Here is a 57,671-nt window from a genome sequence, read left to right as displayed (position 1 = left end):
ATCTGCTCTAAAGTTGCACAAGATTTTTTCAATTTAGGCACTCCACAATAGCCACAACTGCCGTGCAGTTTGTGAATATGATGGGTGAGGTCATCTTTTGATATTTGTTCATCAAGTGCTTTTTCGACAATTTGATTCACCTCTGGCATATAGTCGATAAGCATCTGTAGCATCTCCTTTGCTAAATCTTCCTTCCCTGCAGACTGCGCAAGAGCGGCTCGCCAATCAATGATGACATCATTATTTAAATTCACACTTGAGGTGATATTTGAGGTTGGCATTGGCTCTAGTTTGCCCATAGATTGCTCGCCCCAATGATTGAGGATTTTGAGCAATACGCCTTCTTCTATTGGTTTGGTTAGGTAGTCATCCATCCCAGCTTTTAGTAGGCGCTCACGTTCGCCACTCATGGCGTGCGCGGTTACGGCAATCACCGGTGTCTCGCTATTTATTTGAGTATTCTTAATGGCCTGACAGGCAGCTACGCCATCAATGCCTGGCATTTGTATGTCCATCAGAATTAAATCAAACTCTTCACGATTGGCTTCATCAACGGCGCTTTGTCCGTTTGAACAGGTGATAACAGATTCCACATGCTCGTGAAGTAATGCGCTAATTAATTTTAAATTAGCAGGGTTATCATCAACGGCCATGACTTTGAGTGGCAGTTTATCAAGTAGTACTATCTCTGGTTTTTCATAGATTGGGAGGTTAGTTTCTTGATCTCGCAACATCGTCTGCATGATCTTAGTGCGAGTAAGCGGCTTAATAATACAAGAGACTGAGTGCTGCTCCATTAACGCTTCAGAGAGTGCCAATTGATTACTTGGCAGGCCAATAATTACGCTAGGGCAGACCGCTTTTGCTTGGTAAATAAACTCGACCAACTCGTCTTCACTAATGCTTTCATTAATTGGCGAGTTATAAATAATGTAATCATGTGGCGTAATGGTCTCTGGCAATGCCGAGCGGTATTGAGTGATGATGCTTTCTTGTGTCAGTAGTTGCTGTAATACATTGGCCGCTTGTAAGTTTTGCTCAATCAGCAACACTTCTTTACCGCGAATTGAAGTAAGGTCCATCTGCTCCATAGGGAGATCGGTAGTATTAAGCCTAATCGTAAACCAGAAGGTTGAACCTTGGTGTAAACGACTGGTTAGACTGATTTCCCCGCCCATTTGGCGAACTAATTTTTGGGTAATAACCAGACCTAGACCAGTACCACCATAGCGTCTTGAAATACTTGCATCAGCTTGGCTGAAGGCTTGGAACAATTGAGCTTGTTGGCGCTCAGAAATACCAATACCGGTATCTTTAACCATGAATTGGATTTCAACTTGCTCTTCTTTTTGAGTACGTAATTCAATGCTAACGTCGATGTTGCCTCGTTCGGTAAACTTAATCGCATTACCGACTAAGTTAGTCAGTACTTGCTGTATACGAAGCGAATCACCCACCACGCCGGCAGGGATCTTAGGATCAACTTTAAGGGTTAACTCTAGCCCTTTCTCGTGCGCGCTTGGCGCTTGTAAGTTCACCACTTCTTCCAATGTTTCTTGGAAGCCGAATGGGATGTTTTCGAGAAGGAGTTTACCGGCTTCAAGTTTGGAGAAGTCTAAGATGTCATTGATGATACTAAGCAAGTTATTGGCTGAGCGTTCAATGGTTTGCAGGTAATCCGTTTGGCTGTGAGAAAGGTTTGTTTTTAGCATTTGTCGGGTAAAACCAATTACACCGTTTAATGGTGTTCTAAGTTCATGGGACATATTGGCTAGGAATTCAGATTTGACTCTCGCCGCCTCTTGAGCGCGTTTTTTCGCAATATCTAATTCAACGTTTTGAATTTCCAATTGTTCTAACGTCTCACGAAGATCGGAGGTGGCTTGATCGATACTGTGCTGCATTTCTATATGGTATTCAGACAAGGACATCGCCATGGAATTGATACCATTTTTTAGTGAATCCAATTCACCATGCATTTTGCCTTCGATTCTTACATCAAGTTGACCACGGCGAATTCGGTCAACACTATTTTTAAGATGGGTAATTGGCGCGGTAATATCTTGCATCAAACGGTATGCAAAAAAGGCGGATAACCCAACCCCTAAAAACATCACCACCAGTGCGACTACGATTTCTTGATATTGCTGGAGCCTCAAGCTAGAAAGATCCAGTTCTATGGCTATGTAGCCTAAAGTCTGGTCTCCTTCTTGAGCATCCGCTTGCGGCGCAACAAATTGAGCTTCGGCTATAATGGGGGTTCTGATGATAAGCTTGGTATCAACAAGTTCAACTGTGCTGTGTAGCGGTATCGGTTCTGACTTGGGAAACATTAAGCTTTGAAAATTAGGATGAAAATTGGATGTGACAAATAGTTCGTGATGCGCATCGAATACTGCGATACTACGCACAACATCGGAGCGCTTCCTATGACTGTAGCTAATTAATTGCCTAACGGCTTCGCGATTATGCTGCAACATGGCGAACTCACTGGCGATAGCCAAGGGTTCAACAATGTTGGTACCCGCAGTAATTAGCTGAGCTTCTAAGTCATTGTATCTGTTGGAAGTAAAAAACACGCTCAACAACATCCCAACAATAAGTGTTGGGGCAAGAGTCAGTGTTATTACACGAGCGCTAAGTCCGTATCTTGTCATGTTTTATTAATACATCAGATGTGAAAAAATAAGCCTGTTAAGGCATTCGAATTTTGTAAACTTAAACCTAAGTCTAAATCATTGAAATTGAAATTGCTTCCTTAGAACCAAGTCTGGCTTCAAACGCAATGAAAAAGCTTGATGTATGACCGTTAAAAATTACTAGGCACCCCTCTATGGCTAACTTTTATAAACCAAAAAAAAACACTAACCGTACTCAAAAACATTTAAGTCTAATCATTGAAAAATATGACTATCAGGGCGCGGGTATGGCTTACAGCCAGGGAAAGCCAGTCTTTATTCCCGGTAGTATGGTTGGAGAACAGGTGGTGTGTCAGCCTGTAGAAAATAAATCAAAATTTATTCGAGCTAAGTTAGTCAAAATCTTAAAAGCGAGTGATGAGCGAGTCGAACCGTTCTGTCCGCATTTTGAACGCTGCGGAGGCTGTTCGCTACAACATATGCCATACGAACAGCAATTAGAGGTTAAACAGCAGGCCTTTTCTAAGGTGATGTCCAAGGTTGCGCCGCAGCAAAGCCTAGAAGCTCCTATTGTGGCGAGCAGTACTGGCTATCGACGCAGAGCGCGTATTAGTTTGCTGTGGGATACCAAGAAAAACTGCCTACAGTTTGGGTTTAGAGAAGGGCAAAGCAAAAACATCGTGACGCTAGATAGCTGTCCGGTAATGGCTGAGCCATTGGCTAACTTAATGCCTGCGATAAAATCGCTATTAGAGCGTTTGTCTCAGCCTAAAATTCTAGGTCATTTAGAGTTAGTAGAAGCGGATAATACGCAAGTCATGTTATTGCGCACCACTGCCGAATTGAGAGCAAAAGATAATAAAGCGGTACTGGCTTTCGCCCAAGAACGCAATCTGACCTTGTATTTGCATCAAGGGCAACAATCCCCAGAAAAACTATGTGGAGAGTCGCCGATATGTAATGAATCTGGTTTTGCCTTAGATTTTTTACCTACCGACTTTATTCAGGTCAACCGTGAAGTGAATCAGCAGATGGTTGCTCAGGCTGTTGAGTGGCTAGATGTTCAAGACAACGAGCGAGTGTTAGACCTATTTAGTGGTATTGGAAACTTTACCTTTCCACTGAGTGAAAAGGCGTCGCAGGTGATTGGCATTGAAGGTATTGAAGAAATGGTTGCTCGCGCTAACGAGAATGCTCATTCACTTAATATCGAGCAGGCGAATTTTTATCAGGCAAACCTTGCAGAGTTAACAGGGAAAGAAGCTTGGGCGCAGGAGCAGTTTGATAAAATCTTGCTTGATCCTGCAAGAGCGGGCGCAGCAGGCGTAATTGAACAACTGTCATCTTTTGCAGCAAAACGCATTGTTTATGTTTCTTGTAACCCAGCCACACTTGCTCGTGATAGCGAATCTTTGCTTGAGCAGGGATATAAAGTGGTAAAAATGAAGGTACTGGATATGTTCCCTCATACTGGTCATCTAGAATCAATGGTGTTATTTGAGAAATGACACAAATTACAACATTTTGTTAAACAGCTGAATCCCCCAAAGGGTATACTATGCCAAGAATTATATAAGAGTAAAATCATAGTGAGTTAGGGACGATATATGGTTGCGATACGCAGTGCGCACATAAAAAAGGATGAAGAATTCAACTTAGATGGTTGGATAGAAAGCCTGCAGCAAGGACAAAAAACAGAGAATAAACTTCGCAAGTTATACATTGACTGCGAAGAGATGCTAGCAAGCCATGAGCAGAAGGAATTGTTGTTGTGGCGTGGTAGAGAGATGATTGAAATTTTAATCACTCTCTCAATGGATAGAGCGACCTTGTTGGCGGCTCAATTGTTTCCAGTGGTGTCGAGTGGCTTATTTGATAGTGAAGAGTTAAAAGTACGCTATGGCCAAGAGATCATAAAATTGATCGAAGGCGTTGAGGAAATGGCGGCAATCGGCCAACTCAATGCCTCTCTTGAAAATAGCAGCGCTTCACTGCAAGTGGATAACGTCAGACGTATGCTGCTTGCTATGGTGGATGATTTTCGTTGTGTGGTCATCAAGCTTGCGGAGCGTATCTGTAATCTTCGTGAAGTGAAAGATGCCCCAGATGAAGTTCGTCAATCTGTAGCAAAAGAGTGCGCTAACATTTATGCCCCTTTAGCAAATCGCCTCGGTATCGGTCAGTTAAAGTGGGAAATTGAAGATTACGCATTTCGCTACCAAAATCCGAACACCTATAAAGCCATAGCTAAGCAATTAGGCGAGCGACGCATTGACCGCGAACACTATATTGATGAGTTTGTTTCTGATCTTGAATCAGAAATGCAGCACACTAATATCAAGGCTGAAGTGAGCGGGCGTCCCAAGCATATCTTTAGTATCTGGCGTAAAATGCAAAAGAAGAAGCTCGCTTTTGATGAGCTTTTTGATGTGCGCGCGGTGCGTATCATTGCCGATCAAATTCAAGACTGCTATGGCTCTCTAGGCATAGTACACACCAAATATAAACACCTTCCAAGTGAGTTTGATGACTATGTCGCAAACCCTAAACCTAATGGCTATCAGTCAATCCATACGGTGGTATTGGGCCCTGAAGGGAAAACCATAGAAATACAAATTCGTACCAAGCAGATGCATGAAGAATCAGAGCTTGGTGTTGCCGCGCACTGGAAATATAAAGAAGGTGCTACGGGCGGGCGCAGTGGCTACGATGAGAAAATCACTTGGCTTCGTAAACTGCTTGATTGGCAAGAAGAAATGTCAGACTCGGGCGAAATGCTCGATGAGTTACGCTCTCAAGTGTTTGATGATCGCGTGTATGCCTTTACCCCGCGTGGTGATGTGGTGGATCTTCCTATGGGCGCAACCCCTCTGGATTTTGCCTACCATATTCACTCTGAAGTGGGGCATCGCTGCATCGGCACCAAAGTAGGGGGCCGAATTGTCCCGTTTACCCATAAGTTAGAAATGGGTGATCAGGTTGAGATTATCACCCAAAAAGAACCTAACCCTTCAAGGGATTGGCTTAACCCTTCTCTTGGCTTTATTCATTCAGGTCGCGCACGAGCAAAAATTACGGCATGGTTTAGAAAACTAGGCCGAGAAAAGAACGTTATTGCGGGTAAAGAAATCTTAGAGTCTGAATTATCTAAGATTGGCGCAACTCTAAAAGATGCTGATTCTTACGCATTAAAACGTTTTAATGTTAACTCGCCTGATGAGCTTTATGCGGGTATTGGTAGCGGTGATCTGCGAATTAACCAAGTGGTTAATCACATTAATGCGCTGGTCAATAAGCCGACAGCGGAAGAAGAAGATAAACAGGCACTTGCGAAACTAAAAAGTGTGGACTCCGTGACGCCTGTGGCGAGTAAGCCACATAAAGATGCAGTGGTGGTTGAGGGAGTGGATAACCTTATGACTCACTTAGCACGCTGTTGCCAACCGATACCAGGCGATCAAATTAGTGGTTATATTACGCAAGGTCGAGGTATTTCAGTTCATCGCAGCGATTGTGAGCAGTTAAATGAGCTAAGGCTGCATGCCTCTGAACGTATCATTGATACGGTCTGGGGGAGTGGTTTTGTTGGGTCGTTTATTCTTACGTTACGTGTGGAATCTCTAGAGCGTACCGGTTTATTAAAAGACATCACGACATTAATCACTAACGAAAAACTCAAAGTTGCGAGTATGCGTTCTCGTACGGATTATAAGCGTCAGCTTGCCATTATGGATTTGGATATTCAGGTTACTAATGTGGAAATAAGCTCACGAGTACAATCGCGTATTGAGCAAATAAAAGATGTTATTTCGGTTAAGCGTCTAGGTTAAACTCATATCAAATAGGCCCCTATTTTCGTTATTTAATAACGCGGAAGGGGCTTTGTTATTTTTCAAATACTGGAAATTCTATGTCATCTGTTAATTCTATTGAGCAATTGCTGTCTATCATGAGCACGTTACGTGACCCTAAAAAAGGTTGCCCTTGGGACATAAAACAAAGCTTTGATAGCATCGTGCCTCATACGATTGAAGAGACTTATGAGGTGGTGGATGCTATTCACAATAAAGATTGGGATAACCTAAAAGAAGAATTAGGGGACTTACTTTTTCAAGTGGTTTTTTACTCTCAAATGGCAAAAGAGCAGCAATTATTTGATTTTAATGATGTGGTAGAGGTGCTGAATGAAAAATTACAGCGTCGCCATCCTCATGTTTTTTCTGATGCTCAATTTGCTAATGAGCAAGAAATTAACGATAACTGGGAAGCCGAAAAAGCGAAAGAAAAAGCCCAATTAGGCAATGTTGAAAAAAGTATTCTAGACTCTGTACCTAAAGCACTGCCTGCGCTTAGTCGTGCCAATAAGATACAAAAACGTTGTGCTAAACATGGCTTTGATTGGGATACGATTGGGCCTGTTGTGGATAAGGTTCATGAAGAAGTGCAAGAGGTGCTAGACGAGGCGCTGCAAGTGACCGTCGAGCAAAGTAAAGTCGAAGATGAACTTGGCGATCTGCTATTTGCGACCGTTAATCTTGTTCGACATTTAAAGTGCAACCCCGAGGTTGCGCTAGGTAAAGCCAATAATAAATTTGAGCGCCGCTTTCGTTCAGTGGAACAAAAAGTGTTGGCTCAAGGCAAAAAATTAGACGATTGTAACCTTGAGTATTTAGATTCTCTTTGGGATTTAGTTAAGCTTGAGGAACGAAAGTAAAATAGCAGAAACAGGCCAGATTGATTTGACGCAAAAAATTTAAAAAAGGCCTGTGATAAGTTTCACGTTGTGGCGATAAAGGGCTTCTGGTATATTTACATCCCGTCCAGAAGACCCATTTCCCTCATTCAACCAATTTCAGGTTATACATGACGACGAATTACATTTTTGTTACTGGCGGGGTTGTATCCTCTCTCGGTAAAGGTATTGCAGCTGCATCACTTGCGGCTATTTTAGAAGCTCGTGGTCTTAAAGTGACCATGATGAAGCTTGACCCTTACATCAACGTTGATCCGGGCACAATGAGCCCAACTCAGCATGGTGAAGTGTTTGTCACGGAAGATGGCGCTGAAACGGACCTTGACCTTGGTCACTACGAAAGATTCATTCGTACCAAGATGACTAAGCGTAACAACTTTACTGCGGGTCGTGTTTATTCAGACGTTCTAGCAGCAGAACGCCGTGGTGACTACTTAGGCGCTACGATTCAGGTTATTCCTCACATCACTAATGCGATCAAAGACCGCGTAATCGTTGGCTCTAAAGGCCATGACGTTGCGATCGTTGAAGTAGGTGGCACAGTCGGTGATATTGAATCTCTACCATTTATGGAAGCGATTCGTCAGCTTGCTGTTGAGCTAGGCCGTGAGCGTGCAATGTTTATGCACCTAACACTAGTTCCTTACCTAGCAGCCGCAGGTGAAGTGAAAACAAAACCAACTCAGCACTCAGTTAAAGAGTTGCTATCGATTGGTATCCAACCAGATATTCTTGTTTGCCGTAGTGACCGTATGGTTCCAGCAAACGAGCGTAAGAAAATTGCTTTGTTCTGTAACGTACAAGAGAAAGCGGTTATCTCGATGAAAGATGTAGATTCTATCTACAAGATTCCTCAGCTAATTAAATCTCAAGGTCTTGATGATCTTGTTTGTACTCGTTTTGGTATTACAGCCCCTGAAGCTGACCTTTCTGAGTGGGAACAGGTTATTTATGCAGAGTCTAATCCAATCGGCGAAGTTACGATTGGTATGGTTGGTAAATACATCGAATTACCAGATGCTTACAAATCAGTTAACGAAGCATTGAAGCATGCAGGGTTGAAAAACCGTCTTAACGTCCACATACAATATGTAGACTCAGAGCATGTTGAAACGAAAGGCGAAGAAGCCCTTGCTGGTTTAGACGCAATTCTAGTTCCTGGTGGTTTTGGTGATCGTGGTGTTGAAGGTAAGATTCGCGCAGCGCAATACGCTCGTGAAAACAACATTCCATACCTTGGTATTTGTTTAGGTATGCAAGTTGCGTTAATCGAGTTTGCTCGAAACGTTGCTAACCTAGCGGATGCGAATTCAACAGAATTTAATAAAGACACCACAAATCCTGTGGTAGGCTTGATTACTGAGTGGGTTGATAGCGAAGGTAAAGTCGAAGAACGTACTGAAGCTTCAAACCTTGGCGGCACAATGCGTCTTGGTTCTCAACTATGTCACTTAGAGAAAGGCACTAAAGCTTACGAGCTTTACGGTAATGCGCAGATTCATGAGCGTCACCGTCACCGTTATGAAGTGAACAACAACTTACGTCCGTTGATTGAGAAAGCTGGTCTTAAAGTATCAGGTCTATCAGCAGATAAGAAACTGGTGGAAGTTATTGAAAACCCTATGCACCCTTGGTTCGTAGCGGCTCAGTTCCACCCTGAATTCACATCGACACCTCGTGATGGACACCCATTATTTGAAGGTTTCGTTAAAGCGGCTGGTCAATACCAACGCGGTGAATTTCAAAAGTAAAAGAATACAAGGGGTGTTGAGCGGATATTTATTACGCCCCTTAAATTGACATTTTTTTGATTATTAAGAGGAAACATTTAATGTCTAAGATCGTTAAAGTTCTAGGTCGTGAAATTATCGACTCACGTGGTAACCCAACTGTTGAAGCTGAAGTACACCTAGAAGGTGGTTTCGTAGGTATGGCTGCTGCTCCTTCTGGCGCATCTACTGGTTCTCGCGAAGCTCTTGAGCTACGTGACGGCGACAAGTCTCGTTTCCTAGGTAAAGGCGTACTTAAAGCTCTTGCTGCTGTAAACGGCGACATCGCTGCTGCTCTTATTGGTAAAGATGCAAAAGACCAAGCTGCAATCGACCAAGTTATGATCGACCTAGATGGTACTGAGAACAAGTCTAAGTTTGGCGCTAACGCTATCCTTGCTGTATCTCTAGCAAATGCTAAAGCTGCTGCTGCTGCTAAAGGCATGCCTTTGTTCGAGCACATCGCTGAACTAAACGGCACTCCAGGTGTATTCTCTATGCCTCTACCAATGATGAACATCATCAACGGTGGCGAGCACGCTGATAACAACGTTGATATCCAAGAATTCATGATTCAACCTGTTGGCGCGAAAAACATCAAAGAAGCTCTACGCATCGGCGCTGAAGTATTCCACAACCTAGCTAAAGTTCTTAAGTCTAAAGGCATGAGCACTGCAGTTGGTGATGAAGGTGGTTTCGCTCCTAACCTTGAGTCTAACGCTGCTGCACTAGCTGCAATCAAAGAAGCTGTAGAGCTTGCTGGTTACGAGCTAGGTAAAGACGTTACTCTTGCTATGGACTGTGCTGCTTCTGAGTTCTTCGACAAAGAAACTGGCAAGTACAACATGAAAGGCGAAGGCAAAATCTTCACTTCTGAAGAATTTAACTTCTACCTACAAGACCTTGCTAACCAATACCCAATCGTTTCTATCGAAGATGGTCTTGACGAGTCTGATTGGGCTGGCTTCAAGCACCAAACTGAACTACTAGGCGACAAGCTTCAACTAGTAGGTGACGATCTATTCGTTACAAACACTAAGATCCTTGAGCGCGGTATCAAAGAAGGTATCACTAACTCAATCCTAATCAAGTTCAACCAAATCGGTTCACTTACAGAGACTCTAGCTGCAATCAAGATGGCTAAAGATGCTGGTTTCACAGCAGTTATCTCTCACCGTTCTGGCGAAACTGAAGATGCAACTATCGCTGATCTAGCGGTAGGTACTGCTGCAGGCCAAATCAAAACTGGTTCTATGAGCCGTTCTGACCGTGTTGCTAAGTACAACCAACTTATCCGTATCGAAGAAGCACTAGGCGAACGTGCTCCTTTCAACGGTCTTAAAGAAGTTAAAGGTCAATAATTCTCCGTATTTGCTTGCAACAATAGCAACTACTGTTAATTATTAGCTCTAAGCTTTAAAACACCTCGTTTATACGAGGTGTTTTTTTTTGGATTTTTTCTGTCATTAACTACGATTGGCATTAGATGCGTGTCGTCGATTAGCTGAATATGTTATAAAGATGAATTATCCAAGGATAATTGTGTTTCAAGGTCTACAGACCTATACCTTGGTGATTAAAGAAGGATTTGTTCGTGCGTTTTTTTTCCATATTGTTGTTTAGTTTATTATTGCTGATGCAAGCGACGTTGTGGTTCGGCAAGAATGGCGTTAATGATTATCGTCATGTAAAAGATGAAGTAGCAATACAAAGCTCTGTTAACTCCGAACTTCGTAAGCGTAACGATGAAATGTTTGTTGAGATAGACGATCTTAAGCAAGGTCTTGATGCTATTGAAGAGAGAGCGCGTCACGAACTTGGTATGGTAAAAGAAGGAGAGACCTTCTACCGTATAATTGATAACGACTAACTCGATAACCGGTTTTAATGTGAATAAATATATAGCTATTGTCCCTGCAGCCGGAGTCGGCAGTCGAATGCAGGCCGACAAACCTAAGCAATACCTTATGCTACATGGCAAAACAATTCTCGAGCATACCGTAGAGAAACTCCTGTCACATCCTGCGATTTCAAAGGTGATTATTGCCATTAGTGATACGGATGAATACTTCGCTGATACCTCTCTTGCTTGCCATCCTTTAGTGACTCGTGTTGCTGGTGGTCAGGAGCGTTGTGATTCGGTATTAAATGCACTCGATTATCTTACTGAGCAACATTATCAAGATTGGGTTCTAGTCCATGATGCGGCAAGGCCGAATGTCTGCCATCAAGATATTACATCGTTAATTAAACTGGGAACTCAACACCCAGTTGGCGCTATTTTAGCGGCGCGAGTTCGAGATACGATGAAGCGCTCAGCACACAATAATGAAATTGAAACGACGGTCGATCGAGTCAACTTGTGGCATGCGTTAACTCCTCAATTATTCTTAGCTAAACAGCTCCAACATGCTTTGCAGTCTGCGTTAAATAATGATTGTCAGGTCACAGATGAAGCCTCTTGTATGGAATTGTGTGGTCATTCGCCTTTATTGGTTGAAGGCAAAGCTGACAACCTTAAAATTACGCAACCAGAAGATTTGGCATTGGCTGAGTTTTACTTAAAAACAAAAAACATTCAGGAGCAAATATGATCCGAATTGGACACGGTTTTGACGTACATAAATTTGGTGGCGAAGGCCCTATCATTATCGGTGGTATTGCCGTTCCTTATGAACAAGGACTTTTAGCTCACTCCGATGGTGACGTTGTATTGCACGCCGTCAGTGATGCACTTCTTGGCTCAATTACTGCTGGTGATATTGGCTACCATTTCCCAGATACTGATGATAAATGGAAGGGCGCGGATAGCCGTGAACTCCTAAAAGAAGTTTATCGTCTGGTACAAGAAAAGGGTTATGTTCTGGGTAATTTAGACGTCACTATTATGGCTCAAGCTCCGAAAATGGCGCCTCATATTCAAAATATGCGACAAGCTATAGCGCAAGATTTACAAACAGATATTGGCAATGTAAATGTAAAAGCGACTACCACTGAGCGCTTAGGTTTTACAGGACGCAAAGAAGGAATCGCGGTTGAAGCCGTGGTTCTGATTCAACACTCTAACTAGAGGCACACTCCATATTATGAGTGACATATTATCAAACTTGGCTTATCTACACGGCAAGCCAACGGCAAAAGCAAAATTAAAAGCACAAGCTGAGCATTTTGTGGTTAAAGAAGATCTGGGCTTTGAACTGTCTGGAAGTGGTGAGCACTTGATGCTGCGCATACGTAAAACCGGTGAAAACACCAGTTTTGTGGCCAATGAACTGGCTAAATTTTGCGGTGTAAAATCAAAAGATGTCAGCTGGGCAGGATTAAAAGATCGCCACGCGATCACCGAGCAATGGCTAAGTATTCACTTGCCAAAAAGTGACGATCTTAACTTTGACCTGTTTACTAAAATGCACCCAAGCATTGAAATTGTCGAGCAAACAAGACATAACAAAAAATTGCGTCCTGGCGATCTAAAAGGTAATTTCTTTGAGCTCACTCTGAGCGAAGTCACAGACGTTGCTGCGGTAGACGAGCGTCTGCAAGTCATCGCAACAGAAGGTGTACCAAATTACTTTGGTGAGCAACGCTTTGGTAATAACGGTAATAACCTTGACGAAGCGCGTCGCTGGGGTCGAGATAACGTGCGCACTCGTAGTCAAAATAAGCGAAGCCTATATCTTTCCACTGCTCGCTCATGGATTTTTAATCACATAGTGTCAGTTCGTTTGCAGCAAGGTTGTTTTGATACGCCTATTTTAGGGGACGTATTATCTAACCAAGGCAGCGCTGATGTACTGCTTGATTCTGCGATGTTGGAAAGTGAGGCTTATAGCGGCGCTATTACTGCTGCACTTGCTGGAGATAACGCACTGCCAACAACAGACGCAGCACTTGAGATAGAGCAAGTTGCAGTTGATGCGGAGCCTGATTTGATGGCGCTAATTCGTGGCAATCGCATGCGCCATGATCGTCGAGTAATTAAACTGCTTCCTGAAACACTGAGCTGGGAATGCTTAGAAAATGCCGTTGTAGTTAAGTTCTGGTTAGACTCTGGTTGTTTTGCAACTTCAATTATGCGTGAAGTTGTGGAAGAGATTCCATTTGAACGTTCGTTTACTTAAAGGCTGCGAGCTTAATGAAAATTCTATTAAGTAACGACGATGGCGTTCATGCACAAGGACTTCAAGAACTTGCTAATGAGCTAAAAGACATCGCTGATATTGTGATTGTTGCCCCAGACAGAAATCGTAGTGGTGCATCAAATTCATTAACTCTTGAGAACCCGTTAAGAGTGAATGAGATCGCACCCAATGTGCATTCAGTGCAAGGTACACCAACAGATTGTGTACACTTTGCATTAAATGAGCTGATGAAAGATGACTATCCTGATCTTGTGTTAAGTGGTATTAATCACGGCGCTAATTTGGGTGATGATGTGCTTTATTCTGGTACGGTTGCAGCGGCAATGGAAGGGCACTTTCTTGGAGTGCAGTCTATTGCGTTGTCATTAGTGGGAAAAACTCACTTCAAAACCGCAGCCAAGGTGGCTCGTTACTTGATAGAGCAGCATCAAGCACATCCTATTCCGACTAACCGCCTACTGAATGTGAACATTCCTGATGTTGCATGGCAAGATCTTGATCTAGATGACATAGAGATCACTCGATTAGGCGCAAGGCATCATGCTGAAAATATGATTAAGCAACTTGATCCTAGAGGTAAGCAACTCTATTGGCTTGGTCCTCCCGGCAAGGAGCAAGATGCCGGCATAGGTACTGATTTTTATGCGACTGAACATAAAAAAGTATCGATAACACCACTGCAAGTGGATCTTACTGCGCATGAATCATTACCTGCTATGGGTAAGTGGCTAAAAGGATAGGGATGGGACATTATCAAGCTCAGCGTTTGTCAGAACGTCTTCAGCAATTGGGTATCCGTGATTTAACGGTCCTTAAAGCCATTGCTAATTTACCAAGGGAGCATTTTTTATCTGAAGCGATGAGACATCAAGCTTATGATAATAATGCGCTACCTATTGGTGACGGACAGACTATTTCGCAACCCTATATTGTTGCGAGAATGACAGAGCTTCTTGAACTAACTCCAACCTCTAAAGTCTTAGAAGTAGGCACGGGATCTGGCTATCAAACTGCCGTTTTAGCGCAGTTGGTGGAAAAAGTGTATTCCGTTGAACGGATTAAAGCTTTGCAGTGGGGAGCGAAACGCCGTTTGTCCCAACTTGATATTTATAATGTACAGTCAAAATATGGTGATGGTTGGAAGGGATGGAGTGCACATGCTCCATTTGATGCAATCATCGTGACCGCTGCCGCAACTGAACTTCCATCGGCTCTTGTATCTCAGTTATCCATTGGGGGCTGTTTGATTATTCCTGTCGGTGATAGCGATCAGAAACTACTTAAAATTGTTAAGCATGCCAGCGGTATTGAGTCGGAAGTGATTGAAGATGTTAGGTTTGTACCTTTAGTTCAGGGAGAGCTAGCTTAGGGTTATGGGTAAATTATTACGTTCTATAATGAGTGCAGTGCTCATCGTTATGCTGGTGGGCTGCGCGCCATCAAATAGAAGCCACGACTATAAACAGGTCGACCGTGGTAGCTATCGTGGCAGCTTTTATACGGTAGCAAAAGGGGATACCCTTTATTATATTGCCTATGTAACGGATCGTAATGTTAATGGCCTGATTCGTTTTAATAATCTTAAAGCTCCCTATACTTTGCGTGTAGGGCAGAGAATTAGGCTTTGGTATCCTGAATATCAGGATATAACTCCAACAACATCTCATAGCCGGACTGTAGCAAAAACCGCGACTCACTCTTCTTCTCATTCGGCTAAAAAAAGTACCACTGCAAAGGTTGATAAGCCATCAACAAAGGAGTATGTTGGTGCTAAACAAGGTGTTAACAGTAATGTAACAACAGCAAGTTCTTCTAATCCAACCATCTCCTCTTGGAAATGGCCAACGAAAGGAAGGGTGATCAGTAAGTTCTCTTCTGCAGAACAAGGCAATAAAGGGATCGATATTGCTGGTCAACGTGGGCAAACTGTCATTTCAACCGCTAAAGGTAGCGTGGTTTATTCTGGCAGTGCATTACGTGGTTACGGTAAGCTGATTATTATTAAACATAATGATAATTACTTAAGTGCCTACGCCCATAACGATAAGTTGTTAGTCCATGAAGGACAGAGCGTAACTGCGGGGCAAAAAATTGCCACAATGGGCAGCACTGGCACTAACGGCGTTAAGTTGCACTTTGAAATTAGATATCAAGGAAAATCCGTTAACCCGGAAAGATATTTACCCTAGCTGATGGCATTAAAGCAAATATTAATGCCACTCTGTTGAGCCATTGGAGGCATTATGAGCATGGATAGCACTGCAGCAAAAGTAGAAGATCTAGTTGAAGAAAAAACCAATGCACGAGCTAGAAGAGGCATTGTTGAACCCGTAGAAAAAAAATCAGCAAAAGAAGATTTTGATGCTTCGGTAAAGAATCTAGATGCGACTCAGCTTTATCTTGGTGAGATAGGTTTCTCTCCTCTACTAACCGCCGAAGAAGAAGTCCTGTATGCACGACGTGCATTGCGTGGCGATGAAGCGGCTCGTAAACGTATGATTGAAAGTAATCTACGCCTCGTTGTTAAAATTTCCCGTCGTTACAGTAACCGTGGCTTGGCATTACTTGATCTTATTGAAGAAGGTAACCTTGGTCTGATCAGAGCGGTTGAAAAATTTGATCCTGAGCGCGGCTTTCGTTTCTCTACCTACGCAACTTGGTGGATTCGCCAAACCATTGAACGTGCTTTGATGAATCAAACTCGTACTATTCGTTTGCCAATCCATGTTGTAAAAGAACTCAATATCTATCTTCGTACTGCTCGTGAGCTATCTCAAAAATTGGATCATGAACCAACAGCAGAAGAAATCGCTCAACAACTTGATAAGCCAGTTGATGATGTAAGCAAAATGCTTCGTTTGAACGAGCGTGTTAGCTCTGTTGATACTCCAATTGGTGGTGATGGTGACAAAGCACTGCTCGATATTATTCCCGATATTAACAATTCTGATCCAGAAGTATCGACTCAAGATGATGACATTAAGCTTTCGTTGATCGATTGGCTTGATGAGCTAAACCCGAAACAAAAAGAAGTGCTTGCACGTCGTTTTGGTTTATTGGGCTATGAGCCGTCAACATTAGAAGAGGTCGGTCGTGAGATTAGCCTGACTCGAGAGCGTGTCCGCCAGATCCAAGTTGAAGGCTTACGTCGCCTTAGAGAGATCTTGCTAAAACAAGGCCTGAACATGGAGTCGTTGTTTAACTTCGAAAATGACTAATTAAGCTTGAATCATAGCTAAATAGGCTATTAACTAAATTAGAAAAGGTCAGCATTTTTAAATGCTGACCTTTTTGTTTTGTGGGTCTACTTAGCTGTGAATATTACGAAATTTTATAACATTCTCTTTAATCGATAGAGCTCTTCAAGTGCTTGCCTTGGGCTAAGATCGTCAGGATCAATGGCGGTCAATGCTGTTTCTACTTCACTTGGCTCCGGGATTAAGCTGAGTTGATTGGCAATTTCTACTGTTGATGGCGCATTTTGTTGCGGCTGCTGGCTAAGTTGCTCAAGCAAGCTTAGTTTTTGTCGTGCTTGTTTAATTACAGGCTTAGGTACACCGGCAAGTCCTGCCACTGCTAATCCATAAGATTTACTCGCCGCACCTTCTTGCACTGCATGCATAAAGGCAATATCGTCGCCATGCTCTACCGCGTCTAAATGGACATTGGCAAGCCCCTTTAACTGAGCGGGCAACTCTGTAAGCTCAAAGTAGTGCGTGGCAAACAGTGTTAGGGCACTTATTTGATTGGCTAGCCATTCGGCGCTAGCCCAAGCTAAAGACAGACCATCGTAAGTACTGGTTCCGCGGCCAATTTCATCCATTAATACTAAGCTTCGGTTGGTGGCATTATGTAAAATATTGGCGGTTTCGGTCATTTCTACCATGAAGGTTGAACGGCCTGATGCTAAATCGTCGGATGCTCCAATACGGGTAAAGATACGGTCAAGTAAACCAATTTTAGCCGATTGAGCGGGTACATAAGAACCAATATGGGCAAGTAAAGCGATCAACGCGGTTTGACGCATATAAGTGGATTTACCGCCCATATTCGGTCCGGTAATAATCAACATTTTACGCTCTGGGTGTAACTCTACTGGGTTAGCGATGAAAGGGTCATCGAGCACCTGCTCAACAACAGGGTGTCGTCCGTTGCTCACTGATATGCCAATGTCTTTATTGATTACAGGGCGGCAATAGTCAAGAGTGTCAGCTCTCTCTGCTAAGTTTTGCAGTACATCAATTTCTGATACCGCTGCGGCTAACTGCTGCAAGGTATTAAGGTGTGGCAATATAAGATCAAATAACTCTTCCCACAGAGCCTTTTCGGCCGCTAATGCTTTAGATTTTGAGTTGAGAACTTTATCTTCATGCTCTTTTAGCTCGGGAATAATATAACGCTCTGCATTTTTGAGCGTTTGACGACGCACATAGTAAGGAGGAACTAGATGGCTTTGTCCGCGGCTCACCTGAATGAAAAATCCATGAACGGCATTGTAACCAACTTTAAGGGTATCAATGCCGTGCTTATCTCGCTCATCAGATTCAAGCTTTTCTAGGTACTCCTTAGCGCCATTAGCAAGGGCTCGCCATTCATCTAATTCTGCGTTGTACCCTTCAGCCAAAACACCACCATCACGTATGACTACTGGCGGATTCTCTTTAATGGCTCTTTCTAGTAGCTCGCATAGACTTTCTATAGGTTTAGAGTCTATGGCTAGATTTTTTAAGTGAGAATGCTCTAAAGCGTCTAGCGTTGATTCTAATTCAGGCAATTGCTGAAGAGCAGAGCGAAGACGAGCGAGATCTCTTGGGCGAGCCGAGCGTAATGCCAGTCTGGCGATGATACGTTCAATGTCCCCAATGTGTTTTAGAGTTTGATTGAGATCTGGATACAACCCTTGGTGCTTGAGTTCTGTAATCGCATCAAGGCGATTATTTAAAACAGAGACCTCGCGTGTTGGTTGATGTAACCAACGCTTGAGCATACGACTGCCCATAGCGGTCGCAGTATGGTCCAACACTTCTGCCAAGGTATTTTCAATACCACCAGATAGGTTAGTGGTGATCTCTAGATTACGGCGCGTAGCAGCATCAAGAATAACCGAGTTATCTTGTCTTTCCATCGTGATGGAACGAATGTGTGGTAAGGCTGTACGCTGGGTATCTTTGACATACTGTATTAAGCAGCCTGCAGCACATAAGCCGAGTTGCGCTTTTTCAACACCGAAACCAATCAGATCTTTAGTGCCAAATTGAATATTGAGCTGCTGTTTTGCCGTTTGCAGTTCGAACTCCCAAACAGGTCGACGGCGATTGCCGTGGCGGCCATCCATCAATTGTACTGCTACAAAATCTTCAGGAAATAGCAGCTCTTTTGGGCTGGTACGTTGCAACTCCGCCAGCATGGCTTCTTCAGTATTTGGTTCACTAATTAAAAAGCGACCTGAAGTAATGTCCAGTGTGGCATAGCCAAATTTATCTTGATGCTGATAAATAGCAGCAATTAGGTTATCAACGCGCTCAGTTAATAATGCTTCATCGGTGACTGTACCAGGAGTAATGATACGCACAACTTTGCGCTCAACCGGTCCTTTAGAGGTAGCAGGATCGCCAATTTGCTCACAGATAGCCACAGACTCGCCTAATTGAACCAATTTGGCTAAGTACCCTTCAACAGCATGAAAGGGAACGCCTGCCATAGGGATAGGTTCACCCGCAGAAGCTCCTCGTTTAGTTAAAGAGATATCTAATAGCTGAGATGCTTTTTTTGCGTCATCGTAAAACAACTCATAGAAGTCACCCATACGGTAAAAAAGCAAGATTTCAGGATTCTCAGCTTTGAGTTTGTGATATTGCTGCATCATTGGTGTGTGTTTTGGCTTGGATTTTACCGACATAATAGATTCTGTTGCTTTTCATTGGCTCTAATGGAGCTTAGGATAAATGAATCTTAAATGGGCGGTAAAGTGAATTAAGCAAATGTCTGAAACTTCGTTGGATTATTTAAGTCATCAAGTAGGAAAACTGCTAAAAAAGCACGGTTATCTGATGGCAACGGCAGAATCTTGTACTGGTGGCGGGGTGGCGCAAGCGATTACTGAAATTGCGGGAAGCTCAGCTTGGTTTGATCGAGCCTTTATTACTTACAGTAATGAAGCCAAAATGGAAATGCTAGCTGTTCAAGCTCAATCACTACAGCAACATGGCGCGGTCAGTGAGCAAGTTGCTAAAGAGATGGCATTGGGCGCGGTAAAGCATTCTCGTGCGCAAATTGCAGTATCGATTACTGGAATTGCAGGTCCTAGTGGCGGAAGCGACGATAAACCGGTTGGGACTGTGTGTTTTGGTTTGGCGGTTGAGGATGGATTTGTACAGGTACAACGCTGTTTGTTTGCAGGTGATCGAACACAAGTACGAAATCAGTCTGTTTATCATGCTTTGCAACTTATTGAAAATCATATCAATAATGCGAATTAAGTCTTTAAATTCAAAAAAAATTACTTTTCGTCTAGACACTGTATGAATTTACAGTAATAATTGGTTTATCAACTAGAAGTACCCAATTCCATGGAGCATAAAATGGACGACAACAAGCAAAAAGCTCTCGCGGCTGCACTTGGCCAAATAGAAAAGCAATTCGGTAAAGGCTCAATTATGCGCCTTGGTGATAACCGCACTATGGACGTGGAAACTATTTCTACAGGCTCTCTTGCTCTAGATATCGCTCTAGGTGCTGGTGGTTTACCTATGGGACGTATTGTTGAAGTATACGGCCCTGAATCTTCAGGCAAAACAACACTGACTTTAGAGCTTATTGCGGCAGCTCAACGTGAAGGCAAAACATGTGCCTTTATTGATGCAGAGCACGCGTTAGACCCTATTTATGCTCAAAAGCTTGGTGTGAATATCGACTCTCTATTAGTTTCTCAACCAGATACTGGTGAGCAAGCTCTTGAGATTTGTGATGCGCTAGCTCGCTCTGGTGCGATCGATGTACTTGTTATCGATTCCGTGGCCGCTCTTACTCCTAAAGCTGAGATTGAAGGCGAAATGGGTGATAGCCACATGGGTCTGCAAGCACGTATGCTTTCTCAAGCAATGCGTAAGCTTACTGGTAACCTAAAGCAGTCTAACTGTATGTGTATCTTCATTAACCAAATTCGTATGAAGATTGGTGTCATGTTTGGTAACCCAGAAACGACTACTGGCGGTAACGCACTTAAATTTTACGCATCAGTTCGTCTTGATATTCGTCGTACTGGCGCAATTAAAGATGGTGACGAGATTGTTGGTAACGAAACACGTATTAAAGTCGTTAAAAACAAAATAGCAGCACCATTTAAACAAGCAGAAACTCAAATCATGTATGGCCAAGGCTTTAACCGTGAAGGTGAGTTAATTGACCTAGGCGTTAAAAACAAGCTGATTGAAAAAGCGGGTGCTTGGTATAGCTACAACGGCGATAAAATTGGCCAAGGTAAAGCGAACGCGGGTAAATACCTTCGTGAAAATCCAGAAGCTGCACAAGCTATCGATAGCAAACTTCGTGAAATGCTATTAACAACAGTTCAAGCTGAAGAAGCTCAAGAGACTGAAGTAGAGTAACCCTTACTTTACTATGCTCCTATTTACTGAGTCTTATCTTTAAGGCTCAGTTATTTTCCCCCTTTTATTTCCCTTACTTTTCTCGCACTGAATTTATCGAGGTGTGTATGTATTGCCGATCCCGTCAGAGCATGGCTAAAAAAGCCGCATTACAATTTTTAAGTCATCGAGACCATGGTCATTATGAGCTTCAGCAAAAATTACTGAATAACGGTTTTGAACTGATTGATATTGATGAAGCTATGATCTTTTGCCGAAATCATCATTATTTAGATGATTTGCGCTATGCCAAAACTCAAATGAAGCGACAGATAAACAATGGTCATGGTGAAGGTCGTATTCGACAAGAGTTACAGGCTAAGCGAGTATCAAATGAGGTCATTGAACAAGTATTACGCGAGCAACCTCAAGATTGGTTTAAACTCGCAAGGTACTCACTAGAGCAAAATTTTGATGAGTCTGTTGTGCTTGGTGAAGATGGATATACTAAGCAGGTAAGGTATTTGCAGTTTCGTGGGTTTAGTTTTGATCAAATTGAATATGCGTTAAATCCTGGATAAGCAAAACACATCATTGAAATGATCGTCCGATTATCTTGTTAATCGCCTTTTAGTTTTCGGTTTTTTGTGTAAACAGTCAGCATTTCACACCAAATTAGATAGAAAACTAGTCGTTCTGTCTTGCTTGTTTTACAATGTGGCAAAATTCTAACTTGAACATTTTAGGAATTGCCACATGTACATGAGCACCGCCGAGATTCGTAGTGCCTTTTTAAAGTTCTATGAGAGCAAAGGGCACCAGATTGTAGAGAGTTCTTCTCTTGTTCCTCATAACGATCCTACTCTGCTATTTACTAACGCAGGGATGAACCAGTTTAAAGATTGCTTCTTGGGAGCTGAAAAGCGCAGTTACACTCGTGCAACAACAGCGCAGCGCTGTGTTCGTGCTGGTGGTAAACATAATGATTTAGAAAATGTTGGCTTTACTGCTCGTCACCATACCTTTTTTGAAATGCTTGGAAACTTCAGTTTCGGTGATTACTTTAAAGAAGATGCCATTCTTTTTGCTTGGGAATTCTTGACCGAAGTTCTTGCGCTGCCAAAAGATAAGTTATTGGTTACTGTGTATGAAACTGATGATGAAGCGTTTGACCTTTGGAATAAAAAAATAGGTATTCCTGCTGATCGTATCGTGCGTATAGGCGATAAGAAAGGTGGTAAAGCATTCGAGTCTGATAATTTCTGGACAATGGGTGATACAGGTCCTTGTGGCCCTTGTACTGAAATCTTTTACGATCACGGTGAACATATCTGGGGCGGACGTCCTGGTACACCAGAAGAAGATGGCGATCGTTTCATTGAAATATGGAACAACGTATTCATGCAGTTCAATCGTCAGTCTGACGGCACTATGGAGCCACTACCTAAGCCAGCTGTTGATACTGGTATGGGTATCGAGCGTATTTCTGCAATCATGCAGGGTGTACATTCGAACTACGAGATTGATGTATTCCAAACGTTAATCAAAGCATCAGCAGATGTAGTTGGTTATCAAGATCTATCAAATCAATCATTGCGCGTTATTGCCGATCATATACGTTCATGTTCTTTCCTTATTGTTGATGGTGTTATGCCTTCAAACGAAGGTCGTGGCTATGTTTTACGTCGTATCATTCGTCGTGCGGTTCGTCACGGTAACAAGCTTGGCGCACAGGGCGTATTCTTCCATAAATTGGTTGGCGTATTGGCTGATGTTATGGGTGATGCGGGTACTGAACTTAAAGCGCAGCAAGCGCTTGTTGAGAAGATCCTTCGTATAGAAGAAGAAAACTTTAGCCGCACGTTAGAGCGTGGCATGAACATTCTTAACGAAGCACTAGATTCACTGAAATCTGAAGGTAAATCTATTCTTGATGGTGAGACCGTATTTAAACTTTACGATACTTATGGATTCCCAGCTGATTTAACCAATGATGTCGCTCGTGAACGTGATTTCAATATCGATGAAGATGGTTTTGAAAAAGCGATGGAAGCACAACGTAAACGTGCTCGTGAAGCTGGTCATTTTGGTACGGATTATAACGCAACGATTAAAACAGAATCTGAGTCTGATTTTTGTGGCTATGACAGCACACAAGGCAAGAGTAAGGTTACTGAAATCTTTGTTGATGGCGTAGTGAGCGAGTCACTCTCTGCCGGTGATAAAGCGATTATTATCCTAGACGAGACTCCATTCTATGCTGAGTCTGGCGGTCAATGTGGTGATGTTGGTGTATTGAAAACTGAGCTTGGTGTATTCCAAGTACAAGATACACAAAAATTAGCTCATGCAATTGCTCACCACGGTGTGCTTACGCAAGGCGTATTAAGTACAGGTGATAGTGTAGAAGCGATTGTTGATGCTGAGCGCCGAGTCGCGACATCATTAAACCATACCGCGACACACTTATTACATGCCGCGCTTCGTCAAGTACTAGGTACGCACGTAACTCAGAAAGGTTCACTTGTTAAGCCTGAAGGTTTACGTTTTGACTTCTCACATTTAGAAGCCATGACAGCCACAGAATTACGTACTGTTGAGCGCTTAGTTAACCAACATGTTCGATTGAATGAAGATGTTGTAACTGAAGTGACTGATATTGAATCGGCTAAACAAAAAGGTGCTATGGCGCTGTTTGGTGAGAAGTACGATGACGAAGTTCGTGTACTTTCTATGGGTGATTTCTCTGTCGAGCTTTGTGGTGGTATTCACGCATCTCGTACGGGCGATATTGGCTTGTTCCGTATTACCTCAGAAGGTGGTATCGCAGCGGGCATTCGTCGTATCGAAGCGGTAACGGGCGAAGCAGCATTAGATGCTATTGAAGCAGAGCATGCTAAGTATGATCTGAAAATCTTTGATATGGCAGACAAAGCAAAGCAACAAGATAAGAAAATTCAACAGCTGCAAGAGAAAATTGCAGTGGCTGAAAGTGCCAATATCATGGGTAAAGTTCAAGATATAGCAGGAACTAAAGTCTTGATTGCTGCTTTGGAAGGCGCAGACAATAAGAATTTACGTCACATGGTCGATGATGTTAAAAATCGTATTGGCAGTGGTATTATTCTTATGGCCAATATTTCAGACGGCAAGGTGAGCTTAATTGCGGGTGTGACTAAAGATTTAACAAGCAACGTGAAAGCGGGTGATCTTGTTAAGATGGTTGCATTGCAAATTGGTGGTAAAGGCGGCGGTCGTCCAGATATGGCTCAAGCTGGTGGTACTGATGTTGAAGCACTTCCTGAAGCACTGCAGTCTGTCCCAAGTTGGCTTGAAGAGCGTTTAAAATAACGGTCTATTGACACGCAAGCTGTAACTTAAGCTTAAAGTGCATCATAAAGAACCAAGCATTTTTATCATTAAAGATGCTTGGTTTTATTGTTTTAGACTGTTGATAGCAAAAATAAAGTAACTGTTTTGAAAGGTGATAAGTTAGTGGAAAACCGATTAATCGTGCAAAAGTTTGGGGGGACATCTGTTGGTTCAGTTGAACGAATTCAAGCGGTTGCCGAAAAAATAATAGCGACCAAGGAGCGGGGAAACCAAATTGTGGTCGTGGTTTCTGCTATGTCGGGTGAAACTAACCGTTTGCAAAGTCTGGCTAACGAAGTTGATTGTGTCCCGAATGCTCGGGAATTGGATGTTCTCTTGTCTGCTGGAGAGCAGGTCAGTGCATCATTACTGGCAATGACCCTGCATAAGCTAGGCCATAAAGCGACCTCATTGGCGGGTTGGCAAGCGGGTATAATGACTGATGATAGACATAACCAAGCGACAATCCAGAGTGTCGACAATAGCAAGCTTAACGCTTTACTTGCCGATGATCAGATAGTCATTGTGGCTGGCTTTCAGGGAATCAATCAACATGGTGATGTGACAACTCTGGGGCGAGGCGGTTCTGATACTAGCGCCGTGACCTTAGCTGGTCTATTAGCTGCTGATGAATGTCAAATTTTCACTGATGTTGATGGTATCTATAGTTGTGATCCTAGAGTAGTGGACAGTGCCATTAAACTCGATCAGATAGGCTTTGATGATATGCGGGCAATGGCCAGTAATGGTGCAAAGGTATTACATCTGCCTTGTGTAGAATTTGCGGCCAAGCATAATTTAGACATCCGCGTGTTATCATCATTTTTACCTGAGCCAGATTCATTTCAACAGGGCACTTTTCAACAAGGCACATTGGTCAACCAATCCTCTAATAAGAGGGCTGTGTGCGGGCTTGCATTACAGAGATCTCTTCACTGTATTAACTTCATCGCTGCAAAAGCTGAACTCGTCATTGCGCAGAGCCAGTTATTGGGCATTGATGTTTACTGGCAGGAACCATCTTCTATCGTCGTTAACGACAATGACCGTTGTAAGTTGCTACAAGCACTCAATGACGAAATCAGTTCAATACACCCTATAAGTGCTTTAACAGTGGTAGGGGCTGAGCTAGATGAGTTATTTTCAACGGTTCAAGCACAATTGTTAGCGGAAGATATCAAAGTTCTTGATAGTTTTAGGTGTGATAGGGTAGTGAAATTGCTACTATTACCGGAACATCTGGATTTGGCTGCTAATTTTATACATGCTCATTATATTGAGCAGTCTCATTGTGCTAATAAAGACAAAAAAGCACTTATTTTGTAATAAGTTCTTTACCAAATTGTTATTTTTATTGAATAATAGATCTCAAAGTGATTTTGAGTGACAGCAAGGAGCTATCAAATGCTAATTTTGACTCGCCGCGTTGGCGAAACCCTAATGATTGGGGATGAAGTGACAGTTACTGTACTGGGTGTTAAAGGCAATCAAGTACGCATCGGTGTAAATGCACCCAAAGAAGTTTCGGTACACCGTGAAGAAATTTACATGCGTATCCAAGCAGAAAAAGGGAATGGTAACGTTGCAACAGGCAACTACTAAAGTTTTCTAGAAAAGGCTAACCATAAGGTTAGCCTTTCTTTTTTGACCAAATAAACATCAATGCTCATTAATTGTTTAAGGTTTGGTTGAAAGTTGCGCTGTTGATTCGTTTTTCTATCATTTTACCAATAAAATGTTTGACATATTTTTGGTAAATCGTAATATGTGCCTCCGCAAGACGGTGAGGTGGCCGAGTGGCCGAAGGCGCTCCCCTGCTAAGGGAGTATGTGGTTTGTAGCCGCATCGAGGGTTCGAATCCCTCCCTCACCGCCATTCTTGCGAACGTTCTTTTAGAATTATCTTCTAGAACAAATGTGCGTCCTTAGCTCAGCTGGATAGAGTACCTGGCTACGAACCAGGCGGTCGGAGGTTCGAATCCTCCAGGACGCGCCATATCGTTTTACGATATAAAATGCTAACTTGTTAGTGATAATGCGGTGAGGTGGCCGAGTGGCCGAAGGCGCTCCCCTGCTAAGGGAGTATGTGGTTTGTAGCCGCATCGAGGGTTCGAATCCCTCCCTCACCGCCATTTATTGACCTTATGGTCAATTTTTTTGATTCAAAATCTGAAAAGTGTGATAGACTTCGCACCCTTCTCAGAGAGTGAACTCAAAGAGAAACATAAAGTAATAACATTGTGCGTCCTTAGCTCAGCTGGATAGAGTACCTGGCTACGAACCAGGCGGTCGGAGGTTCGAATCCTCCAGGACGCGCCACTTTACAATGAATGGTTAATATTATTAACGGTTCTATATAAAAGTCTTCTGTAAAGAAGCATTGCGCGTCCTTAGCTCAGCTGGATAGAGTACCTGGCTACGAACCAGGCGGTCGGAGGTTCGAATCCTCCAGGACGCGCCACTACAACGAAAGATTGATATTACTAATATCGGTCATTCTATAAAGTCTTCTGCAAAGAAGCATTGCGCGTCCTTAGCTCAGCTGGATAGAGTACCTGGCTACGAACCAGGCGGTCGGAGGTTCGAATCCTCCAGGACGCGCCACTACAACGAAAGGTTGATATTATTAATATCAGTCATTCTATAAAGTCTTCTGTAAAGAAGCATTGCGCGTCCTTAGCTCAGCTGGATAGAGTACCTGGCTACGAACCAGGCGGTCGGAGGTTCGAATCCTCCAGGACGCGCCACTACAACGAAAGACTGATATTACTAATATCGGTCATTCTATAAAGCCTTCTGTAAAGAAGCACTGCGCGTCCTTAGCTCAGCTGGATAGAGTACCTGGCTACGAACCAGGCGGTCGGAGGTTCGAATCCTCCAGGACGCGCCACACATAAAAACCTCGCTTCGGCGGGGTTTTTTTATGCCTATAATTTCACACCATTAACAGCCTGATAACATTTCATGTTGCTTTTTCGACACTTTTGACATTTTTTAAGCAAATCGATGCATTTGTTATTCCTTTCACATATTTTCTATGCAATTGTTTTATCTGCGCTCATATGAATAAAGAAAATTGACAAACTCTTATCAATCTAGATAATCATGTGCTTGATGCAAAAAGCATCAAATTGTCAGGATGACAACTAAGGGAATAATTATTATGGATAACATCTCAGGCCTTCTATCTGAAGCGGCCTCAATTATGGCTATTGGTATGGCCATGGTTTTTCTTTTTCTTACATTATTGGTATTTGTTGTTCGCTTGATGTCAAAGCTACTTCCAACCGAACAACCTTTAGTACCTGTAAGTCCAAAAAATACAAAGCAAGTCGCCCAGGCTAAATCAAGCGTTCAGAACGATCCTAAAATTGTGGCCGCCATTTCGGCCGCTGTCCATCGACATCGTTCAGCTGTAGCCCAATAGACAACAAAAATTAAAAGGAGTTAATCAATATGTCTAAACCACTTTCAATTACAGACGTTGTATTGCGAGATGCACATCAGTCTTTATTCGCAACACGTATGCGTTTAGAGGATATGTTGCCGATTGCAGCGGAGCTGGATAAGGTTGGCTATTGGTCTTTAGAGACCTGGGGCGGTGCAACATTTGATTCATGCATTCGTTTTCTTGGAGAAGATCCGTGGGAACGTTTACGTGAGCTTAAAAAAGCAATGCCAAATACACCAATGCAGATGCTACTGCGCGGTCAAAACCTACTAGGTTACCGTCACTATGCAGATGATGTTGTAGAAAAGTTTGTTGAGCGTGCACATGCCAATGGTATGGACGTATTCCGTGTCTTTGATGCGATGAACGATGTACGCAACTTTGAAAAAGCAGTTAAGTCTGTTGTTGATGTTGGCGCGCATGCGCAAGGTACCTTGTCTTACACAACGAGCCCGGTACACAATTCTGATACTTGGGTTGATTTGGCTAAACGCCTTGAAGATTTAGGTTGCCACTCAATTTGTATCAAAGATATGTCAGGTCTTCTTAAGCCTTATGAAGCAGAAGAGCTGATTACTCGCATTAAAGCGGCTTGTGATGTACCTCTGGCACTGCATTGTCACGCCACAACCGGTTTAAGCACCGCAACCGCAGTAAAAGCTGTCGAAGCTGGTGTTGATATTCTGGATACGGCTATCTCTTCTATGAGCTGCACCTATGGTCACACGCCAACAGAAACGGTAGTTGCGATGCTAGAAGGGACTGAGCGTGATACCAATCTTAAATTAGATCAGATTGAGCCTATCGCTGCTTATTTCCGTGAAGTGCGTAAGAAGTACGCCAAATTTGAAGGTCAACTTAAAGGTGTTGATTCTCGTATCCTAATTGCACAGGTTCCTGGCGGAATGCTGACGAATATGGAAGGGCAACTTAAAGAGCAGGGCGCAGCTGATCGCTTAGACGAGGTTCTGGAAGAGATCCCTCGCGTACGTGAAGATCTTGGCTTTATTCCTTTGGTGACGCCAACCTCGCAAATTGTTGGAACCCAAGCGGTGATCAATGTTCTTACGGGTGAGCGTTATAAGAGCATTACCAAAGAAACGGCAGGTATTCTAAAAGGTGAATACGGTAAGGCGCCAGCTGAGCTTAATAGTGAATTACAGCAAAAAGTACTGGATGGTGCTGAGCCAATTACTTGCCGTCCAGCAGACCTTATTGCTGATGAATTTGCCGAGTTAACACTTGAGCTGCAAAAGAAAGCCAAAGCGGAGAGTATCTCTCTGGCTGCAGACATTGAAGATGATGTACTGACTTATGCGCTTTTCCCACAAGTGGGTCTTAAGTTCCTTAAAAATCGCCATAACCCAGCAATGTTTGAACCCGTTCCAGGTTCTGAAGCTGATCAAGAAACAGTCACGCCTAAAGCCAACGCAAATACGGCGATTGAGTCATACAGCGTGAAGGTCGATGGGCAAGTTTATGATGTCGAAGTTGGCCCTCAAGGTGAGCTTACCTCTGTGGTGAGTGCTAATACAACAGCTTCTGCACCTGTCGCCGCTCCTGCTGTACAAAGCGATGCTGAAGATGTGCCTGCGCCATTAGCGGGTAATATTTTTAAAGTGAATGTTGCCAGTGGCGAAACGGTTGTAGAAGGCGATGTACTACTTATTTTAGAAGCCATGAAAATGGAAACCGAAGTACGTGCGTCACGCGGCGGTGTTGTACAAGGCTTACATGTCAAAGAAGGTGATTCTGTGTCTGTAGGCTCACCATTGCTTAGCTTGGCATAAAGGGAGAATCATGGAAGGTTTAAGAATTCTCTGGCAAGAAACAGGTATAGCTAACTTTGAATTTGGCCAACTCTGTATGATCTTTGTTGGCTGTGGACTGTTATTTCTTGCAATTCGTAAAGGTTTTGAGCCTTTGCTTTTATTGCCGATTGGCTTTGGTGCTGTACTTGCCAACATTCCTAATGCAGGCTTCACCGATCCGGGTGGCTTACTTTATTACGTCTATGAAGTAGGAATTTCAACTGGAATTTTCCCGTTGCTTATTTTTATGGGTGTAGGGGCGATGACCGATTTTGGTGCCTTGATTGCCAACCCTAAAACTCTATGGTTAGGGGCAGCGGCTCAGTTTGGTATTTTTGCGACTTTATTTGGCGCTATTTTACTTAACTATGTACCGGGAATGGAGTTTAGCTTAGCGGATGCCTCATCAATTGCGATTATTGGTGGCGCTGATGGTCCAACGGCTATCTTCTTAGCCAGTCGATTATCACCTGAATTACTCGGTGCGATTGCGGTTTCAGCATACAGCTACATGGCATTGGTGCCGATCATTCAGCCGCCAATTATGAAAGCGTTAACCACACCTGAAGAACGTAAGATCAAAATGGGTCAATTGCGTCATGTTGGTAAGGCTGAGAAGATCTTCTTCCCGCTTGGCGTGCTGCTGATGACGATCTTATTCTTACCGTCAGCGACACCACTTGTAGGGATGTTCTGTCTTGGTAACTTGATGCGTGAAGCCGGTGTTGTGGATAGATTAAGTAAGACAGCTCAAAATGAGTTGATCAATATCGTGACAATCTTCTTAGGTTTAGGTGTTGGCTCTAAGCTACAAGCTGAAGAGTTCCTAAACGTTGAGACGTTGGGCATTTTAGGTCTGGGAGCGGTAGCCTTTAGTATTGGTACTGCTGGCGGCGTGTTAATGGCTAAGCTTTTGAATAAAGTATCCAAAGAAGACATTAACCCATTGATTGGTGCGGCGGGTGTTTCTGCGGTTCCTATGGCGGCGCGAGTGGTGAATAAGGTGGGTTTAGATGCTAACCCTCAAAACTTCTTGTTGATGCATGCAATGGGCCCCAATGTTGCGGGTGTATTAGGTTCGGCTGTTGCTGCCGGTATCTTGCTAGCTTTGGTTGGCTAGATAGATATCACCGATAAAAAGGATGCTTTTTTGCATCCTTTTTTTTCATCTATCTTTAGTGGCAAACAATGATATTACCCCTAATTATCTGTAGTATGTTGTCATGCTTATCGAAAAATAAATACGAAGTTTTCCCTCTATTACACCGCTCAAGTGAATGTGTAATAGGATGGTTTTTCGTTAAGGAAGTCATGTAGTGGATGCTGTATTTTCGCAATTAGGCGTTTGGTTTGCAGATTCGGCTTTAACATTATTATTTGTCACGGGTTTTTTGAGCGCCACTCTTTTACCCGGTGGCTCTGAAGCGGCTCTGCTTGCGACGTTAAACCTCAATCAATATTCAATTTCAAGTATTGTGCTTGTGGCGACATTGGGCAATACACTAGGCGGTTTAACCAACTACTGGCTGGGTTTATTAATATCCAATCGAACTCAACAAGAAAAACATGGTCACAAAGCCATAGCTTGGCTGCAAAAGTATGGCTACTGGAGTTTACTGTTTAGTTGGGCTCCGATAATCGGCGATCCGTTGTGTTTAGCCGCAGGTTGGCTTCGTATGCGCTTTTTTCCTTGCCTCATATTAATCGCAATAGGAAAACTGCTCCGTTACTTAGTTCTCGTTGGACTATTCACTGGTCTGAGTAATTTATAAGGAATAACGATGATTTTATCTCATTTCAACTTGTCATTGCCTAAGTGTAAGCTTGTGGGAGCACTGACAGTTGGAGTTCTGCTTTCGGCTTGTTCCACTCAGGATAAACCCTCAGAATCAACGCACAGTAATTCTAGCATTCAATTAATTGAACAAGTCAGTGCCATTCCCGGTAAAGCCTCAATTGCCTATTCCAAATATAAGCTAGAAAATGGCTTAACCTTAATTTTAGCCCCCGATCACTCAGATCCTCTAGTGCATGTTGATGTGACTTATCATGTTGGCTCAGCCAGAGAAGAGGTGGGTAAATCAGGTTTTGCTCATTTCTTTGAACACATGATGTTCCAAGGATCAAAGCATGTTGCTGATCAGGAACACTTTAAGATCATTACTCAAGCCGGTGGTTCTTTAAACGGAACAACCAATGATGATCGCACTAACTACTTTGAAACCGTGCCTTCTAACCAACTTGAAAAAATGCTGTGGTTAGAGTCGGATCGTATGGGCTTCTTGCTAGAGGCTGTATCGCAACGTAAATTTGAAATACAACGTTCAACAGTAAAAAATGAACGTGCCCAAAACTTTGAAAATAGACCTTATGGGTTGATGTGGGAGAAAATGGGCGAAGCCATGTACCCAGAAGGGCACCCATACTCGTGGCAAACCATCGGTTACGTTGAAGATCTAGATAAAGTTGATGTGAATGATCTTAAGGCATTCTTTTTACGTTGGTACGGTCCTAATAATGCCGTTCTGACTATAGGTGGAGACTTTGATACCGAGCAAGTGCTTAAATGGGTAGAGAAGTATTTTGCGCCAATGCCAAAAGGTCCTGAAGTTAAAGCTGCGCCAAAACAACCGGCAACATTAACCGAAGATCGTTATGTCACAGAAGAAGACCGTATTCAGCAACCTATGCTGGTGATTGGCTGGCCAACCACTTATTTAGGCGAAAAACACAATGCCGATCTTGATGTGCTAGCTCAAGTATTGGGTAGTGGCCGAAATAGTATTCTTTACCAAAAATTGGTTAAAACCGAAAAAGCCTTAGATGCAGGTGCATTTCATCGATGTTCAGAGTTAGCCTGTAATTTTTATGTGTACGTCATGGCTGACTCACATAAACGACCAGACTTAACCCCTCTGTATGCTGAAGTAACCAATATCATTGAAAATCTTAAACTGTCTGATATCGATCCTGATGTATTACAGCAAGTGATCGGTAGCGCTGAAGCTAGTTCAATTTTTGCGGTGCAAAGTGTGCAGGGTAAGGTTTCTCAATTGGCATCCAACGAAACTTACTACAAACAACCTGATCGTCTGCAAACTGACTTAGATCGCTTACATCAAGTGACACAACAGTCTGTATATGATGTTTATAGCCAGTTTGTGCAGAATAAACATAAAGTCACACTGTCTATAGTGCCTAAGCATAAAAAGCAGTTAGCGGTGAGAGATGCAACCTTTGTCACACCACCAAGAACACTCCCTAAACATCAATCGATTAAAGATAGCGAGCTTAAATATCGCTTTGTAACGGATACGTTTGATCGTTCTGTAATGCCACAAGTTCAGTCTGCTGTTACGGGGACTATGCCGAGCTTATACACGTTCCATTTAAACAATGACATTGAAGTATTAGGCACCAAAAGCTCAGAAACACCAACGGTGATGATGCAAATAAAAATGCCTGCTGGTAACCGCTATGCGCCAAGAGGAAAAGAAGGCTTAGCGACATTAACCTCTTCTATGGTTTCTGAGGGAAGTGGCTTACTAAGCAGTGAAGAATTCCAAGCCGAGTTGGATAAATTAGGCAGTAGTGTGTCTTTGTCTGCGGGGCAATACAGTACAACGCTGACATTATCGAGCCTGAGTAAAAACTTCACAGCAACAATGGCACTGGTCGAAAAATCTCTCTTCCATCCACTGTTTAGTAAAGATGATTTTTCTCGAGTAAAACGTCAGATGCTTGAAGGCATTGTCTATGAACACCAAAAGCCAAGTTGGTTGGCCTCTCAAGCAACCAGACAGATTCTTTATGGTGATACCATTTATGGTCGCTCTTCATCAGGCACTATGGCTTCAGTAAAAGATCTTACTTTGCAGGATGTGAAGGACTTTTATCAGACGTTTTACACCCCTAAAGGAACTCAAATCTTAGTGGTTGGCGATCTATCTGAAAGACAAGTTCGTAAAGATCTATCCAGCTTACTGAACTGGCAAGGCGAAGCGCCACCGATATTACGTCATCGTAAATTACCAAAAATGGCTCAGCAGACGTTGTTCTTGGTTAATAAACCGGGTGCTCCACAAGCATCGGTAAGGCTAGTGCGACGTTCGCTTCCTTTTGATGCAACGGGTGAAACTTATTTAACTCAGCTTGCCAACTTTAACTTAGGGGGCAACTTTAATAGTCGTATCAACCAAAACCTACGTGAAGACAAAGGCTACACTTATGGTGCGAGTAGTTATATTGCGAGTAATCGTGAAGTGGGTGCCATTGTTGCAACAGCTCAAGTAAGGGCTGACTCCACAGCGCCGGCAATTGCAGAGCTTATCAAAGAGATGGACAAGGCCTCAAAAGAGGGCTTTACTGATAAGGAAATTAAGTTCATGCGTTTGGCGGTAGGGCAGCAGGATGCGCTAAAATATGAAACACCAGCGCAAAAAGCTTATCTATTAAGCTCGATACTGACTTACAACTTGGATCATGACTACTTAGCAACGCGCAACAGTATTGTTGCAGATGTCTCTAAACAGACACTCAATGAGATGGCCAGTAAGTGGTTTAACCCTGCTGACTATCAAATTATCGTTGTTGGGGATGCAAAACAGTTAATGCCTCAACTGAAGACCTTAAATTTACCTATTCAGGCACTTGAAATTGAGCCTTAATTGACCCATCTATAGGTAGTTGTATGTCCTACGCTGATAATAAGCGTAGGACTGTCTATTGAGAGAATACTCTCTAAATTTATAAGTGACCTTGTTTTGACTATTTTTTCTCAGCGCCTCAATCAGATAGCTGCTAATAAGCAGGTATTTACTCAATATGGACGTGGAGTGGAGCGTGAAACGCTTCGCTATAAAGCCGATGGCCAGATAGCCACAACGCCACATCCGGAAAGTTTGGGGTCACCCTTAACTCATCAATGGATTACAACTGACTTCTCTGAGTCTCTGATGGAATTCATTACGCCTGTTTCTCATGATATTCCTACGTTGCTATCTCAATTGCAGGATATTCATCATTATGCCAATAGCAAGCTTGACCAAGAGCAGCTGTGGCCACTATCTATGCCGTGCGCAGTCAGCAATGAAGATGATATTGCATTAGCACAATATGGTAGTTCTAATTCAGGCAGAATGAAGACTCTTTATCGTCAGGGTCTAAAGCATCGATATGGTAGCTTAATGCAGGTAATTTCAGGTCTGCATTTTAACTTCTCTTTTCCTGATACATTCTGGGATAGCTTGTTTGGCGAGCAAGATGAACAACAGCGCCAAGCTTCTAAGTCGGATGCTTATTTTGGGCTGATTCGTAATTACTATCGTTTTGGCTGGCTAATTCCGTATTTCTTTGGTGCGTCACCGGCAATCTGTAAAAGCTTTTTGCAAGGGCGAGAAACATCGCTACCATTTGAAAATATCAATGATACGCGTTACCTACAGTATGCAACGTCTTTGCGCTTAAGCGATCTTGGATACACCAACAACGAGCAGAGCGATCTTAAAATTAGCTTTAATAGTGTTGAAGAATACTTACAAGGTTTGAATCGCGCGATTCGCACGCCTTCAGCTAACTTCTCTAAAATAGAGAACGATGAATATGGTCGACCTAAACAACTTAATAGCAACGTATTACAAATTGAAAACGAATTGTATGCGCCAATACGCCCTAAACGTGTTGCTCGAAGTGGCGAGAAGCCTTCAGAAGCACTAGAACGTGGCGGTGTTGAGTATATTGAAGTTCGTGCTCTTGATGTGAATCCATTTAGTGCTGTTGGTATTAGCGAACGTCAAATTCATTTCTTAGATATCTTCCTAACTTGGTGTGTACTGAGTGAGTCTGAGCCAATGGATGACTGTGAGTTAAATTGCTGGAAACACAATTGGAACTCAGTAATTACAGAAGGACGCCGTAAAGGTGTATCTCTAACCATTGGTTGTGATGGTGAGAAACTGACCTTGCAACAATGGGTACACAGCATTTTTGATCAATTTGAACAAATAGCTAAAGTGATGGACGAAGCCAATAACAGCAGTAAATATCAAGATGTTTGTGATGAACTGCGTGATTGGATTGACGAGCCAGAATTAACCCTGTCGGGTAAAATGCTTGAAAAAGTAAAAGAACACGGTGGAAACGGACGCTTTGGTATCCATTTAGCAAAAGCCTATCAACAGCAGTATCACCAATATAACTACAGTGTTTATTCTGAAGAGATCATGGACAAAGAAGTGTCTGATTCATTAGATAAACAACAACAAATTGAAGCTGCCGATACGGTAGATTTTGACCAATACTTAAAAGAATACTTTGCGTATCTGAAATAACTTAGAGAGCCGATTATGCCCCTATTAGATAGCTTTACCGTTGACCATACTAAAATGAATGCACCTGCTGTTCGTGTAGCAAAAACGATGCAGACACCCAGCGGTGATACGATCACAGTATTTGACCTACGCTTCACTCAACCGAATAAAGACATTCTTTCGGAAAGAGGCATTCACACTCTAGAGCACCTTTATGCTGGTTTTATGCGTAACCACTTAAATGGTAGTGCAGTAGAGATTATCGATATCTCACCTATGGGTTGTCGTACAGGTTTTTACATGAGCTTAATTGGTACACCATCTGAAACTGATGTTGCAACAGCATGGGTTGCATCAATGGAAGACGTACTAAAAGTTGAAGATCAGAATAAAATTCCTGAACTGAATGAGTACCAGTGTGGTACAGCGCAAATGCACTCTCTTGAAGAAGCTAAAGCAATCGCAAAAGCAATTTTAGAGGCTGGTGTATCAGTCAATAAAAATGACGAACTAGCGCTTCCTGAAGAGATGCTACAAACGTTAAAAGTATAATTTAATACGCTTTTATCTAGATCTAAAAAAGGCTCCTAGGAGCCTTTTTTAGATTCTGTCTTTTACTATGATAAACAGCACTAAATTATTGTATTGGGTGAACTTTTACCATTTTGATTTTGTTTTCAGAAAAGTCCATCACTTCCATATTATGATCGGCAATCATAATGCTGATATTGGTTTCAGGCAGATCTTGCAGGTGCTCTAAAATGAGTCCATTGAGTGTTCTTGGACCATTTGTCGGTAGACTCCACTGCAACCCTTTATTGATGTCTCTAATGTTAGCACCGCCCTCAATGAGGTAACAGCCATCATCCTGCGGTGTTATTTCCTCAGCTAAGCTAGGCGCCATAGACGTTGTAAACTCTCCGACAATCTCTTCTAGAATGTCTTCAAGCGTGACTAAACCAATAATATCCCCATACTCATCAACGACTAGACCAATACGCTCTTTATTACGCTGAAACTTAATCAACTGTAGATTAAGCGGAGTAGCTTCTGGGATGAAATAAATTTCATCCGCAGATTTTAATAGTGTCTGCTTATTAACTTCATTTTTTTCCAGCATTAGACGATAAGCTTCACGCAAACGAACCATACCGACAACTTCATCAATTTGATCTCGGTAAAGAACTACTCGTCCATGAGGGGAGTGAGTTAATTGGCGAACAATAGATTTCCAATCGTCATTAACATCAATACCGGTAATTTCATTTCGCGGAACCATAATGTCGTTAACGGTTACATGCTCAAGATCCAGAATCGACACCAGCATATCTTGGTGGCGAGTTGGGATTAAGCCTCCCGCTTCGTTAACTATTGTTCTTAGTTCATCAGAGCTTAAGTGATCCGCTTTATTATTCATGCCTTTAATGCCGAGCAGGCGCAAAAAACCATTGGTAATGAAGTTAACCAAAATTACTAGTGGCGCGAGCACTTTCATCAGTATTCTTAACAGGATACTGCTGGTATACGAGACGCGCTCTGGATAAATAGCGGCTAGGGTTTTAGGTGTTACTTCTGCAAATACCAGCACCACTAAGGTCAAGATACCTGTCGCAATCGCAACCCCTAGATCGCCGTACAATCGCATACCCAGTATGGTGGCAATGGCGGATGCCAATATATTAACTAAGTTGTTTCCGATAAGGATAAGACCAATGAGACGGTCTGGACGAGTAAGAAGCTTTTCTACACGACGTGCGCCTTTATGCCCTTGATTTGACAGGTGCTTTAATCGATAGCGATTCAGCGACATCATTCCAGTTTCTGAACCTGAAAAGTAGCCTGATATAACGATAAGACATGCAAGGAGGGTAAAGAGTGCCCCGGTTGAGATGTCGTCCAAATTCAATGAATCCTTTTATTATATTTAATCAATTAATGGTGGATTTATTCACTGCTGTCAATAAATCATAAAGAGAATGGTTAGGTTAAAATGATTTCACGTACAAATCGGCTACCAAAATAAGCTAGTGTCAGTATACAAGCGCCGATAATTGAAAACCAAGTCACCTTTTTTCCTCTCCAGCCCAACTTATAGTGTCCCCAAAGTAATACGTTAAAGACAAGCCAAGCAACGAAAGACAATAGAGCCTTGTGTGTTTTGCCACTGCTAAAAAAGTCGACAACAAATAGAGGACCACTAATCAGAGTGAAAGTGAGCAGGCCGTTACCGATCAAAATAATATTAAACAGTTGGCGCTCTACTTTTAATAGTGGAGGGAGGTTTGGGTTTAATACCTGACTGTTTTTCTGTTTGAGTTTGTAATCTAGCCAAGCGAGTTGCAGCGCATACAAGGCGGCAATCATTAATGTCGCATAGGCAAATAAAGCCACCGTAATGTGAATGACTAAACCTGGAGAGTGTTCAAAATGGGTAATGAAATTGCCGGGAATAAATTCAGCGGCGATCAGGCTCAAGCATGAAAAACCAAATGCGATAGGCAGTAAAAACCATAAGCGCGCTTTGAACATTGCAATGCTGAGTACTAAAGAAATAATGAAACTAACTAGTGAGGCAACGTTGAGAATACTCATATTTTGCCCATATGAGATAAAGATGCTCTCAAATAGAGTAGAAAAGTGCAGGATCAAAGCAATAAACGTTATGCTCAATACCGTCTTTCTATTTATCTCAGACTGACGCAATAGCCCAGGAAGGATAAGAAAGATGGCCGATAGGTACAAAAGCACGGCTAGAATAATAACTGCAAAGTCCATATATCTCGGTACTAGTATTTAGAGTTAAGGGCAAATTATACACCTAATTCCACATTACTGGCTATGTACTTCTTTTGCATGGTTTTGTAAATAGTGCCTGTGAGGTATACTTTAAGTAATGAATCGCAATTGAACGCGAAGAGAGCACGATGTTTGATAACTTAACTGAACGATTATCCAAAACGCTGAAGAATATCAGCGGTAAAGGTCGACTGACCGAAGACAACATAAAAGAGACATTACGTGAAGTGCGTATGGCGCTTCTTGAGGCTGATGTCGCCCTCCCAGTCGTACGCGATTTTATTAAGCGCGTTAAAGAGGGAGCCGTTGGTGTAGAGGTATCTAAATCTCTCACGCCGGGCCAAGAATTTATAAAGATTGTTCAATCTGAATTAGAAGCGGTTATGGGGGAGTCCAATGAAGGGCTTAACCTAGCTGCGCAGCCACCGGCTGTAGTATTGATGGCAGGTCTACAAGGTGCGGGTAAAACCACCAGTGTGGCCAAGCTTTCAAAGCTTCTATCTGAGCGTGACAAGAAAAAGGTATTGGTTGTTTCTGCCGACGTGTATCGTCCGGCGGCAATCAAGCAGCTACAAACGCTAGCCGAAGATGTTGGTGTCGACTTCTTCCCATCCAGCGCCGATCAAAAGCCGTTAGCGATTGCTAATGCTGCAATCGATCACGCAAAGAAAAAATTCTATGACGTATTAATTGTCGATACCGCGGGTCGTTTGGCAGTTGATGAAGAGATGATGGCTGAGATTCAGCAGCTTCATAGTGCAATTAAGCCAGTTGAAACCTTGTTCGTGGTTGATGCCATGACAGGTCAAGATGCGGCAAACACGGCAAAAGCATTTGGTGACACGCTACCATTAACGGGTGTGATTCTAACCAAAGTGGATGGTGATGCTCGTGGTGGTGCGGCGCTATCGGTTAAGCACATTACTGGCAAGCCAATCAAGTTCTTGGGTGTTGGCGAAAAAACGGATGCACTAGAACCTTTCCACCCAGATCGTGTTGCTTCACGCATACTCGGTATGGGTGATGTTCTGTCTCTTATCGAAGATCTACAACGTAATGTAGATACCGATAAAGCACAGAAAATGGCGAAAAAGTTCAAAGAGAAGAAAGGTTTTGACCTTGAAGACTTCCGTGAACAGCTTGGTCAAATGCAAAACATGGGCGGCATGGCTGGCATGATGGGTAAATTACCGGGTATGGGTAATCTTCCTGATAATGTTAAAGATAAAGTCGATGACAAAATGTTTAAGCAGATGGAAGCCATCATTAGCTCTATGACAATGAAAGAGCGTCTACGTCCTGAACTTATTAAAGGTTCTCGTAAAAAGCGTATCGCTGCGGGTTCTGGCACACAAGTACAAGATGTAAACCGTTTGCTCAAGCAGTTTACTCAGATGCAAAAAATGATGAAGAAAATGCAAAAAGGCGGCATGCGCGGCATGATGCGCAACATGCAAGGCATGATGGGCGGCATGGGCGGTGGCGGTGGTATGGGCGGTATGGGTGGACCATTCGGTCGATAAGCACGTTTTACCGTTAAATATTGACTAAGTTAGTAATATTGCTGATTTGTAACAAAAGCTTCGCTATTTGGTGAAGCTTTTTTATTTGTCGTTATATTTTCAAGCTGTTAACTGGCTCACAGCTAATTAGTTGGCTAAAAAGTAGCTAAACCCCTTGCAAAGAATGGGAATAAGAGTAAAATTCCCGAGCTTTATTTTGGCACGAGACCCCGCATAACTCCCTTAAAAGAGTCGTTTGGGGTTAATTTTTTTATTGAGAAAGCAAAGAGGACGACATGGTTACCATTCGTTTGGCACGTCACGGCGCTAAAAAGCGTCCATTTTATCAAATCGTAGTAGCAGACAGCCGTCGCGCAGCTACAGGTCGTTTCATTGAGAAAGTAGGTTTCTTCAACCCTACAGCTCAAGGTCAAGAAGAAGGTCTACGTATTGACCTAGACCGTGTAACTCATTGGGTTTCACTAGGTGCTACAGTTTCTGACCGCGTAGCTAAGTTAGTTAAAGACGCTCAAAAAGCGGCTTAATTAGCAAATTCTTGATGTAAGGAAAAGAATGAATGAGTGAACAAAACGAAAACATTGTTGTAGGAAAGCTAGGCGCTACTTATGGCATTCGTGGTTGGCTTAAAGTTCATTCCTTTACAGACGATGCCGAAAACATTTTCAATTATAGCCCTTGGTTCTTGAACCAAAAGGGGACATGGGTTGAGCACAAAGTAGAAAGCTGGAAGCGTCATAACAAAGGTTATGTGTGTAAGCTGGAAGGTCTTGATGTACGTGAAGATGCACATCTGTTGACTAACTTTGAAATCTCTGTAGCCCCATCTTCATTACCTGAACTGTCAGAAGAAGAATTCTACTGGCGTGAATTATTTGGAATGAAGGTTGTAACCACTAAAGGTTACGATCTTGGCGAAGTCACTGACATGTTAGAGACGGGTTCAAATGATGTTTTGGTAGTGAAAGCTAATCTGAAAGATGCTTTTGGCCAAAAGGAACGATTAATTCCGTTTCTTGAAGAGCAAGTGATCATAAAAGTTGATCGCGAAGCTCAACGGATCGAAGTTGACTGGGATCCTGCCTTTTAAATCAAAATTAGAGAGTGAACTATGTGGGTTGGCGTAATAAGCCTGTTTCCAGAAATGTTCCGCTCTGTCACTGATTTTGGTGTAACAGGTCAAGCGGTTAAAAAAGGTCTTTTATCAGTAGAAACGTGGAATCCCCGCGATTTTACACATGATAAACATCGCACTGTCGATGATAGACCCTACGGGGGCGGCCCTGGTATGTTGATGATGGTACAGCCTTTGCGCGATGCTATTCAAACTGCCAAACAAGCAGCTCCTGGAAAGACGAAGGTTATCTATCTTAGCCCTCAAGGTCGTAAACTCGACCAACAAGGCGTAGAAGAGTTGGCAACAACTGAGAACTTGCTTCTTATTTGTGGTCGCTATGAAGGGGTAGATGAGCGCATTATAAAATCTGAAGTTGACGAAGAATGGTCAATTGGTGATTTTGTGATGACAGGTGGTGAGCTACCAGCCATGACCTTAATTGACTCAGTCTCGCGGTTTATTCCGGGTGTACTAGGCGATTTTGCGTCAGCAGAGGAAGATTCCTTTGCCAATGGATTACTGGATTGCCCTCACTATACGCGTCCTGAAGTGTTGGATGGAGAAGAGGTACCTTCGGTACTAAAATCTGGAAACCACAAGGACATTCGTCGCTGGCGATTAAAACAATCGCTAGGCCGTACTTGGCTAAGAAGGCCAGAGATGCTGGAAAACCTAGCTCTGACTGACGAACAGGAAAAATTACTTGCCGAGTTCGTGAATGAGCAAAAGTGCACGAACAAAGACAGTAAGTAACCTATTAAATTTAGATTCAGTTTATTCTAGGGTATAGAAACATGAGTAATATCATCAACGCTCTTGAGCAAGAGCAAATGAAACAAGACCTACCTACATTCGCACCTGGTGACACTGTAGTAGTTCAAGTTAAAGTTAAAGAAGGCGACCGTGAGCGTCTACAGGCATTCGAAGGCGTTGTAATCGCTATTCGTAACCGTGGTCTACACTCTGCATTCACAGTTCGTAAAATCTCGAACGGTGAAGGCGTTGAGCGTGCATTCCAAACTCACTCTCCAATGGTTGATAGCATCGAAGTTAAACGCCGTGGTGCAGTACGTCGTGCCAAGTTGTACTACCTACGTGAGCGTTCTGGTAAGTCAGCTCGTATTAAAGAGAAACTTACTAAGAAGTAATGCACAACCTGCATTTCTCATAAAGTAACGGGAGCCATTATATGGCTCCCGTTTTATTTTGGGCTTGTAGCGGGTTGATTTACACTTTCGTGTCGTCGTCGATGCTCTTGTGCGCGTACACATTACGCGTCTCCTACAAGTTTCCCGTGCAAAAAGTCCCCAAATAAAGAGCATGTATTGCTGGCTAGATAGGATTCTGCTGCGAGGAATACTTGGAGCTTAGATTATGACTTGCTTGAAGTACCGCATACGCAGAACCCAGAGAACCCAGAACCTTCTTCCCTCAACTAATACTGATCTTCCGACCAACCATCAGAGTCTGACATATCAGGTGCGCCGGCAATTGAGTTTTCTTCATCGGCCCAGTCGCCAAAATCAATCATTTGGCATTTCTTGCTACAAAATGGTCGGTTAGGGCTTTGCTCTCCCCATTCAACATCAGCGCCACAAGTGGGACAGGGTACTATCGTAATCTTGGTCATGTTTCTATCTCTTGATGATAAAACTAGCTGCAAATAGCCAGTTCAAATTCTATGTCTTGAGTGCTGGCTTGGCCGCTATCAAAGTGAATGAATTTTATCGCAAAACGATTCTTATGTCCTGAAACCATCGGATATACCCCATAATCATGGTCAAAATGCAGTCTCAGTATATTCGCTTCATCGGCATCACTTTGGAAAAAACCTTTACGGGCAATTTTTGCAGAAAATTGCGCTGAGTTTCGCGTCAAATTGAGCCACTGTTGCAACGCATGATTCAGTGGTGCTAGAGAGGTTAGCCAAAGCTGTGCATCGGCCATGCGCTTATCTAATGGTTGGTGTAACCAAAAATGCAAAGCAGGCAAATCAAAACAACAAGCGCCACCGGGAAGGTTAAAACGTTGCCTAATAGAAGATAAGAAACTGTCTTCTTTAAGGGCTGTACCAAATCGTTGTGCTTTGAGTACTTCGGAATGAACGAGATCAATCTCACCTAGTAGCCCTTGCAGTCGTTTTTGATCCACTCCGGGTACATTTAGCCAATGACGATAAGTCAGTTTTAGCTTGTCGAGATCTTTTAATAGTTCAGGCTTGAGCTGAATCTGGTCAAAGATATCTAAAAGATCGAACAATGAGCGGAACAGAACTTGATAGTGTTGTGTATCTGAAAAGGTCGCACAATGCTGGGCCTGACGAATAAGGCTTTCAATGCGCAGATAAGTTCTGGTTTTTTCATTTAAAGGGTGTTCATATCTTTGGATTGTCATGTGGTACATCCGGCTCTAGACATATTTGCTATTCTCCCAGAAATCAGTTGCATAAAGCCAGATATTTAAGATGTAAGTGCGCAATTTTTTCATCTAACGACTGGCTGCAATCATCATTGTTAATAATATCGTGTGCAATATTAAGCCTTTGCTCTCGGCTTGCTTGGGCATTAAGTATGGCGCGAATTTGCTGCTTCGTCCCGCCGTCTCTATGTAATGTCCGCTCTATTTGAGTGTTAGGAGATACATCGACAACTAAGACTCTATCGGCCATAGACTGCAATCCATTCTCTACCATCAAGGGGATAACAAGTAAGGCATAAGGCGATCGAACTTGCTGTAGTTGTTGTTGCATCCGTTGACGTATCATTGGATGCAGTAGGTTATCAATCCATTGTTTATTTTTAGGATCGGCAAATACTAATTCACGCAGTTTGACTCGATTGAGTGTCCCATCATTACTGATAACATCATTACCAAAGTAGTGAGCAATAGCTTTAATGCCGTCACTACCGGGTTCGACAACTTCTCTTGCAATGATGTCAGCATCAACGATATCGATGTCGTAATTGTCATGGAAATGATTGGCTACGGTAGTTTTTCCGCTACCGATACCGCCCGTGAGACCGATGATGGTTGCCATTAGTAACCTCCGATGTATCGGCCTAGATACCAAGCCACAATGTCATTACCGACAATCAAATATACCCAACCTGCGATGGCTAAATAAGGACCAAAAGGAAAAGCTTTTTCGATACCTTGCTTTTTAAGGCGCAGTTGAATAATGCCAAAAATAAGCCCAACTAAAGACGATAGAAGAATAATCAAAGGCAATGATTGCCAACCTAGCCAAGCGCCCAGTGCGGCTAATAATTTAAAGTCGCCATAGCCCATACCTTCTTTACCAGTGAGTAATTTGAACAGCCAGTAAACACTCCATAAAGAAAGGTAGCCTGCAATTGCGCCAATCACGGCATCGTGCAGGGATATAGGACTAATGCCAAATACAGATAAGGCTAAACCTGCCCACATCAGCGGCAGAGTTAAGCTATCAGGTAAAAGCATGGTATCGAGATCAATGAAGGTTGCGCATAGCAACACCCAAGTAAACCCAAGTAATGCGATGGCATAGATACCGGGTTGGAAGTAAAGGGCAATCGTTAAACATAGAGCGCCAGAGAGCAGTTCAATGAGTGGGTATCTAGGGCTAATTTTGGTGCTACAAGAACGGCAACGTCCCTTTAAGTTAAGCCAACCGAGTACGGGGATGTTATCGATGGCTTTTATTTGAGTTTTGCATTTAGGGCAGCGAGAGCGCGGAACGCTAATATTAAAGACTTCTGTAGGGACATCTAATTTTAGCTCTGGGTAGGCCTCGGCAAATTCTTTTTGCCACTCTCTTTCCATCATGATGGGCAGTCGATGAATGACAACATTGAGAAAGCTACCAATGATTAATCCCAATATAGTAACCAGTATCGGAAAGAGCATTGGATAGTATGTAAAATAAAAATCGAGCATGATGGGCCAACTTTAAAGAATTCTGTAGGTATGTTATCGCAACTTGAAGCGCTTGTTTATCTTAATCCTAGATATAATATTTACTAGGATAGGGATAAGCCTAACCAACCGCACTCATAAGGCTAAAAATAGGCAAATACATAGATAAAACCAGTCCGCCGACAATAACCCCAAGAAAAACGATAATCATAGGTTCAATCAGCTTACCTAATTTGTCGGTGGTTTCATCTACTTGCTGTTCAAAGATCGTGGCTAGATTATCGGTTATTGAACCGAGTCTTCCGCTTAGTTCTCCGATAGTCAGCATTTTTAACATTAAAGGTGGAAGACAAGAGATGGAACTTAGGGATACGTGCAAGGTAGTCCCTTGGCGAATATCGTGATTGATATGACTTAATTGTTGTTTTAAATACGCGTTATGCACCGCGCCAGTGGCATTGTCTATGCAGAGCACTAAAGGTAGACCTGCTTGAATGCCATTGCACAATAGCAGGTTAAAGCGTGCAAGCTCACCGGCTAATACGCAGTGGCCTAATGCTGGAGTTTTAATAATGCCTTTTGCTAATTGATAACGAACAGCTGAGCTCTTTGCTATGAGAAGCCGAGTAGTACACACCAATGCAACACAGCCAATTACCAGTTTACCGATATTGAATTGAAACCATAACGAAACATCGAGGGTTAATTGTGTTAGTGCGGGCAGTTCTGCGCCAAAGCTATGAAATAGGCTTGAAAACTGAGGGATCACAAACACCAACATAATCGCCATAATAATGCAGGCAACGATAATGACTGAGATAGGGTAGAAAAGTGCTGATCTTATTTGTTTGAGGAGTTTGAGGTTTTTTTCTCGATGTTGCACGCAATAGTTGAGTGCTTTAGCCAGATCGCCATTGGCTTCACCTATTCGTACGAACTGTAGATACAGAGAGTCAAAATAGGCAAAAGTCTGTAATACATTGGATAGCGCTTGTCCTTGCTGAACTTGAAAGCTTATCTCCTCAATCAGTGCCGTTAATCCCTGCCGTTGATTTGACTGTTTGAGCTCTGCCATTGCCATACCAATAGAAAGCCCTGCATCTAGCATCAGCGCCAGTTGATGAGTAAAGGCGGTAATATGAATAGGCTTAACCTGATGTTTTATCGTGACCAACATGGGTATGGATTTAGCTATGGTCTTTAAAATGCGAATATCTTGAGTGGCCATCTCTCGTCGTACTTGCTGTTGTGAGTAAGCGAGCATGCTCCCTGTTATGTTGCGCCCGCAGTGATTCACTCCCAGCCAATAATAGAGATGCAGCTGATTGATCTGTCTATTGTGACTCATAACCAAGCACTCGATGCAGTTCTTCTTTGGTTGTGATTTTTGTTTGTAGCAAGTGTTGCGCAGAATGCCTTAGATCTTGATTGGCAAGCAGATGGTTTTTTATTTGTCGTTCGGTGAGTTGTTGCTGTTTAGCTTGTAGAAGAATATGACGATCAATTGGCAGAAGTTCAAAAATGCCGACTCTGCCTTTATAACCATTATTGCATTGATAGCAAGGCTGGTGGCTTGGTTGATGAGCGCAGTAGGAACAGACTTTTCTTAATAACCTCTGAGCAATAACAAGACGTAAACTGCCTTGCAGATCGGCTTGTTCAATGCCTAGTTGATAGAGTCTTTCTAGGGCATCAAATGCTGAGTTAGTATGCAGTGTCGATAGCACTAAATGTCCGGTCTGCGCAGCTTGAATTGCCATTTCAGCCGTCTCTTTATCTCGTATTTCTCCTAACATAATAACGTCAGGATCTTGGCGTAATAGGGACCGTAAACTTTTGGCAAAACTAAAGTGAATCTGAGCGTTCACTTGCACTTGATTAAAGCCGGGTAAGTAAATTTCAACCGGATCTTCAATGGTGCAAATATTGATGTTGTCATTGGCGATAGCTTTTAAGCAGGAATAGAGGGTAATGGTTTTGCCACTGCCCGTTGGACCGGTCACTAGGATGAGCCCTTGAGGTTGATGCAGTTGTGTCTGCAATGAAAGAAGCTGAGCTTTGTTCAAACCCAATTCATCCAGTTTAGGTAATGCTAGAGTCTCTTTAGCTAACCTCATTACTAGCTTTTCTCCCCAAAGCGTCGGTAGGGTAGATACTCGAAGTTCTATTTGTTGCTCTTTGCTGAGTGAATACTTCATCCGCCCATCTTGAGGTAGACGTTGCTCGGCAATATCAAGATCGGCATTAATCTTTATTTGGCTAATTAGCGCTTTAATATCGCCTGTGGAGATCGTCATTAAAGTCATCAGCAGACCATCACAGCGTATGCGTATTCGAGCTTCATCTCTTTGCGGCTCGATATGAATATCCGAGGCTTCGTGTTGCAGGCTTTGCTGCATTATTTCAGGAAGAAGTTTGAATGAAGCATTTGGCTGTTTATGATTTCTTAACTGGCTCAGTACTAGATTATGTAAACTCTGAAATTGCTTGATATCGGTAATGATAACTCGGGTAGTTAAACGATGATGAAACTGCAACTCCAGTGCGAGGGACTTAATACTGGGGTCGTAGCTGAGTAGTTGTAATTGTTCATTATTGACAGATAAAGGCAGCATTGGGTATGCCAGCACCATAGGCTCTAGATTTAATGTATCGATCATGCTGATCGTATTGGCTAAATTAAATTGTAAACTGGGATTTTGTTGGTAACTCAGTTGCTCTTTGAGAGCGATCTCTCTGGCTAACTCGGGTAATGAGTATTGCGTTAGCTGGGCGATTTGCGACAACAATTGTTCAGTTGATAGGTTGTCTATATTTGATAATTGCTCCGCTGCCTGCTGAGAAAGTAATTCAGGAGTGAGCGAAGCAATTAATGGGTGAATCATTGACAGCCTTTAGGCGCGTCCACGTCACCTGCGCCACTGACTGTACAGCTCCAGCCATTGTCAGCATCACGAGTAAATGCAACTGATGCACCTGCCAATGAACTATCGCTACTATCAAAGGTAAATTCTAGGCTATCTCCGTTTATACCTATTGCACCTAAACTTCCTGCAGCACTCGATACTGCATTAATGTCATCTAGGTCGGTAGGGAAAGCCCCACTATCTAAATAGAACAGCTCTGTTTTTGTCAGTAGTCCTCTTAATGTGGATGTCGCCGATGCCAATTCGGATTTCTTTATATAGTCTTTATATATAGGAACACCAATGGCGGAAAGAACGCCAATAATAGCCACAACGATCATCAGTTCGATGAGGGTAAAGCCTTTTTGTTTTTGTATCATGATGGTATCTAGCCTCGATAGCGGTTTGCTGGTGGCTGTAAAACTAGATACTAGAGGGGAAAATAACAGAAGTTCACGCGCAGTTTGGCAACTGCCTCGCAGCGACAAGGAAAGAGGATGTGCAGTTAATAAGTAGTAAGTGAGATTTAGATAACGCTATCTCATACTGTTTATCATTAATAATAAAAAAGGCCAGCAATGCTGACCTTTGGTTGAATCTTTATCGTGTGCTTGAATGCGTGTTATTACAAGCGCTGCTATTGGAACGCTTCTATTAAAAACGCATCTATTGGAAGCGCATCTATTGAAAACGCATAGATAAATCCATCGCCTTTAAGTGCTTAGTTAACGCACCTACAGAAATGAAATCAACACCTGTTTCCGCCATTGGGCGAATGGTTTCCAAAGTGACATTACCTGAGTTTTCAAGTACTGCGCGTCCGTTATTGATTTCTACAGCTTCTCTCATCATATCTAGAGTAAAGTTATCTAGCATGATGATATCTGCGCCAGCATCAATGGCTTTGCGTAGTTCATCAATGCTTTCTGTTTCTACTTCAACCGGTTTACCCGGAGATAACTCTTTAGCAGTCGAGATAGCTTGCTTAATACCGCCACAAGCAATGATGTGGTTTTCTTTAATCAGGTAGGCGTCAAATACTCCAATACGATGATTAAAACCACCACCACAAGCCACTGCGTATTTTAATGCATTACGCAGACAAGGTATGGTTTTGCGAGTATCAAGCAATTTACAACCTGTACCTTCTATTTTACTGGCATATTCATCCACAACCGTGGCACACCCGGATAAGGTTTGAATAAAGTTCATTGCATTACGCTCGCCAGTAAGCAAAGTACGAGCAGGGCCGCTAAGAGTACATAGTGTCTGGTTAGGTTCGACTTTATCACCATCTTGAACATGCCAAGTAATAGTGACTTGTCCGCCTAACTGTTTAAAAACTTCATCAGCCCACATTTGTCCACAAAACACACCATATTCACGAGTAATAATGGTTGCTGTGCCTTGTGTGTCTTCGGCAATTAAATTGGCGGTGATATCTACGGACGCATCTAATGTGCCGCCGAGATCTTCTTTAAGAGTGTCCTCTACAGTGCGAGAAACTTCATGTGGTAATTGTTGCTTTAGGTACGCCAAACGAGCGTCACTGTCGTGGGTATTTTTCATATCCAAAACTATCACTATGTTGTCTAAAACTGATTTGTGCTGAATGATACTCTGGCTTGAATTATAATTCAGCAATAATTGCTCACAGGGAAGAAAAATGTCCACTCACTCATGGTATTCATCTGCGAAAATTGTCCCTTCTCCTCATTGTGATAATAGACCCGATCCTGATGATATCTCGCTACTGGTCATTCATAACATCTCGTTGCCGCCAGCAGAGTTTACGCAAAATAATATAGAGGCTTTCTTCTTAGGCAAACTCGATGCTAGCGTACATCCTTTTTTTGAAAGAATTCGTGACATGAGAGTCTCGGCTCATTGCCTAATTAAACGTGATGGTGAGGTAGTGCAGTTTGTCCCTTTTGATAAGCGCGCTTGGCATGCAGGAGTTTCATCTTTTGCTGGCAGAGAAAAGTGTAACGATTTTTCAATAGGCATCGAATTAGAAGGGACGGATTATATCGCTTATACCGATGCCCAATATAATGCCTTAACCGCGCTTACCCACTACCTATTAGAGCGATACCCTCAAATTGTCCCCTCCAGAATAACCGGCCATCAATACATTGCTCCGCAACGAAAAACCGATCCCGGATTGTCATTTCATTGGTCTAGGTTTTCGAAGATGATTGCAAAATAATGAATGTTTGATAAATTTGTCATACAAATAGAGGTGGGCGCATACTTGCTTCGGTAATACGACTCTCATTAACATTTGCTTAACTATATGCCGTTTATTTAGTGGGATAATGTTATGAGATTCTGTGTTTTATGATTTAAATCAAGTTTTCCTAGACAAATCTAAAATTGATATGTTAAGTTTCGCGTCAAGTTAAAATTGGTAATACCAATTAACAACGCTACTTAACATTACGCAGGGTGTAGAGACTGAGATGAAAAAAGTTTCCTTTCAAAGTATTCGCCAACCTAAGCTATCGGATGTGATAGAGCGTGAGTTAGAAACATTAATTTTGGATGGGATCTTATCTCCAGGGCAGCAATTACCGCCGGAGAGAGAACTTGCTAGGCAATTTGATGTATCTAGACCATCGGTACGTGAGGCAATTCAAAGGCTAGAAGCCAAAGGGTTGCTAACTCGTCGTCAAGGTGGTGGAACTTTTGTTTGTGAATGCTTGTCTTCTAACTTAACGGATCCGCTTTTAAATCTTCTTGCTAGCCACAGTGAGGCGCAAAGAGATTTACTAGAGACACGTCATGCACTGGAAGGTATTGCAGCTTATTTTGCCGCGTTAAGAGGAACAGTTGAAGATTTTCAACGCATTACTCAGTGCCAAGAAATGCTCAGTGTTCCAGAAAATAGTGATGATATTGAGAGTGAAGCAAAAGCAATCATGGAGTTTTTGATTGCGATTGCAGAAGCCTCGCACAATGTGGTTTTACTGCATATTGTTCGTAGCTTGTCTCCATTATTACAAGATAATGTATTACAGAACTTGCAACTATTGCATGGTCATGCTGATGCATTACAAAGGTTAAGTGATCATAGAGAAGGCATTGTTACCGCAATTACTTCAAGGGAGCCACAGCGCGCCCGTGAACTATGTGAAAGTCATTTAGCCTTTATCGATGAAACATTGTCGGATTTGACGCAAGAGCAGGGCAGAAGAGCTCGTTCATTACGTCGAATTCAACAGAATAAATAGTAAGCTTTTGCTTAGGGTATGTGGCCCTAGTAGTTGACCTAACTTAATAAAAAAGGATAGTTCGCAATGTCTGATAAGAAGAATGACGTTGATGCTCTGGAAACTCAAGATTGGTTAGAAGCCCTTGAGTCAGTAGTACGTGAAGAAGGTGTAGAACGTGCACAATTCTTACTAGAACAAGTTCTAGATAAGGCGCGTTTAGACGGTGTTGATATGCCAACTGGCATTAACACAAATTACATCAATACCATTCCAGCAGCTCAAGAGCCTGCTTACCCTGGTGATGTAACACTTGAGCGTCGTATTCGCTCAATCATTCGTTGGAACGCAATCATGATCGTATTGCGTGCTTCTAAGAAAGACCTAGACCTTGGTGGTCACATGGCTTCTTACCAGTCTGCTGCTGCATTCTATGAAGTATGTTTCAACCACTTCTTCCGCGCTCCAAATGAGACGGACGGTGGTGACTTAGTTTATTATCAAGGTCACATTTCTCCAGGAATCTACTCTCGCGCATTCGTTGAGGGTCGTCTAACTGAAGAGCAACTAGATAACTTCCGTCAAGAAGTTGATGGTAAAGGTATCCCTTCTTACCCACACCCTAAGTTGATGCCTGAATTCTGGCAGTTCCCAACTGTATCTATGGGCCTAGGTCCTATCTCTGCTATCTACCAAGCACGCTTCCTTAAGTACCTTGAAGGCCGTGGTCTGAAAGAAACTTCAGCGCAACGCGTTTATGCTTTCCTAGGTGATGGTGAGATGGATGAGCCAGAATCACGCGGTGCAATTTCTTTTGCTGCTCGTGAAAAACTGGACAACCTATGTTTCCTAATCAACTGTAACCTACAGCGTCTAGATGGCCCTGTAATGGGTAACGGTAGCATCATTCAAGAACTTGAAGGCCTATTTAAAGGCGCAGGTTGGAACGTTGTTAAAGTTATCTGGGGTAGCAACTGGGATTCACTACTAGCGAAAGACACCACTGGTAAGCTTCTTCAACTAATGAACGAAACTATCGATGGCGACTACCAAACATTCAAATCTAAAGATGGCGCGTACGTACGTGAGCACTTCTTTGGTAAATACCCTGAAACAGCAGCACTTGTTGCCGATATGACTGATGACGAAATCTTCGCTCTTAAGCGTGGTGGTCATGATTCATCTAAACTGTTTGCAGCATTCAACAATGCAAAAGAAACCGGTGGCAAGCCAACTGTAATCCTAGCTAAAACTGTTAAAGGTTACGGCATGGGTGATGCAGCTGAAGGTAAAAACATTGCACACGGCGTGAAGAAAATGGACATGACTCATGTTCAACATCTTCGTGACCGTCTAGGCCTGCAAGATATTCTTTCTGATGAGAAAGTAAGCACACTGCCTTACTTGAAACTAGAAGAAGGCACGCCTGAGTATGAATACATGCACGCTCGTCGTAACGCTCTACACGGTTACACACCAGCGCGTCTGCCTAAATTCACTCAAGAATTTAAAGTACCTGAACTAGAAGAGTTCGCTCCTCTACTTGGTGCTCAAAAGCGTGAAATCTCTACTACTATGGCGTATGTTCGTACTCTGAACATTTTGTTGAAAAACAAAAATATCGGTAAGAACATTGTTCCAATCATCTGTGACGAAGCTCGTACATTTGGTATGGAAGGTCTATTCCGTCAGATTGGTATTTACAACCCGCAAGGTCAAGAATACACACCTGAAGATAAAGGTATCGTTTCTTACTACAAAGAAGCAACTTCTGGTCAAGTTCTTCAAGAAGGTATCAACGAACTAGGTTCTATGGCGTCTTGGGTTGCAGCTGCAACTTCATACAGCACTAACAACCTACCAATGATCCCATTCTACATCTACTATTCTATGTTCGGTTTCCAACGTGTTGGTGACATGGCATGGCTAGCAGGCGATCAACAAGCTCGTGGCTTCCTATTAGGTGCTACAGCCGGTCGTACTACACTAAATGGTGAAGGTCTACAGCACGAAGATGGTCACTCGCATATCCAAGCGAACATCATCCCTAACTGTGTTTCTTACGACCCAACATTTGCTTATGAGCTAGCAGTTATCATGCAAGACGGTATTCGTCGCATGTACGGTCCTGAGCAAGAAAATGTTTACTACTACCTAACAGTAATGAACGAAAACTACGCAATGCCAGCAATGCCAGAAGGCGCTGAAGAAGGCATTCGTAAAGGTATTTACAAGCTAGAGTCTCACGAAGGCGCGAAAGGTAAAGTTCAACTATTGAGCTCAGGTACTATTATGAACGAAGTTCGTAAAGCAGCTGAAATCCTAAGTGCAGAGTACGGCGTAGCATCAGATGTGTTCTCAGTAACCTCTTTCAACGAATTGACTCGCGATGGTCAAAACGTAGAGCGTGACAACATGCTACACCCTGAAGCTGAAGCGAAAGTACCTTACATTACAACTGTTCTAGGTGATGCGCCTGCAATTGCAGCAACGGATTACATGAAAAACTACGCAGAGCAAGTTCGTGCTTACGTTCCTGCTGAGTCTTATAAAGTGCTTGGTACAGATGGCTTCGGTCGTTCTGATAGCCGTGACAACCTACGTCGTCACTTTGAAGTTAATGCTGGCTACGTTGTTGTTGCTGCACTGACTGAGCTTGTTAAGCGTGGTGATGTTGATAAGTCTGTAGTGGTTGACGCAATCGCTAAATTCAATATCGACACAGAAAAAACTAACCCGCAATTTGCGTAAGACTTCCATTAAGTAAGGGTAATAAACAATGGCAATCGAAATTAATGTACCTGACATTGGTGCTGATGAGGTTGAAGTAACTGAGATTCTTGTAAACGTTGGCGACAAGGTTGAAGAAGAACAGTCACTGATCACTGTTGAAGGCGACAAGGCTTCAATGGAAGTTCCTGCATCTCAAGCGGGTATTGTTAAAGACATCAAAATTGCTGAAGGCGATTCAGTAACAACTGGTTCTTTAATCATGATTTTCGAAGAAGCTGGTGCTGCGCAAGCACCAGTAGCCCCAGCAGTTGAAGCGGCTCCAGTAGCTGCTCCTGCAGGTGCAACTGAATTGAAAGAAGTACACGTACCAGACATTGGTGGTGATGAAGTTGAAGTCACTGAAATCATGGTTGCAGTTGGCGACACAGTAGAAGAAGAGCAATCTCTTCTAACTGTAGAAGGCGACAAAGCTTCAATGGAAGTTCCAGCACCGTTTGCAGGTACTGTTAAAGAAATTAAAGTAGCTTCTGGCGACTCAGTTACTACTGGCTCTCTAATCATGGTATTTGAAATTGGCGCTAGCGCTCCAGTGGCAGCGGCACCAGCTGCGGCTGCACCAGCACCTGTTGCAACAGCTTCTGCAGTTCAAGAAGTGAACGTACCAGATATCGGCGGTGATGAAGTTGAAGTAACTGAAATCATGGTTAAAGTTGGCGATACAGTAGAAGAAGAGCAATCTCTAATTACTGTTGAAGGCGACAAAGCTTCAATGGAAGTTCCAGCACCATTTGCAGGTACAGTTAAAGAAATCAAGATTGCTGAAGGCGATTCAGTAACAACGGGTTCTTTAATCATGGTATTTGAAACTGCGGGTGGTTCAGCGCCAGTAGCTCCTGTTGCACAAGCAGCAGCGCCTGCTCCAACAGCGGCACCTGCAGCGCCAGTAGCATCTGCTCCTGCAGCTGCGCCAGCGGCTAACGATTTCCAAGAGAACCACGAGTATACTCATGCTTCTCCGGTTGTTCGTCGTCTAGCTCGTGAGTTCGGTGTTAACCTTTCTAAAGTTAAAGGTACTGGCCGTAAGAACCGCATTCTTAAAGAAGACGTTCAAACGTTTGTTAAAGATGCGCTTAAACGTCTAGAGTCTGGTGCAGCTGCATCAGGTAAAGGCGACGGCAGTGCACTTGGCCTACTACCATGGCCAAAAGTGGACTTCAGCAAGTTTGGTGAAACTGAAGTTAAGAAACTTTCTAAAATTAAGAAAATTTCTGGCGCTAACCTGCACCGTAACTGGGTAATGATCCCGCACGTTACACAGTGGGATAATGCTGATATCACTGAAGTTGAGAAGTTCCGTAAAGAGCAGAACGCATTCGAAGCTAAGAAAGACTCTGGTATCAAGATCACACCACTTGTGTTTATCTTGAAAGCAGTAGCGAAAGCGCTTGAAGAGTTCCCAGCAATGAACTCATCTCTTTCTGAAGATGGCGAAAGCATCATTCTTAAGAAATACGTGAATGTTGGTATCGCAGTAGATACGCCAAATGGTCTAGTTGTTCCTGTATTTAAAGACGTGAACAAGAAAGGCATTTACGAGCTTTCTGCAGAACTTGCAGCAATTTCTAAGAAAGCACGTGGCGGTAAATTAACTGCATCTGACATGCAGGGCGGTTGTTTCACTATCTCTAGCCTAGGTGGCATTGGTGGTACTGCGTTTACTCCAATCGTGAATGCTCCAGAAGTCGCTATTCTTGGTGTTTCTAAGTCTGAAATGAAGCCAGTTTGGAATGGCAGCGAGTTTGTTCCTCGTCTAATGCTTCCACTGTCTCTATCATACGATCACCGAGTGATTGATGGTGCAGAAGGAGCTCGTTTCATTAACTTCTTGAACCAGTGCTTGAGCGATATTCGTCGTCTAGTAATGTAATAAAGCAGAGCAGCTCGCAAGAGCTGCTTTTCTCACTCGCGGTGTTGGCTAAAGTCAAATGTAGTACGAGTGATTTTTTCGCAATTCATTAACAAAATTGGACGGAATCTAAGAAAAGATACGTCGAATTGTTGTATAGCTCACAGCCTAAATGGAATTAGTTTTCTCTTAGTTTACAAGTTTGTAAACTAGGGTGACGCAATTACCCAATTAGCCTGTTAGGGATAATGACTAAAAGAGGTCAAAATGAGCAAAGAAATTAAAGCCCAAGTTGTAGTACTTGGTTCTGGTCCTGCTGGATACTCTGCCGCTTTCCGTTGTGCAGATTTAGGTCTTGAAACGGTACTTGTTGAACGTTACAGCACTCTAGGTGGTGTATGTCTAAACGTGGGTTGTATTCCATCAAAAGCACTTTTACACGTATCTAAAGTTATCGAAGAAGCAAAAGCGATGGCTGAGCACGGTGTTGTATTTGGTGAACCAACGACTGACATCGGCAAGATCCGCATCTGGAAAGAAAAAGTTGTTGATCAACTTACTGGCGGCCTAAACGGCATGGCTAAGATGCGTAAAGTGACGGTTGTTAACGGTTTCGGTAAATTTACTGGCCCGAATACAATTCAAGTTGAAGGCGAAGCGTCAACAACAGTGACTTTTGATAACGCAATTATTGCAGCGGGTTCACGCCCAATCAAACTTCCGTTCATTCCACATGAAGACCCACGTATTTGGGATTCTACGGATGCACTTGAGCTGAAAGAAGTACCAGAGAAACTGCTTATCATGGGTGGTGGTATCATCGGTCTTGAGATGGGTACGGTTTACCACTCTCTAGGTTCTAAAGTTGACGTTGTTGAGATGTTTGATCAAGTTATCCCAGCTGCGGATAAAGACATCGTTAAAGTCTTCACTAAGCGCATTAAAGACAAGTTCAAGCTAATGCTTGAAACTAAAGTAACAGCGGTAGAAGCAAAAGAAGACGGTATCTACGTTTCAATGGAAGGCAAAAAAGCACCAGCTGAAGCTGAGCGCTACGATGCAGTTCTAGTGGCTATCGGTCGTGTTCCTAACGGTGCACTTATCGATGCTGAAAAAGCAGGTATCGAAGTTGATGAGCGTGGTTTCATTAACGTTGATAAGCAAATGCGTACTAACGTACCTCATATCCATGCTATCGGTGACGTTGTTGGTCAACCAATGCTTGCGCACAAAGGTGTGCATGAAGGTCACGTAGCGGCTGAAGTTATTTCTGGTAAGAAACACTACTTCGATCCTAAAGTGATTCCATCAATCGCGTACACTGAGCCAGAAGTTGCATGGGTTGGTAAGACTGAGAAAGAAGCAAAAGCTGAAGGCATTAACTACGAAGTTTCTACTTTCCCTTGGGCTGCTTCTGGTCGTGCAATCGCATCAGATTGTGCTGACGGTATGACTAAGATGATCTTTGATAAAGATACTCATCGTGTAATCGGTGGTGCTGTTGTAGGTACTAACGGTGGTGAACTTCTTGGTGAGATTGGTCTAGCTATCGAGATGGGTTGTGATGCGGAAGATATCGCATTGACTATCCATGCTCACCCAACGCTACACGAATCTGTCGGTCTAGCGGCTGAAGTATTTGAAGGTTCTATTACTGATCTTCCAAATAAAAAAGCAGTTAAAAAGAAGTAATTTCTTAACAACTGAAAATTAAGATTTATTATAAACCCAGCTCTTTGGCTGGGTTTTTTTTTCGG

At 42.8% G+C, this 57,671-nt stretch carries 48 protein-coding genes and 8 tRNA genes (1 of these 56 only partly in view); 44 read left to right on the top strand and 12 right to left on the bottom strand.

The genetic code is table 11. The features are described 5' to 3' along the window. Positions 1-2,657: the 5' portion of a two-component sensor histidine kinase BarA gene (gene barA / locus A9260_RS02225; RefSeq protein ID WP_068695770.1), read on the bottom strand. It extends 100 nt beyond the left edge of the window; 2,657 of the gene's 2,757 nt are visible here — the first part of the coding sequence; the start codon lies at positions 2,655-2,657; the stop codon falls past the left edge of the window. A 176-nt stretch (positions 2,658-2,833) separates the two neighbouring features. Between barA and rlmD the strand changes: the two genes are divergently transcribed. The 13 genes from rlmD (at position 2,834) to rpoS (ending at position 16,521) form a co-directional block, all read left to right on the top strand. Further along, on the top strand, positions 2,834-4,147 hold the full coding sequence (gene rlmD, locus A9260_RS02220) for a 23S rRNA (uracil(1939)-C(5))-methyltransferase RlmD (RefSeq protein WP_068695768.1): 1,314 nt from the start codon (positions 2,834-2,836) through the stop codon (positions 4,145-4,147). Between the two features lie 99 nt (positions 4,148-4,246). Further along, on the top strand, positions 4,247-6,469 hold the full coding sequence (relA, locus tag A9260_RS02215) for a GTP diphosphokinase (protein ID WP_068695766.1): 2,223 nt from the start codon (positions 4,247-4,249) through the stop codon (positions 6,467-6,469). A gap of 80 nt (positions 6,470-6,549) precedes the next feature. Continuing rightward, positions 6,550-7,353: a nucleoside triphosphate pyrophosphohydrolase gene (gene mazG, locus A9260_RS02210; protein WP_068695763.1), complete on the top strand. Its 804-nt coding sequence runs from the start codon at positions 6,550-6,552 to the stop codon at positions 7,351-7,353. A 149-nt stretch (positions 7,354-7,502) separates the two neighbouring features. Further along, a complete protein-coding gene (locus tag A9260_RS02205; RefSeq protein WP_068695761.1) occupies positions 7,503-9,143 on the top strand; it encodes a CTP synthase in 1,641 nt (546 codons plus the stop codon). A gap of 80 nt (positions 9,144-9,223) precedes the next feature. Beyond that, on the top strand, positions 9,224-10,522 hold the full coding sequence (gene eno, locus A9260_RS02200) for a phosphopyruvate hydratase (protein WP_068695759.1): 1,299 nt from the start codon (positions 9,224-9,226) through the stop codon (positions 10,520-10,522). A gap of 233 nt (positions 10,523-10,755) precedes the next feature. Further along, a complete protein-coding gene (gene ftsB / locus A9260_RS02195; RefSeq protein ID WP_068695757.1) occupies positions 10,756-11,031 on the top strand; it encodes a cell division protein FtsB in 276 nt (91 codons plus the stop codon). Positions 11,032-11,050: 19 nt separating this feature from the next. Continuing rightward, entirely contained in the window at positions 11,051-11,755 is a 705-nt protein-coding gene (gene ispD, locus A9260_RS02190; RefSeq protein ID WP_082957014.1) for a 2-C-methyl-D-erythritol 4-phosphate cytidylyltransferase, read from the top strand. Continuing rightward, a complete protein-coding gene (gene ispF, locus A9260_RS02185) occupies positions 11,752-12,231 on the top strand; it encodes a 2-C-methyl-D-erythritol 2,4-cyclodiphosphate synthase (protein ID WP_068695755.1) in 480 nt (159 codons plus the stop codon). Before ispD ends, ispF begins: the two co-directional genes overlap by 4 nt. Before the next feature lie 16 nt (positions 12,232-12,247). Further along, positions 12,248-13,282, top strand: coding sequence for a tRNA pseudouridine(13) synthase TruD (gene truD / locus A9260_RS02180; RefSeq protein WP_068695753.1), 1,035 nt, complete (start codon positions 12,248-12,250; stop codon positions 13,280-13,282). A 14-nt stretch (positions 13,283-13,296) separates the two neighbouring features. After that, positions 13,297-14,043 (top strand): 5'/3'-nucleotidase SurE, encoded by a 747-nt coding sequence (gene surE, locus A9260_RS02175; RefSeq protein WP_068695751.1) that lies wholly within the window; start codon positions 13,297-13,299, stop codon positions 14,041-14,043. Positions 14,044-14,045: 2 nt separating this feature from the next. Then, entirely contained in the window at positions 14,046-14,672 is a 627-nt protein-coding gene (locus A9260_RS02170) for a protein-L-isoaspartate(D-aspartate) O-methyltransferase (RefSeq protein ID WP_068695749.1), read from the top strand. A gap of 4 nt (positions 14,673-14,676) precedes the next feature. Next, the gene (locus A9260_RS02165; RefSeq protein WP_068695748.1) at positions 14,677-15,492 is read left to right on the top strand and encodes a peptidoglycan DD-metalloendopeptidase family protein; all 816 of its coding nucleotides are present in this window, start codon (positions 14,677-14,679) and stop codon (positions 15,490-15,492) included. Positions 15,493-15,546: 54 nt separating this feature from the next. Then, positions 15,547-16,521: an RNA polymerase sigma factor RpoS gene (gene rpoS, locus A9260_RS02160; RefSeq protein WP_068695746.1), complete on the top strand. Its 975-nt coding sequence runs from the start codon at positions 15,547-15,549 to the stop codon at positions 16,519-16,521. Between the two features lie 113 nt (positions 16,522-16,634). Here the strand turns inward: rpoS and mutS are convergent, their stop codons facing one another. Beyond that, positions 16,635-19,202, bottom strand: coding sequence for a DNA mismatch repair protein MutS (gene mutS / locus A9260_RS02155; RefSeq protein ID WP_068695744.1), 2,568 nt, complete (start codon positions 19,200-19,202; stop codon positions 16,635-16,637). Between the two features lie 82 nt (positions 19,203-19,284). Here mutS and pncC point away from each other — a divergent pair, with 82 nt between their 5' ends. From pncC to luxS, 21 genes are all read left to right on the top strand, one after another. Then, positions 19,285-19,782 carry a nicotinamide-nucleotide amidase gene (gene pncC, locus A9260_RS02150; protein ID WP_068695743.1) on the top strand — a complete coding sequence of 166 codons (498 nt, stop codon included), beginning with the start codon at positions 19,285-19,287 and terminating at the stop codon, positions 19,780-19,782. A 102-nt stretch (positions 19,783-19,884) separates the two neighbouring features. Then, positions 19,885-20,910, top strand: coding sequence for a recombinase RecA (recA, locus tag A9260_RS02145; protein WP_068695741.1), 1,026 nt, complete (start codon positions 19,885-19,887; stop codon positions 20,908-20,910). A gap of 107 nt (positions 20,911-21,017) precedes the next feature. Beyond that, positions 21,018-21,470, top strand: a complete 453-nt coding sequence (recX, locus tag A9260_RS02140) for a recombination regulator RecX (protein ID WP_068695739.1) — start codon at positions 21,018-21,020, stop codon at positions 21,468-21,470. Between the two features lie 175 nt (positions 21,471-21,645). Continuing rightward, positions 21,646-24,240 carry an alanine--tRNA ligase gene (gene alaS, locus A9260_RS02135; RefSeq protein ID WP_068695737.1) on the top strand — a complete coding sequence of 865 codons (2,595 nt, stop codon included), beginning with the start codon at positions 21,646-21,648 and terminating at the stop codon, positions 24,238-24,240. A 144-nt stretch (positions 24,241-24,384) separates the two neighbouring features. Continuing rightward, on the top strand, positions 24,385-25,587 hold the full coding sequence (locus tag A9260_RS02130) for an aspartate kinase (RefSeq protein WP_068696034.1): 1,203 nt from the start codon (positions 24,385-24,387) through the stop codon (positions 25,585-25,587). 78 nt (positions 25,588-25,665) lie between these two features. Beyond that, entirely contained in the window at positions 25,666-25,863 is a 198-nt protein-coding gene (csrA, locus tag A9260_RS02125) for a carbon storage regulator CsrA (RefSeq protein ID WP_021712262.1), read from the top strand. A gap of 180 nt (positions 25,864-26,043) precedes the next feature. Beyond that, positions 26,044-26,136: transfer RNA gene (locus tag A9260_RS02120), tRNA-Ser, on the top strand. Positions 26,137-26,179: 43 nt separating this feature from the next. Beyond that, positions 26,180-26,256 (top strand) — tRNA-Arg (locus tag A9260_RS02115). 43 nt (positions 26,257-26,299) lie between these two features. Further along, positions 26,300-26,392: transfer RNA gene (locus A9260_RS02110), tRNA-Ser, on the top strand. A gap of 110 nt (positions 26,393-26,502) precedes the next feature. Next, positions 26,503-26,579 (top strand) — tRNA-Arg (locus A9260_RS02105). 65 nt (positions 26,580-26,644) lie between these two features. Beyond that, positions 26,645-26,721 (top strand) — tRNA-Arg (locus A9260_RS02100). A gap of 66 nt (positions 26,722-26,787) precedes the next feature. Then, positions 26,788-26,864: transfer RNA gene (locus A9260_RS02095), tRNA-Arg, on the top strand. A 66-nt stretch (positions 26,865-26,930) separates the two neighbouring features. Next, positions 26,931-27,007 (top strand) — tRNA-Arg (locus tag A9260_RS02090). Positions 27,008-27,073: 66 nt separating this feature from the next. Then, positions 27,074-27,150, top strand: a tRNA-Arg gene (locus tag A9260_RS02085). A 273-nt stretch (positions 27,151-27,423) separates the two neighbouring features. Continuing rightward, positions 27,424-27,687: an oxaloacetate decarboxylase subunit gamma gene (locus tag A9260_RS02080; RefSeq protein WP_068695735.1), complete on the top strand. Its 264-nt coding sequence runs from the start codon at positions 27,424-27,426 to the stop codon at positions 27,685-27,687. Positions 27,688-27,716: 29 nt separating this feature from the next. Next, the gene (gene oadA, locus A9260_RS02075) at positions 27,717-29,501 is read left to right on the top strand and encodes a sodium-extruding oxaloacetate decarboxylase subunit alpha (protein WP_068695733.1); all 1,785 of its coding nucleotides are present in this window, start codon (positions 27,717-27,719) and stop codon (positions 29,499-29,501) included. Between the two features lie 10 nt (positions 29,502-29,511). Next, positions 29,512-30,642 (top strand): sodium ion-translocating decarboxylase subunit beta, encoded by a 1,131-nt coding sequence (locus A9260_RS02070; protein ID WP_068695731.1) that lies wholly within the window; start codon positions 29,512-29,514, stop codon positions 30,640-30,642. Positions 30,643-30,838: 196 nt separating this feature from the next. After that, positions 30,839-31,294, top strand: coding sequence for a YqaA family protein (locus A9260_RS02065; RefSeq protein ID WP_068695729.1), 456 nt, complete (start codon positions 30,839-30,841; stop codon positions 31,292-31,294). A 9-nt stretch (positions 31,295-31,303) separates the two neighbouring features. Further along, positions 31,304-34,189 carry a M16 family metallopeptidase gene (locus A9260_RS02060; RefSeq protein ID WP_156683991.1) on the top strand — a complete coding sequence of 962 codons (2,886 nt, stop codon included), beginning with the start codon at positions 31,304-31,306 and terminating at the stop codon, positions 34,187-34,189. A 96-nt stretch (positions 34,190-34,285) separates the two neighbouring features. Beyond that, positions 34,286-35,851, top strand: coding sequence for a glutamate--cysteine ligase (gene gshA / locus A9260_RS02055; RefSeq protein ID WP_068695727.1), 1,566 nt, complete (start codon positions 34,286-34,288; stop codon positions 35,849-35,851). A 15-nt stretch (positions 35,852-35,866) separates the two neighbouring features. Continuing rightward, complete coding sequence (gene luxS, locus A9260_RS02050; RefSeq protein WP_068695725.1) at positions 35,867-36,382, top strand: S-ribosylhomocysteine lyase; 516 nt, start codon at positions 35,867-35,869, stop codon at positions 36,380-36,382. An 85-nt stretch (positions 36,383-36,467) separates the two neighbouring features. Here luxS and A9260_RS02045 read toward each other — a convergent pair whose 3' ends face one another. After that, positions 36,468-37,730, bottom strand: coding sequence for an HlyC/CorC family transporter (locus A9260_RS02045; protein ID WP_068695723.1), 1,263 nt, complete (start codon positions 37,728-37,730; stop codon positions 36,468-36,470). 80 nt (positions 37,731-37,810) lie between these two features. Continuing rightward, a complete protein-coding gene (locus tag A9260_RS02040; RefSeq protein ID WP_068695721.1) occupies positions 37,811-38,605 on the bottom strand; it encodes a cytochrome C assembly family protein in 795 nt (264 codons plus the stop codon). 149 nt (positions 38,606-38,754) lie between these two features. Here A9260_RS02040 and ffh point away from each other — a divergent pair, with 149 nt between their 5' ends. The 5 genes from ffh (at position 38,755) to rplS (ending at position 42,411) form a co-directional block, all read left to right on the top strand. After that, the gene (gene ffh, locus A9260_RS02035; protein ID WP_068695719.1) at positions 38,755-40,149 is read left to right on the top strand and encodes a signal recognition particle protein; all 1,395 of its coding nucleotides are present in this window, start codon (positions 38,755-38,757) and stop codon (positions 40,147-40,149) included. Positions 40,150-40,424: 275 nt separating this feature from the next. After that, positions 40,425-40,673: a 30S ribosomal protein S16 gene (gene rpsP / locus A9260_RS02030; protein ID WP_068695717.1), complete on the top strand. Its 249-nt coding sequence runs from the start codon at positions 40,425-40,427 to the stop codon at positions 40,671-40,673. Between the two features lie 32 nt (positions 40,674-40,705). Continuing rightward, the gene (gene rimM, locus A9260_RS02025) at positions 40,706-41,236 is read left to right on the top strand and encodes a ribosome maturation factor RimM (protein ID WP_068695715.1); all 531 of its coding nucleotides are present in this window, start codon (positions 40,706-40,708) and stop codon (positions 41,234-41,236) included. Between the two features lie 21 nt (positions 41,237-41,257). After that, positions 41,258-42,016, top strand: a complete 759-nt coding sequence (trmD, locus tag A9260_RS02020; protein ID WP_068695713.1) for a tRNA (guanosine(37)-N1)-methyltransferase TrmD — start codon at positions 41,258-41,260, stop codon at positions 42,014-42,016. Between the two features lie 41 nt (positions 42,017-42,057). Next, positions 42,058-42,411, top strand: coding sequence for a 50S ribosomal protein L19 (gene rplS / locus A9260_RS02015; protein ID WP_068695711.1), 354 nt, complete (start codon positions 42,058-42,060; stop codon positions 42,409-42,411). A 287-nt stretch (positions 42,412-42,698) separates the two neighbouring features. On the opposite strand, the gene yacG is transcribed toward rplS, so the two are convergent. From yacG to nadC, 8 genes are all read right to left on the bottom strand, one after another. Then, a complete protein-coding gene (gene yacG, locus A9260_RS02010; RefSeq protein ID WP_068695709.1) occupies positions 42,699-42,893 on the bottom strand; it encodes a DNA gyrase inhibitor YacG in 195 nt (64 codons plus the stop codon). A 23-nt stretch (positions 42,894-42,916) separates the two neighbouring features. Continuing rightward, on the bottom strand, positions 42,917-43,657 hold the full coding sequence (zapD, locus tag A9260_RS02005) for a cell division protein ZapD (protein ID WP_068695707.1): 741 nt from the start codon (positions 43,655-43,657) through the stop codon (positions 42,917-42,919). A 43-nt stretch (positions 43,658-43,700) separates the two neighbouring features. Then, positions 43,701-44,300 carry a dephospho-CoA kinase gene (gene coaE, locus A9260_RS02000; RefSeq protein ID WP_068695705.1) on the bottom strand — a complete coding sequence of 200 codons (600 nt, stop codon included), beginning with the start codon at positions 44,298-44,300 and terminating at the stop codon, positions 43,701-43,703. After that, complete coding sequence (locus A9260_RS01995) at positions 44,300-45,178, bottom strand: prepilin peptidase (RefSeq protein WP_068695703.1); 879 nt, start codon at positions 45,176-45,178, stop codon at positions 44,300-44,302. The genes coaE and A9260_RS01995 overlap by 1 nt, the downstream gene beginning before the upstream one ends. A gap of 100 nt (positions 45,179-45,278) precedes the next feature. Beyond that, the gene (locus A9260_RS01990) at positions 45,279-46,421 is read right to left on the bottom strand and encodes a type II secretion system F family protein (RefSeq protein ID WP_231892540.1); all 1,143 of its coding nucleotides are present in this window, start codon (positions 46,419-46,421) and stop codon (positions 45,279-45,281) included. Between the two features lie 70 nt (positions 46,422-46,491). Next, complete coding sequence (locus tag A9260_RS01985) at positions 46,492-48,042, bottom strand: GspE/PulE family protein (RefSeq protein ID WP_068695701.1); 1,551 nt, start codon at positions 48,040-48,042, stop codon at positions 46,492-46,494. Then, entirely contained in the window at positions 48,039-48,443 is a 405-nt protein-coding gene (locus A9260_RS01980) for a pilin (protein WP_068695699.1), read from the bottom strand. Before A9260_RS01980 ends, A9260_RS01985 begins: the two co-directional genes overlap by 4 nt. 301 nt (positions 48,444-48,744) lie before the next feature. Continuing rightward, the gene (nadC, locus tag A9260_RS01975; RefSeq protein WP_068695697.1) at positions 48,745-49,632 is read right to left on the bottom strand and encodes a carboxylating nicotinate-nucleotide diphosphorylase; all 888 of its coding nucleotides are present in this window, start codon (positions 49,630-49,632) and stop codon (positions 48,745-48,747) included. A gap of 97 nt (positions 49,633-49,729) precedes the next feature. On the opposite strand from nadC, the gene ampD reads away from it, so the two are divergent. From ampD to lpdA, 5 genes are all read left to right on the top strand, one after another. Next, entirely contained in the window at positions 49,730-50,272 is a 543-nt protein-coding gene (gene ampD, locus A9260_RS01970) for a 1,6-anhydro-N-acetylmuramyl-L-alanine amidase AmpD (protein WP_068695695.1), read from the top strand. A gap of 253 nt (positions 50,273-50,525) precedes the next feature. Beyond that, the gene (pdhR, locus tag A9260_RS01965) at positions 50,526-51,296 is read left to right on the top strand and encodes a pyruvate dehydrogenase complex transcriptional repressor PdhR (RefSeq protein WP_068695693.1); all 771 of its coding nucleotides are present in this window, start codon (positions 50,526-50,528) and stop codon (positions 51,294-51,296) included. Positions 51,297-51,362: 66 nt separating this feature from the next. Next, positions 51,363-54,026, top strand: coding sequence for a pyruvate dehydrogenase (acetyl-transferring), homodimeric type (aceE, locus tag A9260_RS01960; protein WP_068695691.1), 2,664 nt, complete (start codon positions 51,363-51,365; stop codon positions 54,024-54,026). 28 nt (positions 54,027-54,054) lie between these two features. Continuing rightward, positions 54,055-55,935 carry a pyruvate dehydrogenase complex dihydrolipoyllysine-residue acetyltransferase gene (gene aceF / locus A9260_RS01955; RefSeq protein WP_068695689.1) on the top strand — a complete coding sequence of 627 codons (1,881 nt, stop codon included), beginning with the start codon at positions 54,055-54,057 and terminating at the stop codon, positions 55,933-55,935. A gap of 246 nt (positions 55,936-56,181) precedes the next feature. Next, positions 56,182-57,606 carry a dihydrolipoyl dehydrogenase gene (gene lpdA / locus A9260_RS01950; protein WP_068695687.1) on the top strand — a complete coding sequence of 475 codons (1,425 nt, stop codon included), beginning with the start codon at positions 56,182-56,184 and terminating at the stop codon, positions 57,604-57,606. Positions 57,607-57,671: the final 65 nt, after the last annotated feature.

This window comes from Vibrio sp. UCD-FRSSP16_30 (assembly GCF_001676025.1).
Classification (GTDB): domain Bacteria; phylum Pseudomonadota; class Gammaproteobacteria; order Enterobacterales; family Vibrionaceae; genus Vibrio.
This window is presented reverse-complemented; position numbering and strand designations above follow the sequence as displayed.

Bases quoted from the DNA above. Each gene is read 5' to 3' on its own strand.
- A9260_RS01980 (WP_068695699.1), bottom strand. From the start codon at position 48,443: ATGATACAAAAACAAAAAGGCTTTACCCTCATCGAACTGATGATCGTT.
- zapD (WP_068695707.1), bottom strand. From the start codon at position 43,657: ATGACAATCCAAAGATATGAACACCCTTTAAATGAAAAAACCAGAACT.
- eno (WP_068695759.1), top strand. From the start codon at position 9,224: ATGTCTAAGATCGTTAAAGTTCTAGGTCGTGAAATTATCGACTCACGT.
- ispF (WP_068695755.1), top strand. From the start codon at position 11,752: ATGATCCGAATTGGACACGGTTTTGACGTACATAAATTTGGTGGCGAA.
- aceF (WP_068695689.1), top strand. From the start codon at position 54,055: ATGGCAATCGAAATTAATGTACCTGACATTGGTGCTGATGAGGTTGAA.
- csrA (WP_021712262.1), top strand. From the start codon at position 25,666: ATGCTAATTTTGACTCGCCGCGTTGGCGAAACCCTAATGATTGGGGAT.
- A9260_RS02205 (WP_068695761.1), top strand. From the start codon at position 7,503: ATGACGACGAATTACATTTTTGTTACTGGCGGGGTTGTATCCTCTCTC.
- A9260_RS02060 (WP_156683991.1), top strand. From the start codon at position 31,304: ATGATTTTATCTCATTTCAACTTGTCATTGCCTAAGTGTAAGCTTGTG.
- trmD (WP_068695713.1), top strand. From the start codon at position 41,258: ATGTGGGTTGGCGTAATAAGCCTGTTTCCAGAAATGTTCCGCTCTGTC.
- yacG (WP_068695709.1), bottom strand. From the start codon at position 42,893: ATGACCAAGATTACGATAGTACCCTGTCCCACTTGTGGCGCTGATGTT.
- A9260_RS02165 (WP_068695748.1), top strand. From the start codon at position 14,677: ATGGGTAAATTATTACGTTCTATAATGAGTGCAGTGCTCATCGTTATG.
- nadC (WP_068695697.1), bottom strand. From the start codon at position 49,632: ATGAAAAATACCCACGACAGTGACGCTCGTTTGGCGTACCTAAAGCAA.
- rlmD (WP_068695768.1), top strand. From the start codon at position 2,834: ATGGCTAACTTTTATAAACCAAAAAAAAACACTAACCGTACTCAAAAA.
- oadA (WP_068695733.1), top strand. From the start codon at position 27,717: ATGTCTAAACCACTTTCAATTACAGACGTTGTATTGCGAGATGCACAT.
- ffh (WP_068695719.1), top strand. From the start codon at position 38,755: ATGTTTGATAACTTAACTGAACGATTATCCAAAACGCTGAAGAATATC.
- recA (WP_068695741.1), top strand. From the start codon at position 19,885: ATGGACGACAACAAGCAAAAAGCTCTCGCGGCTGCACTTGGCCAAATA.
- A9260_RS01995 (WP_068695703.1), bottom strand. From the start codon at position 45,178: ATGCTCGATTTTTATTTTACATACTATCCAATGCTCTTTCCGATACTG.
- mazG (WP_068695763.1), top strand. From the start codon at position 6,550: ATGTCATCTGTTAATTCTATTGAGCAATTGCTGTCTATCATGAGCACG.
- pdhR (WP_068695693.1), top strand. From the start codon at position 50,526: ATGAAAAAAGTTTCCTTTCAAAGTATTCGCCAACCTAAGCTATCGGAT.
- A9260_RS02170 (WP_068695749.1), top strand. From the start codon at position 14,046: ATGGGACATTATCAAGCTCAGCGTTTGTCAGAACGTCTTCAGCAATTG.
- A9260_RS01990 (WP_231892540.1), bottom strand. From the start codon at position 46,421: ATGCTCGCTTACTCACAACAGCAAGTACGACGAGAGATGGCCACTCAA.
- recX (WP_068695739.1), top strand. From the start codon at position 21,018: ATGTATTGCCGATCCCGTCAGAGCATGGCTAAAAAAGCCGCATTACAA.
- alaS (WP_068695737.1), top strand. From the start codon at position 21,646: ATGTACATGAGCACCGCCGAGATTCGTAGTGCCTTTTTAAAGTTCTAT.
- rpsP (WP_068695717.1), top strand. From the start codon at position 40,425: ATGGTTACCATTCGTTTGGCACGTCACGGCGCTAAAAAGCGTCCATTT.
- relA (WP_068695766.1), top strand. From the start codon at position 4,247: ATGGTTGCGATACGCAGTGCGCACATAAAAAAGGATGAAGAATTCAAC.
- aceE (WP_068695691.1), top strand. From the start codon at position 51,363: ATGTCTGATAAGAAGAATGACGTTGATGCTCTGGAAACTCAAGATTGG.
- rpoS (WP_068695746.1), top strand. From the start codon at position 15,547: ATGAGCATGGATAGCACTGCAGCAAAAGTAGAAGATCTAGTTGAAGAA.
- ampD (WP_068695695.1), top strand. From the start codon at position 49,730: ATGTCCACTCACTCATGGTATTCATCTGCGAAAATTGTCCCTTCTCCT.
- A9260_RS02080 (WP_068695735.1), top strand. From the start codon at position 27,424: ATGGATAACATCTCAGGCCTTCTATCTGAAGCGGCCTCAATTATGGCT.
- lpdA (WP_068695687.1), top strand. From the start codon at position 56,182: ATGAGCAAAGAAATTAAAGCCCAAGTTGTAGTACTTGGTTCTGGTCCT.
- truD (WP_068695753.1), top strand. From the start codon at position 12,248: ATGAGTGACATATTATCAAACTTGGCTTATCTACACGGCAAGCCAACG.
- rplS (WP_068695711.1), top strand. From the start codon at position 42,058: ATGAGTAATATCATCAACGCTCTTGAGCAAGAGCAAATGAAACAAGAC.
- luxS (WP_068695725.1), top strand. From the start codon at position 35,867: ATGCCCCTATTAGATAGCTTTACCGTTGACCATACTAAAATGAATGCA.
- A9260_RS02040 (WP_068695721.1), bottom strand. From the start codon at position 38,605: ATGGACTTTGCAGTTATTATTCTAGCCGTGCTTTTGTACCTATCGGCC.
- rimM (WP_068695715.1), top strand. From the start codon at position 40,706: ATGAGTGAACAAAACGAAAACATTGTTGTAGGAAAGCTAGGCGCTACT.
- coaE (WP_068695705.1), bottom strand. From the start codon at position 44,300: ATGGCAACCATCATCGGTCTCACGGGCGGTATCGGTAGCGGAAAAACT.
- A9260_RS01985 (WP_068695701.1), bottom strand. From the start codon at position 48,042: ATGATTCACCCATTAATTGCTTCGCTCACTCCTGAATTACTTTCTCAG.
- pncC (WP_068695743.1), top strand. From the start codon at position 19,285: ATGTCTGAAACTTCGTTGGATTATTTAAGTCATCAAGTAGGAAAACTG.
- surE (WP_068695751.1), top strand. From the start codon at position 13,297: ATGAAAATTCTATTAAGTAACGACGATGGCGTTCATGCACAAGGACTT.
- A9260_RS02070 (WP_068695731.1), top strand. From the start codon at position 29,512: ATGGAAGGTTTAAGAATTCTCTGGCAAGAAACAGGTATAGCTAACTTT.
- mutS (WP_068695744.1), bottom strand. From the start codon at position 19,202: ATGTCGGTAAAATCCAAGCCAAAACACACACCAATGATGCAGCAATAT.